Here is a 55339-nt window from a genome sequence, read left to right as displayed (position 1 = left end):
GTTCAAAAATCCGTGCCTATGTGGGAACTGCCGTCTGGCGTTCAACGGGGGGTGTGGGCCGGGACTGCCCGTATTGTCTGCACGCAACAAAAAAGACGACCGCTCCAGGCAAATCGCAACTGGAGCGGTCTTCTCATAGGGTAGAAAGATGTCGCTTGATCAGGCCTTCGGAGCTGCCTTGACCACGTGCTTCTTGTGCTTCTTGACGGTCTTCTTGGCAGCGACCTTCTTCACGGCCTTGGCCGGCGCAGCGGTCGTCGTTGTCGTCGCAGCCGGGGTGGTGGTCGCGGCATTGGCGCTGCTGGCGCCGAGAACCGGCATCGAGACGGCCAGCGCGATGGCGAGACCGAGGGCGGAGAGGAGGGACTTTTTCATGGCTTCACTTCCTTTTTGTGCAGATCGGATTGAGTGTCACTGAACGGGATCGATCGGTGTCACTCCAAGCAGCTTCAAAGCGTTCGCGAGCATCCGGATTCCCTGTGCCTGTTTCTTGTTGGCGCAGAACCGGTTTCCCTTTCTTTGAAGTGCTTTCGCCGCGGTGACCTGCGTTGCCGCGGCATGGGTTTCGAGGGCTTCGTCAAACTGGCGGTTCAGATCGATGCAACGCTCGCTGCGGGTGGTCGCCACCTTTGCATCGGCCGCCTTTGCATTGGCCACCTTTGCATCGGCCAGTTTTGCCTCGGCATGTTCGACCGCGGCCGTGACGAGCGAAATGGAAAGCAACGCACCCATCAGACTGATCGAGAACCTTTGCATTGGTCTATCCGTGATCCCGTAACGCGTGTCGCAGCCGATGACCTGACCGCCACGGCACCACTTATGACCTTGATTTTTTTCGGCAGTTTTTCCGGATTGTAGAATTTTGTTTCTGGATTGTTTCTGGGCAGCCCGGATCGGGCCGCCGACCTTCACTGGCCAACTTATGGCCTGAATTCTATCGTCTGGCTGACGGCCGAAGCACCGCTTGGGCGATCCACAAATGATAGGTTTCCTGTGAAATCCGACCCCCACATACTCATCGTCGACGACGACAAGGGCATTCGTGACCTGCTTCAGGAATTCTTCCAGAAGCGAGGGCTGCATACATCTGTCGCCGCCGACGGCACCGAGATGGAGACCGTCCTGCGCCGCGCCCAGGTCGACCTGATCGTCCTGGACGTCATGCTGCCCGGCAAGAGCGGGCTGGAGCTCTGCCGCGAGTTGCGCGCCAATTATTCGACGCCGATCATCATGCTGACCGCGGTTACCGAGACAACCGACCGCGTGGTTGGGCTGGAGATGGGCGCCGACGACTACGTGCCGAAACCCTTCGATCCGCGCGAGCTGCTCGCACGCATTCGTGCCGTCTTGAGACGCAATGGCGCCGCCGAGCCGCGACGCGCCGCCTCGCGGCAGATCTACCATTTCGCCGGTTGGACGATGGACTGTTCGCGCCGCCGGCTGATGGCGCCCGGCGACGTCAGGATCGAGCTGACGATGGCCGAATTCAATCTCCTGCAGACCTTCGTCAAGAGCGCGCAGCGCGTACTGAGCCGGGAGCAGCTGATCGAGCTGTCCGGCGGCGACAGCGGCTACAGCTTCGACCGCAGCGTCGACATTCTGGTCAGCCGGCTGCGGCGCAAGATGGAGGACGACCCGAAAACGCCGAAGCTGATCCTGACCGTGCGCAGCGGCGGCTACCAGTTCCTACCTGAGACGACCTCCGAATGAGACGCATCCTGCCGCAAACGCTGCCGGTCTGGGTGCTGCTCATCGTCATCGCCGGCCTGCTGATCAGCCAGATCGCGACCCTTTACATCGTTTCGCGCGACCGTGCCGCCGCCGATGACGTCGTCGATCTCTATCGGCTGAACGACCGCGCCTTCTCGCTGGTGCAGCTGATGCATGATGCCACCCCAGAACAGCGCAAGGCGACGGCCTCCGGGCTGTTCAATGCCACCTATGCGCTCACCGTCTCCGACACGCCCGCCGTCACCTCGTCGATAGCGGGCGACGACGAGCTGGCCGAACTGGAAGACATATTGGTCGGCCGGCTGTCGAAGTTCGGGATCACCGATGCACGGGTCCGCCGCGACCCGGCAACGCACGAAGCCGACGCTCCCGGTGGGACGGTCGCCGGTCCCGATATCGGCCAGGTCGAGCGCGACCTGCTCGTGCTGGCGGCCGATTTCGCCCAGAGTGACAAGCTGACCGCTTCGCTTCGCTTTGCAGACGGCCAGTGGCTGAACTTCACCGAACCGAACACGCCGGCCGGGCCGATACTGAGCTTCGATAGCCTGCCGCTCTATGCCTTGATCGCCGGGCTGGTGGTGGCTTCCTCGATCTGGTCGCTGCGCCGGCTGACGGCGCCCTACAGGATGATGGAGACCGCGGTGAAGCGGATCGGCGAGGACCTGAAGAGCCCGCCGATCGCCGAGAGCGGCAGCCGCGAGGTGCGTACCGCGGCAAAGGCGGTCAATGCCATGCAGGCGAGACTGCGCGCCTACGTCGAGGACCGCGAGCATCTTGCGGCCGCACTGGCGCACGACCTGCGCACGCCGCTGACCAGGATGCGGCTGCGCCTCGAACTGCTGAGGAATTCGTCCGTGCGCGCCGCACTGGCGCACGACCTCGCCGACATCGAAGGCATTGCCAGCTCGGTCATCGACTTCGCCACTTTCGAGGTGACCGAGGAGAAGAGCGAGAGGATCGATTTCTGGTCGCTGGTAGAATCGATCGCCGACGGCTTCGACGAGGTCTCCTTCGAGAATGAAGACGGGCGCTCGCGCGGCTTGATCTGCATGGCGCGGCCGGTCGCGCTGCGGCGCTGCGTCACCAACCTCGTCCAGAACGCGGTGACCTATGGCAAGAGGGCGCATCTCAGCCTGCGTCAATCAGGCAAGACAATCACGCTGGCGATCCATGACGAAGGGCCGGGCATACCGCAAGCCGAGCTCGACGCCGTGTTCGGCTCGTTCGTGCGCCTGGAACAGTCGCGCAACCGTCAGACCGGCGGCCTCGGCCTCGGCCTGACCATCGCCCGCAACATCGCCCGCGGCGCCGGCGGCGAGGTCATCCTGTCCAATCACCCCGATGGCGGCCTGTTGACGGAACTGAGATTGCCGCTGGCGGTTTAGCTTGCGGTATCGGGCTAAGCCGGCGTTCCTTCGCGCCGGCGTTTGGTCTCGGTTCTCGCCAAGGAGAAAAATTATCTTCGCAGCACCGCGCTCAGCACATCCCTGACGCCGATGGCGCCGACGAAGCGCGACTGGTCGTCGAACAGCGCCACCGGTGCGGTCTGCGAGCGATGCATGGCCAGCATCACGGTCTTCAGCGAGGTGCCGGGATTGGCCCAGAACACCTGCGCCGTCTCCTCCGGCTGTGCCTCGACATCGGCGCAGGACACCCATACCGCCGGCTTGCCGTCGCGCTCGGCCGCCGCCACCAGCCCATGCTCGTCGATCTTGAAGCGCGTCGTCTTGCGCCGGTCGAGCCACACCCAGCCGTTCTCGCCATGTTCGAGGTCGCGGCGGTCGCGCATGACGTTCCACGCGGTCAACACCGAGAGCGGGTTCACATTGGCGATGAAGTCGCGGACATAGTCGTTGGCGGGCCGCAACACGATGTCTTCCGGCGCACCGGTCTGCACGATGCGCCCGCCCTCCATGATAGTGATGTGGGTGCCGATCTTCAGCGCCTCCTCGAGGTCGTGGCTGACGAAGATGATGGTCTTCTTCAGCTCGGCCTGAAGCTGCAGCAGCTCGTCCTGCAGCTTGGTCCGGATCAGCGGGTCGAGTGCCGAGAACGGCTCGTCCATCAGCAGGATCGGCGCCTCGGTGGCGAAGGCGCGCGCCAGGCCGACGCGCTGCTGCATGCCGCCGGAAAGCTCATGCGCGTATTTCTTCGACCACTGGTCGAGATGAACCAGCTTCAGCTGTTTGGTCACCCGCTCCTTGCGCTCGGCTTCAGGCACGCCGGCGAGCTCGAGGCCGAGGCCGACATTTTCCTCCACTGTGCGCCACGGCAGCAGGCCGAACTGCTGAAACACCATTGCCACCTGTTTCTGCCGCAACCGCCGAAGCGTCGCCTCGTCGCAGGTCACGACGTCGACCGTGCCGTCGCCGTCCTTGACCAGCACCTGGCCGCGCGAGACCACGTTCAGCCGGTTGACGGCCCTGAGCAGCGTCGATTTGCCGGAGCCGGAAAGCCCCATCAGCACCGAGATCTCGCCCTCGTTCACGGTGAGGCTGGCGCCGGCGCAGCCCAGTACGTTGCCGGTCTGTTCGAGGATCTCGGCGCGGGTGGCGCCGCTGTCGATCAGCGCCAGCGAGCCTGCCTGGTCGGCGCCGAAGACGATGTCGACATTTCTGAAATCGACGGCGACGGTCATTTCTTGCCTCCCACGCCGATGCGCGTCATTCGGTCGAGCACGATGGCAAGCACGACGATGGCCAGCCCTGCCTCAAGCCCTAGGTCGATCCGGCGCGAACCGAGCGCGCGGTTGATCTCGGTGCCGAGGCCGCCGGCGCCGATAAGGGCGGCGAACACCACCATCGACAGCGACAGCATAATCGACTGGGTCAAGCCGGCCATGATGGTCGGCAGCGCCGAAGGCAGCTCGACCTTCCACAGCAGCTGGCGTTTGGTGGCGCCGAACGCCTCGCCCGCCTCGACGATCGATTTCGGCACCGAGGTGACGCCGAGATGGGTGAGCCGAACCGAGGTCGGAATGACGAAGATGATGGTGACGATGAGGCCGGGCGCATTGCCGAGGCCGAACAGGGTCAGCACCGGGATCAGGTAGACGAAGGTCGGTAGCGTCTGCATCAGGTCGAGCACCGGCAGCATGACGCGATACACCTTCGGCTTGTGCGCGGCCCAGATGCCGAGCGGCACGCCGATGGCCATCGACACGGCGGCGGCGGCGACCACCAGCACCAGCGTCTCCACCGTCTGCTTCCACAGGTTCTGGTTGAGGATGAACAGCAATCCAATGAATACCGCCAAAGCCAGGCCTTTCGAGCGCTGCAGGAAATAGGCGAGCAGAGCGATCAGCGCGATCAGCAGAACCGGCGGCAGCAACAGCAGCCCGTCGACGATGCCGTCGAGCAGGAAGTTGAGGGTGTTGGAAAAAGCCCTGAAGATGGTGTCGAAATTGTCGGTGAGAAAGCCGAAAAACGCCTTCCCCCATGCCCCGATGGGAATCTTGTAACTGACCAGGAATTTGGAGATCGGATCCATCTAGCCCCTCTTCTGCCGGCGCCGTCCTTCGCCGCACGGTCATCTTGTCACAGGATATGAAAAAGGGCAGCCATTTCTACCGTGGCTGCCCCTTGTCTCGTCATGCCAGATGGTCGGGTCAGCTTCCGAGCGCCGTTTTCACCCCAGCCGCCGCATCGCCGCCGTCGAAGGTGGTGACGCCGGCGATCCAGGGGGTGATCGCGTCAGGGTGTTTCTTCAGCCAGTCGGTCGCGGCGGTATTGGCGTCGGCGCCCTTCAGGATCGCGTCCATCATCTCGCCTTCCATGTCCAGGTTGAACTTCAGATTGGCGATGAACTTGCCGGCGTTCGGGCATTCGCTCATGTAGCCCTTGCGCACATTGGTATGCACGGTGGCGGCGCCGAAGCCGCTGTCGCCCATCCCCTCGAGATAGGTGATCTTCATGGCGCCCATCACCGGATGCGGCGTCCAGCCGAGGAAGGCGATCCATTCATTGTTCTTCATCGACTGCTCGGCCTGGGTGAGCATGCCGGCCTCGGAAGACTCGACCAGTTCGAAGCCTTCGAGATTGGTCTTCGGATCCTTGATCATATCGAGGATAATGCGGTTGCCGTCATTGCCGGCCTCAATACCATAGATCTTGCCGTCGAACTTGTCCTTGAACTTGCCGAGATCGGTTAGCGTCTTGACACCGGCATCGGCGACATAGGTCGGAACGACGATGCCATAGCCGGCACCGCTGAGATTTTCGCTGACGGTCTCGACCGAGCCTTCGGCGGTATAGTCCTTGATGTCGTTGGTCATCGACGGCATCCAGTTTCCGAGGAACACGTCGAGGTCTTTGTTCTTCAGCGACGCATAGGTCACCGGCACCGAAAGCTGGATCACCTGCGGCTCGTAACCGAGCGCCGTGAGCAGCACCGAGGCGACGCCGGTAGTCGCCTGGATGTCGGTCCAGCCGACATCGGACAGCCGCACCGTCTTGCAGCTTTCCGCATCACCGGCGAAGGCCCCAGTCGTGGATAGAAAAGCCGCCAGGCCGAGACCGGCGACGAATGAACTCATGCGCGACATAGAAATTCTCCCATTTCAGTTCTCGGTGAAGCGAAGTGGCGGTTTTATTTCCACCTTTGTTCCGTCAGCCAAACACCATTCTGCTGCGGTTTCAAGCACTAAGGCAATCACGAACAACGGCGCAGGCTGGCCGATCGGCGACACGCCCGCCGCTTTACGGATGGAAGTCGTCTTTTCCCGGTGGAATGTAGGCGCTCCCCCTCCCCGCTTTGTTGCAACTCGGCTTAAAAGGACGGCATGGCCAAGCTGTACTTCCATTATGCGACGATGAATGCCGGCAAGACGACGATGCTGTTGCAGGCCTCGTACAATTACCGCGAGCGTGGCATGACGACGATGCTGTTCATCGCCGGCCACTACCGCAAGGGCGATACCGGGCTGATCTCGTCGCGTATCGGCTTGGAGACGGAGGCCGAGTTGTTCCGCGACGGCGACGATCTGTTTGCCCGGGTCGCCGAGCATCATGACCACGCCACGGTGCATTGCGTCTTTGTCGACGAGGCGCAGTTCCTCGAAGAGGATCAGGTCTGGCAACTCGCCCGCATCGCCGACCGGCTGAACATTCCGGTCATGTGCTATGGCCTGCGCACCGATTTCCAGGGCAAGCTGTTTTCCGGCTCGCGCGCCCTGCTGGCGATATCAGACGAGCTGCGCGAGGTGCGCACCATCTGCCGTTGCGGCCGCAAGGCGACGATGGTGGTACGCCTAGGGGCCGACGGCAAGGTGGCGAAACAGGGTGAACAGGTGGCGATCGGCAAGGACGTCTATGTCTCACTCTGCCGCCGCCATTGGGAAGAGGAAATGGGCCGCGCCATGCCCGACGATTTCATCGGCTTCATCAAAACCTGACCAGCGCGTTGCGTCCATCCGTCCGCCCAGCCGACATTCGTTCCGCGATCGCGTCATCGTGCGGCGCTTGTTAAGGCTTGCTTCCTATTTTCAAAACCTCTCAGCCAGAGCCGTCGGGGAGTTCCCATGCTTCGAGCCATTTCGTCTGCAACTGCTTTCCTCATCGTCGGAGCTCTTGCCGCGCATGCCGACGGCGATGCCGCTCTCGGCAAGAAGGTCTTCAACAGATGCATGGCCTGTCACGAGGCAACGAGCGAACGCGACAAGGTCGGCCCGCATCTGCTGGGTGTCGTCGGACGCACCGCCGGCACCGCGGACAGTTATCTCAGCCGCTACTCGCAGGGGATGAAGGACGCCGGCGCCGCCGGCCTGGTCTGGGACGAAATAAGCCTTGCCGAATACCTGCGCGCGCCGCGGCAGAAGGTCCCCGGCAATAAAATGGCCTTCTCCGGCCTGACCAGCGACGAGGACATCGCCAATGTCATCGCCTACCTCAAGGCTGATCCCAAGCCCTGAGCGTGACCCCAGTTGCCTCGTTTCCTGGTGTCGCCCGTCTTCCGTCTTTCATTCGCCAAACCCGGCACATATAGTCACGGCGGTTCGCGACACGAAAACCGATGCCGAAGCGGGAGGCCCCAATGGCGACATTGCAGAATTTCGATGCCGAGATTGCCAAGACCAAGCAGGTCGTAGAGGACATGCGCACCAAGATCGAGCAGTCCGGTAGCGTGCTCGACACGCTCGCCACCGCCGACAAGAAGATCGGCGACGCCAATTTCGACATCGAGAATGCCCGCATCGAGGACGTGCTGAAGCAGCAGAAGGTGATGGAAGGCAATATCGCCGACCTGATCATCGGCCTGGAGGACGCCACCAACGTCTTCGGCGCCGAATTCGAGAGCATGAAGAACTACACCGGCTGGGAGAATTTCGTCGGCGTCTTCTCCAGCCAGCGCAAACAGCGCATGCGCACCGACCGCGTCCGCAACATGTCGCTGGCCGGCAATTTGCAGGAGCTGTTGGCGAAATCCGACACCATCGTCGGCATCCTCAAGGCGCAGAAGCAGGTTCTCGACACGCGCTACAAGACCTCCGAGGCCAGCCTGTCGCAGGTGATCGAGCGCCGCAAGACAACCATGTCCAATCTCGAGACCGTGCAGAAGCGCATCGAGGAACTCAACCCGATGCTGCTCGACATCGAGAACAAGATCGCCGCCTCGACCAGCCAGAAGGAGCGCACGCAGCTTGAAGGCGAACGCTCGAAACTGGCCACGGAATACAACGAAAAGCAGGCCAAGGAGCAGGAATTGCTGGCCGAGAGCCAGACGCTGGAGCGCTACACCTCGATGTTCCAGACCTTCGTCGATTCGCTCAACAATCAGATCGCGGCGCAATCGACGCTGATCAACAAGCTGACCATCGATACCGAGCAGCGCATCGTGCTGTACAAGGCCCTGGAAGATTCGCTGAAGACCGCCGCCCAGCAGGATGTCGCCCATAAGATCAACACGCTGGGCAGCCAGGTCGACAACACCGCCGAGGAGACCATGGCCGGCATTGGTGCCGCCTCGCAAAAGCACATCGGCGATCTGCTTGAAATGCACGAGAAGAACATGGTCGCCACCGCCGACATCCAGCGCCGCAAGAAGCTCGCCGACGACGCCTTCGCCCGCCGCTTCGACGATGTGATGAAGAAGCACAATTCGGCAAATTACGTGCAGTCGTAATTGCTGCACGTGCACTGCTCCCAAGGGCTGGCAGCATGACCCCCGAAAACGAAGCCGCGGCGCGCTATTTCTCGGCGATCGCGGCTGCACTTGGCGGCCTCGAAGTGTTCATGCGCGACGATCGCTCGCCGCTCTATCGGCACGGCATCGTCGCCAAGGTCGTCGCCGAATATATTGCGCGGCTCGAAAAGTCGTTCTCGTGCTGGCGCAACCGGCTGGGTTTCACCGAGACGTTCCGCATCTCGCGCGCCGAAAGCGGTTTTCCGGTTTTCCAGAACCTGCTCGAACTGGAAAACGACCGCCTCCAGGCCGACAGCCGTCTCGCCGTCATCCCTTCGGCCAGCGAGCTGCGCGAGGAAATGGCCGACTTCATTCTGCGCCACAAGGAATTTCCCGAAGCGTTGCAGAAGTCGATGGCCGAGCGGCTTTACCTCGAAGACGTCAAGAGCGGGACCACCTTCGGCCCGTTCACGCTCGCCCAGACGGCCAAGGTTTCGGTCAACCCGAAGACGCTGCGGCCCTATTATCTGGTCCACTGGGCCTGCTTCGACGGCAGCGCCAACCTGCCGCTGGTCTACATGGCGACGGTCGAGGATTCCTCCGACGACATGATCCGGCAGCTGGTCGATAGCAGCGGCAAGCTTAATGAGAGGGTCGACATTCCGCTGCCGGTCGACGGCTTGCTCAATCCCGAACTCGCCCACCGTTTCGACGATTTCACCGAGAAGAATTCCGCCTACACGCTGTCGCCGGCGACGATCGCGGTCAACCTCGACAAGGATTTCGAGACGCTGCATCCCAAGCAGCTGCGCCGCGTCGTGCTCGGCCCGTTCTATTCTGCCGGCATTACCGACAACAATTCGACGGTGAACGAAGTGCTGGCCAAAGTGCGCAAGCCGGAAAACGCCTGGCTGCTGACCTGGACTATCCAGGAGGTCTTTTCCAAGGCCGAGAAGCCCGGCCGCAAGGGGCTGTTTTCGAGCGAGAAGACGACGCAGGAATTCTTCATCAACACCGACGATCTCGAGGCCGCACGCCAGGGCGTGTCGAGCTACGAGAACCACGCGCTGATTCCGCATGAGGCCTATCAGTCGCTTTACGCCGCCGGCGAGGCGCAGAAGATCTTTTCGGGCTACAAGGTCCATATCCTGTCCAAAGGGCAGGTCATCAGCGACGTCTGACCATCAAATCGCGGAGTATCCTCCATGGACACCGGTCTGACCACCATCCCGGAAGCGGCAATCGAAAAGCACCGCGCCACTGCGCAAAGTTTCATCACCCGCATCGTCGTGCTGGAGGACCCATCGCGCGAATCCGGTACCGCGCTTGCCGGCACCAACCGCCGCTTCGTCTCGACCGTTTCGGTGGGCTCGGTTCGCCGCACGCGCGAGGTCGAGCTCGCCAAAACCGTCGCTGCCGTCCATCCCGACGACCAGCTGCTGACCATCCCGCAGCACATGCTGCTGTTTCGCGCCCGGCGTGGGCTGGCCATTGCGTTGGCAATATCCGATGTCTTCGCCGAAGGCTCTGACCTCGAAAGCCTGCAGGCGAAAAACGCCCGCGCGCCGCTCGAAGGCGACGAGGCCGCCACATTCAAAAAGCTGCTGTCGGCTTCGGCCTATATTTCCGCCTTCAGCTTCGCCTCCTATCTGTTCCAGCTGATCGATAGCGACGGCGAGGCGCCGAACGACACGCCCGAGCCGGACTTTCTGTTCGACACGCCCCAGGACGCGGTGAAATCGATCGTGGCCGGCCTCGACAGGGCGATATCCGGCGCGAAGGACGACGCCGACCTGATGACCCGGGCGCGCGCCTTTGCCCGCATTGCCATCGATGGGCTTTTGGCGCGAAAAGGCCGCTTCGACGGCATCGGCCCGTTCGAGAACGCGCATATCCGCATCGACGTCGACGATTTCACGCTCGATGGTTTCGACGTCGCGCCGGGCAAGCGGGCAAAACCGTTGGTCATGACCTTCAAGAAGCCGGAGGAGGTCGTCGGCAACCACATCGCCAAATACCAGTCGGTCAAGCTCGCCAAGATGCTGATGGCCTACGACTTCGAGCGCGAGTTGAACCCGTTTGTCGAGCTCGGCGGCTTCCTGTTCACCTTCATCGGGGACGGCGCGCCCGGCACCGGCAAGACGACGCTGATCCAGATGATCGCCGGTCTCGTCAACGGCTACTGCCAGGTCGCCGGCTATCCCTTTGCTTACGAGAATTTCGGCGTCGACCAGATCTCGTCCTACCAGGGCAAGTCGGGCCAGAACTGCCGCCAGTTCATCAACAATGTGCTGAACCCGCGCGTCATCGGCTTCGGCACAATCGACGATATCGACCAGGTCGCCGCACGCCGCTCAGACGACCGTGCCTCTGCCGGCCAGCAGGAAATCACCGGTGTGCTTATGGACGCGTTCGGGGGTGCCGGCACCGTGGTGCGCGGCAATTGCTCGTTCGGCATGTTTTCCAACTATCCCGAGAACGTCGACGACGCATTGCGCCAGCGCGCCGGCGCGCGCTGGCTGGTCGATGGCCCGCAGAGCCGCGACGACTACATCGACATTTTCGTTCTGCTCGCCGGCAAGAACCACAAGATCCCGCTCGGCGATCACAAGCTCTATGCGGCGCAAGAGATCCAGCGCGCGGTGATGGAAGCCTATGAGGAGCATGAAAAGCCGCACGAAGACGGGCTGATGAAGGTCTACGAGCGCTATATGAAGGAGAACGGCGCACCGAAGACGATGGCCGACATCGGGACTTATCTGCACATGATCAAGGATGCCGAACCGCGCTTTACCGGCCGCGCCATCAAGAACGTCACCGACGCGATCAAGATGCGCGCCATGGACATCGAATTGCCCGACGAGTGGTTCGAAAAGCCGGAAGCCTTCATGCACAAGAGTTACGACGACAAGAAAGCCATGATCGAGGAACTGCGCGGGCCATTCTCGATGGACATGGTCATGCAGGAGATCAATCGCTATGCGGATTCCGAATTCCGTTATTCCGACAAGTCCGACGACGCCGCGGTGAGCAAGATGATCCGCGATACTCGGCTGCGGGAACGTGCCGTCCGCGAGATCGAGGAGATGAAGAAGAAGGGGCTATGGAATGCGTGAGATGCGCCGACGCCCCCTTCTCCCCTTGTGGGAGAAGGTGTCGCCGAAGGCGACGGATGAGGGGTGCTCCAGCTTGGCGCCGATGGCGCTCCGTCCAGCACCCCTCAACCGTCTTGGCGCTGCGCGCCAATCCACCTTCTCCCACAAGGGGAGAAGGGGCGCTCGCACCCCTCATCCGCCGTTCGGACACCTTCTCCCCGTGAACGGGAAGAAGAAAGCATGAGCCCCGCCAAGAAGCCCGATCTGTTGCGCGACAACGAGCTGATCTACGGCCGGCTGCTGACGATCGACGAGCCACACCTGATCCAGCGCTATAACAAGGCGATGATCGCGTTCGGTTTGAAGCCGACCAAGCTGAAAAGCTTCGAGATCGATCGCACCGGCTTCTCGCCGCAGGTCGCCGAGGAATGCGGCGACTACAGCTACCTCGATCCGAACGAGGTCAACCGTCGCTTTATCATCCTGACGCCGTCGCAGATCGACCTGCCGGTGGTGCACACGGCATTCTCCAACACCTCGCTGCTGATGTACGAATTCATGTCGAAGAACCAGCGCGCCATCGATGCGCTGACGATCAAGGACGTCATCTACGGCGAGATCGAGGATTCGGTCCCCAAGGTCGACGACATCGAGGACCTGCTGTCGATCAACCAGGTCGAATTCAAGGTGCTCTCGGCCGAGGATGTGCTCGGTAAGGCCGCCGAACTCGGCAAGCTGGTCGACCGGCTGAAGCAGGAGCCGGATGCCTGGCGCGACAACGCCATGCTGGCCCACATGGTCGAGCTGGCGAAGATCTGCGGCGACATCCGCGAGAATGCGCTGGTGCCGGACCAGGTGATCTTCCGCCACAATGCCTATTGGACCAGCCATTTCGGCGGGCTCTATGTGTTTGTCGATCCGGACGTGACGACGGTGATCAGCGACCCGGCAGCGCCGGGCTTCCGCCGCTCGCGGCCATGGCAGGTGAGTTACCTTTCGATCCACGACGCCGACAAGGTGTTCAAGTTCCTCGCCTCGACCGGGCGCATCGAGCTGCCGCGCGCCTCATGGATCGAAACCTCCGGCTATCTCGAGCATCGCGCCGAAATGGTGGTGCGCGCGCTGATCCGCGACGCCGAGCCCGACCGCAATCTGACCGATGTCGACAAGGTCTGGCTGCAGACCTGGATCCACGGCCATGCCAATCTGATCACCAGGGACGGCAATTTTCCCTTCCTCAACGCTGCCAAGCGCGAGATCGCCCAGCTCGGCCATCTCAAGATCGAGGATGTGTTCCCGCAGCAGCGCTTCCTGGTCATCCGCGCCAAGCCGGACCATCCCGACGCCTGGCTGACCAACCAGCTGATCTCGGACTTCGTGCCGCAGGACTTCGTCTCGCGTTACGTCTTCAACAAGCCGGGCTTCGACAGGGATTATGACGGCTTCAGCGACGCCTGGCGATCGCATGTTGTGGACGTTCTGAAAACCACATATTTGAAGGACAAGGTGGCGTTTCGCACACGCCTCTACGGCTTGACTGACTGAGGGGGTGACATCGCCATGCTTGATCCGATCGTGAATTTCTTCACCCGGATTTTCCAGTGGATTGGCCGCGGCATCGGCCTGCTCATCGGCGCGATTCTGTGGCCGTTCCTGTGGGCGGGGCGCTGGTACACGCAACGCGGCTGGATCCTGAAGGCGGTGCTCGGCCTGGCTGTGCTCGTGCTGATCGGTCTCTATGTCAACTTCTTCTATGCCACCCAGTGGTGGAACAATTTCGACCCGAATTACGTCGACAAATACACGTTCGAAAAACGCAACAGCTCCGCCGGTGAACAGGTTTCCGCCGGCGCCGGCACCGACACGGCCAAGACCTGCGGAAATTCAGCCATTGCCCAGGTCGCTGCCGACCTGACCGACTTCAACGTCAACCAGAATGCCTGGGTGTCGTCGATGATCCTCTACAAGCTCGGCCTGTTCGGCATCGACTGGGACCACACGCCGTTCATGGACAACAAGGCGTCGTTCCAGCGCGGCATCAACCAGGCGGTGCGGCGCACGGCGACCGAGCTTGCCGACAATCTCGGCCGCGTCCGCACCACCTCGCAGATCGACGCCGACCTGCAGGACGCCCGCGGCAATCTGCAGTTCGATGAGGAAACCTGGTATTTCGGCTTGAACCCGTTCGGGCCCAAGACGCCGACGCCGAGCTACTATCGCGACGCGGTGCGCAAGCTGCGTTCCTTCAACGCCCGCCTCGCAGCCTGCCAGGCGACGTTCGATGCCCGCGCCGACAATCTCAAGCAGTATATCGACCGCATTTCGTCCGATATCGGTTCGACCTCGGCGATCCTCAAGGAGCGTGCCGAAAACCACAATAATGGCTGGTTCGACACACGCGCCGACGACCGCTTCTGGTTCGCCTATGGCCAGCTCTATGCCTATTACGGGCTGATGAAGGGCGCACAGGCCGACTTCGAGGACGTCATCAAGGAAAAGCACCTGCAGAACCTGTGGGATACGATGGACGCGCAATTCGTCTCGGCGCTGCGCATCCAGCCCTTCATCATCGCCAATGGCCGCGAGGACGGCTGGCTATTGCCGACACATCTGACGACGATGGGGTTTTACATACTCAGGGTGCGCTCGAACATGGTCGAGATCAGCAACGTGCTGACGCAGTAGCGGATCGTCCCGCACAGCCGGCGCTGGTGAATTTGCGCCGTTGCTTCTGTCGCTTTTCGCGTATTACGCGGCTGTTTTGAGACGGCGGAACCGCGCCTGCTCTGGCTTCTATACGGCGCTGCAACCGGCGCAAAAAAGAACCTGTAGCAGAGCGGCCGGCGGCAGAGGTATTTTCTTCGCAGGAAACATAGTTGCATGAAAGTTGACGCCGGGGCAGCGACAGGGGTAGAACATGCTCGCGCCTGCAATGCCGGGCTGTTCTTGCGACCACACTAGTCAAATCCGTCCAATCCAGAGGGAAGCCGTCATGGCCGAAGTGAAGTCCGACATCGAGATCGCGCGCGGCGCCAGGAAGAAGCAGATCCAGGAGATCGGCCAGAAGATCGGCATTCCGAGTGAACATCTTCTGCCCTACGGCCACGACAAGGCCAAGATCTCGGCCGAGTTCATCAAGTCGGTGAAGGGCAACAAGGACGGCAAGCTGATCCTGGTCACCGCCATCAACCCGACACCGGCCGGCGAAGGCAAGACGACGACGACAGTGGGCTTGGGCGATGGCCTCAACCGCCTCGGCAAGAAGGCCATCGTATGCATCCGCGAGGCTTCGCTCGGACCGAATTTCGGCGTCAAGGGCGGTGCCGCCGGCGGCGGCTACGCGCAGGTCGTGCCGATGGAGGACATGAACCTCCACTTCACCGGCGATTTCCATGCCATCACCACTGCCCATAACTTGCTGTCGGCGCTGATCGACAACCACATCTATTGGGGCAACGAGCTCGGCATCGACACCCGCCGTGTCGTCTGGCGCCGCGTCATGGACATGAACGACCGGTCGCTGCGCGAGATCATCTGTTCGCTCGGCGGCGTCGCCAACGGTTTCCCGCGCGAGGCCGGTTTCGACATCACAGTCGCCTCGGAAGTTATGGCCATCCTGTGCCTGTCGACCGACTTGAAGGACCTGGAAAAGCGCCTCGGCGACATCATCGTCGCCTATCGTCGCGACAAGTCGGCCGTCTATGCCCGCGACCTCAAGGCCGACGGCGCGATGGCCGTACTCCTGAAGGACGCCATGCAGCCCAATCTCGTGCAGACGCTGGAGAACAACCCGGCTTTCGTCCATGGCGGCCCCTTCGCCAACATCGCGCATGGCTGCAACTCCGTGGTTGCCACCACGACGGCGCTGAAGCTAGCCGATTACGTCGTCACCGAAGCCGGTTTTGGTGCCGATCTCGGTGCCGAAAAGTTCTTCGACATCAAATGCCGCAAGGCCGGCCTGAGGCCGGCAGCGGCGGTCATCGTCGCCACGGTTCGCGCCATGAAGATGAATGGCGGCGTCAAGAAGGAGGACCTCGGCAAGGAGAACGTCGAGGCGGTCAAGAAGGGATGTGCGAATCTCGGCCGCCACATCGAGAACATCCGCCAGTTCGGTGTGCCGGCTGTGGTCGCCATCAACCATTTCTACTCCGACACAGAGGCCGAGATCCAGGCGATGAAGGACTACGTCGCCTCGATGGGCGAAGAGGCGATCCTGTGCAAGCACTGGGCCCAGGGATCGGCCGGCATCGAGGAACTGGCCAAAAGGGTCGTGGCATTGGCCGAATCCGGCGCGTCGCAATTTGCCCCGCTTTATCCCGACCCCATGCCGCTGTTCGAGAAGATCAACACCATCGTCCAGCGCATCTATCGCGGTTCCGAAGCGATCGCCGACAAGTCGGTGCGCGATCAGCTCCATGCCTGGGAGCACGCCGGCTACGGCCACCTGCCGGTCTGCATGGCCAAGACGCAATATTCCTTCTCGACCGATCCGAATCTGCGCGGCGCGCCGACCGGCCACACCGTACCGGTGCGCGAGGTCAGGCTGTCTGCCGGCGCCGGCTTCGTCGTCATCATCTGCGGCGAGGTCATGACCATGCCCGGTCTGCCCAAAGCGCCATCCTCGGAAAAGATCTTCCTGAACGAAATCGGCCAGATCGAAGGCCTGTTTTAGGGATAATCAGTGCTCGTACGGCAAAGGGCGCCGCAACACTGCAGCGCCCTTCTGCCTGTTCGCAATAGTCTCCTACGCTGCGCTCCGCGCCAGCGCGCGCTGGTTGGAGGCATAGGGTGTGTCGTGCTGGGGTACCGCGCCGGTCTTCAGGCACTCGATCCATTCGGCGGTTTTGAGAACGGCCGCGAAGCGCGACTGCAGGACGATCGTCAGGACGCGATGGATTTCCTCCCCCGAAGCGTAGCCGGCGCTGTTGGCGTAGGGCAATGACCCCGTTGCGTCCGATAGGAACTCCACCTCGAAGCCCATATGCACGGCGTGGATGACCGTCGACAGGTCGCAATTATGTGTCATGTAGCCGATGACAGTGATCGTATCGATAGAGTTGGCGCGCAGCCACTCCTCGAGGTCGGTGCCGGTGAAGGCGCTTGGCAGGTGTTTTTCGACATAGTGGTCGCGGTTTCGCCTGGCGATTTCCGGGTGCAACTCGGCGCCGTGGCTGCCCTTGGCGAAAACCGGTGAGGTTTCCGGTGCCAACTGCTTGATGACCACCACCTTGACGCCTGCCTCGGTGGCCGCGTCCATCGCTCGCGCCACATTGACGACGCTGTCGCGGAAGGGCGGATGCTGGATGGCGAGGTTCCCGCCGTCATAGTCGTTTTGAACATCTATGACGATGAGGGCGCGGCGTGGAGCTTTGCCTGTGGCTGGTTGCGACATGGGGTTTTCCTTTCCCGTTGGACAGTGATGGGTGGACGATAAGCTCGGCGCCGGATCGCAAAAAGTGTCCCAATTGACATTATTCGAAAGAATTGGGACAATCGGCCTCACCCGTTGCTGGAGCTCCCATGACCGATCCTGCCGTTGCCGCCATCGCCTTCGATGGCATCAGCCCGTTTCATCTCTCCGTGCCGTGTCTCGTGTTTGGCGCGGATCGCACGGAGCTCGGCCTGCCGCGCTTCGACTTCCGGGTCTGCGCGATTGAGGACTGGCCGATCCGTACCGATGCTGGGCTGACCATCAGCGTCCCGCACGGGCTTTCCGCGCTCGATGACGCCGACATCGTCATCGTGCCAAGCTGGAAGGATCTCGGGAGCTCGCCTCCAGCCGCATTGATCGACGCGTTGCTTGGCGCGCACGAGCGCGGCGCGCTGATCGTCGGACTGTGCTTGGGAACGTTCGCTGTTGCGGCGACCGGACTGCTTTCGGGGCGGCGAGCGGCGACGCACTGGGCCTACGCGGATCAGCTGCAGGAACTCTATCCCGACATTCTCGTCGAACCGGAAGTGCTCTACATCGACAATGGCGATGTCGTGACATCCGCCGGCGTCGCCGCCGGGCTCGACTGCTGCCTGCACGTCGTACGGGCTCGTTACGGCGCGGAGGCGGCACTTCGCCTGGCCCGGCAGATCGTGCTTTCTCCGCATAGGCAGGGCGGGCAGGCTCAATTCATCGAACGTCCCATCGCCAGGACCGGCAATGCGGACCGCTTCACCCAGGCTCTCGAAGCGGTGCGCAAAACCCTGGGTGAGCCGCACAGTCTGGACAGCGTTGCCGGTCTCGCCGGCCTTACCCGCCGGACGTTCACGCGCCGTTTCCAGAAAACGATCGGCACCAGTTTCGGTGACTGGCTGACCGACCAGCGCGTCCAGCTGGCGCAGCGGCTGCTGGAGGCAACGGAAAAATCGATGGACACGGTTGCCTTCGAGGCCGGTTTCGGCAGCGCCACCTCGCTGCGCCAGCATTTCGCGGCGCGGCTCAGAACCTCGCCGGCGCAGTACCGGCGCGAATTCTCGAAGAGTGCTCAGGCGGAGCGCGTGGCGCACATGCCGAGGCGAAATTAGGCTTGCGCTCGATTCCAGGGCAATCGCTTCAGTGCCAACGTTGGACTGCCATCTGGCCCGAGCAGGCTATCTTTTCTCTCGAAGCGATTGCCCTGCTCTCGAGCCTGTCGTGCTTGAAAGGCTCTGCGTCATCTGTCATATATTAAAGCGACAGATGACGCGAAGAGGGCTCGCCGTAGCGATGGCATTGGAAAAGGCTGCGCCAGCAGCAAAAAACAATGAACTTCAGAAGGTGGCGAAATTGCTAGGCGGCAGCCGCATTCTGGCAAGGCGCCTCAGCAGCGCTCTGGATGCCCACGAGTTGCTTCTGCACGGCCTGCCGGCTTCAGCGCTGGACCATCTTATCGGGCAACTCGTCTTCATCCAGAAGACTGATTCGCTGGAGAAGGCCGTCGGCATGAGCCTGCGCACCTACCAGCGCCGCAAGGATGCTCCTTCCAAGCCTCTCAGTCAGGACCAGAGCGGACGAACCTGGAAGTTCGCGGAGATCCTGTCGAAAGCGACCGACGTGTTCGGTTCGCAGGTGCAGGCAGAGCAATGGCTGGAGCGCCCGGCGATTGGGCTCGACCAGCGTCGTCCAATCGACCTTCTGGCGACACCGGCGGGGATCGAGCTTGTAGAAGACTATCTGGAACGGCTTGAATATGGCGTTTATGCATGACGCCGCTGCCGGCGGCGCTCGGTGGCTCCGACCTCATCGGATGGCGCCTCGATCAAGCCGCGTTTGCGCCTACATGGGATAGTGGCGAGGGCGCATACAGGGTGGGCGGACGCTGGAACAGCAAGGGCGTGCGCGCCGTCTACTGCTCGATCGATCCGTCGACTGCGATCATCGAAGTTGCGGTCCATAAGGGCTTCAGGGTGCTCGACACGATTGCGCATGTCATGACGGCAGCGATCGTCAGCGATGTCGCGGATGTGCATATCGTCGACCCCGCCGCCGTGCCCAACCCCAATTGGTTGCGCCCGGGCATCCCGAGGCCCGGACAACAGGCGTTTGGCGACGATCTTCTGCAACGGCACCGTTTTGTTGTGATTCCGAGCGCCGTATCGCAGCATAGCTGGAACCTGATCTTCGACGCGAGCCTCGCCAGAGGGGCATACGCCATGAAGACCCAGGAGGCGTTTGCGCTCGACACACGGTTGCATCCACCTCCGGCCAAGTGACACAGCCGCCCCCATGTCCATCAAAACGACGACATGACCGGCGACAGAAGCACGGTGCTCAGCTGTTGCTGATTATCCGTGCCGGATTACCAACCACCGTGGTGTTCGCCGCCACGTCGCGCGCCACCACGGCACCGGCGCCGACGATGGCGCCGTCGCCTATCCTGACCCCGCCGAGGATGATGGCACTGCCGCCGATCCAGGCATTGTCGCCGATCTCGACGGGCCTGGCGATTTCCAGCCCTGCCTGCCGCCCAGCAGTCTCTCTGTGGTGCTCGGCGCAATAGATCTGCACATTGGGGCCGAGCAGCGTTCCCTTGCCAATGCGGACGGGCGCCGTGTCGAGGATGGTGCAGCCGGCATTGAGGAAGACGCGGTCGCCGAGAAAGATGTTGAAGCCATAGGCACAGTGGAACCGCGCTTCGATCCGGGCGCCCTCGCCCGCAGCGCCGAGCAGCGTCCGCAATCCAGGCCCGATATCGCCACGCTGCCGCGGTGGTAGGCTGTTGTGCTCGAACACCGCGTCGCGCGACGTAATGCGCAGCGCCTCCAGTTCCGGATCGAGGCAGCAATACCACTCGCCCGCCGCCATTTTCGTGCGTTCGCTCGCCGTCATGGCCGCAACTCCAGTTTCAACTTTGCCAAAGCACAAGTGGTGAAAATACGGAAGCGCCGGCGGCGACACCACCTCTGGTCAAATACCCGACCTATGGTAGCTTGCTCTCTCGGACCTGTCCCAAGCCGGCCATCGAGGGGATCGATCATGCTGTACATTCTTGCACTCCTGATTGGCGTCGTTGCCGGGCTTCGCGCCATGACTGCGCCCGCCGCGGTCGCCTGGGGCGCCTGGCTTGGCTGGTTACCGGTCGCCGGCACCTGGGCGAGCTTCATGGGCCACTGGATCGCCGTCGGCATCTTCACCATCCTGGCCATCGCCGAACTGGTCACCGACCAGCTGCCATCGACGCCGAGCCGCAAGGTGCCGCAGCAATTCGGCACGCGCATCGTCCTGGGCGCTTTCACCGGCGCGGTGATCGGCGCCACCGGCGGCGCCATCATCGGCGGCCTGATCGCCGGCGCCATCGGCGCGGTGATCGGCACGCTGGGCGGCGCCGAGGCGCGCAAGCGCCTGGCCACCGGCTTCGGCAAGGACCCGCCCGCCGCCTTCATCGAGGACGCGGTGGCGATCGCCGGCGGGCTTCTGATCGTGGCGGCGGCGGCATGACGGCAAAGACATTCGATGCCATCATCGTCGGTGCCGGGCAGGCCGGCCCGCCGCTCGCCGGCCGGCTGAATGCGGCCGGCATGAGCGTGGCGCTGATCGAGCGAAAGCTGGTCGGCGGCACTTGCGTCAACACCGGCTGCACGCCGACCAAGACGATGGTGGCAAGCGCCTATGCCGCGCATCTCGCCCGCTCCGCCGCGGATTACGGGGTGACGCTCTCCGGTCCCGTCGGCGTAAACTACAAGGCAATCAAAGCGCGCAAGGACAAGGTCTCCAACGACGCCCGCGGCAATCTCGAAGGCTGGATTGCCGGCATGGACAAATGCACGCTCTATCGCGGCCATGCGCGCTTCGTAAGCGCCAACACGGTGCGCGTCGGCGACGATCTGCTGAGCGCCGAAAAGATATTCCTCAACACCGGCGGGCGCGCCTCGGTGCCCGAGCTGCCCGGCATCGACGGCATTTCTTACCTGACCAACTCGTCGATGATGGATCTCGACGAGCTGCCGCGCCATCTCATCGTTGTCGGCGGCAGCTATGTCTCGCTCGAATTCGCGCAGATGTTCCGCCGCTTCGGCTCCGAAGTCACGGTCATCGAAAAAGGCCCGCGTCTGATCGGCCGCGAGGACGAGGACGTCTCGGACGCCATTTTGTCGATCCTCGAAAACGAAGCCATTGCCGTCCATCTCGGCGCCGACGACATCCGCTTCGCCAGGCGAGGCAACGAAATCGCCGTGACCTTCGCGCCAGGCAAGGCGGCTGCGGTCGGCTCGCATGTGCTGCTGGCGCTCGGCCGCACGCCAAACACCGACGATCTCGGCCTCGACAAAGCCGGCGTCGAGGTCGACAAACGCGGCTTCATTGTCGTCGACGACCAGTTGCGCACCAGCGTGCCCGGCATCTGGGCGATGGGCGACTGCAACGGCAAGGGCGCCTTCACTCACACCTCGTACAACGATTACGAGATCGTCGCCGCCAACCTGCTCGACAACGATCCGCGCAAGGTCAGCGACCGCATCGAGGCCTACGCGCTCTATATCGACCCACCACTCGGCCGCTGCGGCATGACCGAGACAGCGGTAAGGAAATCCGGCCGCCGCGCCCTGGTCGGCCAGCGGCCAATGACCCGCGTCAGCCGTGCAGTCGAAAAAGGTGAGACGCAAGGCTTCATGAAGATCCTGGTCGATGCCGACACCAGGGAGATCCTCGGCTGTTCGGTGCTCGGCCCGGGCGGCGACGAGGCGGTGCACTGCGTGCTCGACCTGATGTATGCCAAGGCGCCGGTCAGCACGCTGGCGCGCGCCGTGCACATCCACCCGAACGTCTCGGAGCTTCTGCCGACCATCGCCCAGGAATTGAAGCCGCTGGTGTGAACCGGGCGTATCGCGCGACCCCACGCGCATCCCGCAGGGAGGCTCATTGCGCCCATAGCGCCGCTGGCTGGACCAATCGACAAGCACGCCGGCGACGGGCATGTCTTCCGAACTCTTGACGGAGGACAGCATGCAGAAATCCATCGAACGCATCGCCGGCGACAGCGAAGGCGTTTCCTACGAATTCCCCGTCTTCCGCTTCGCCGGGTCGGACAAGACGGCGCCTTCCGCCTATCTGCAGGCGGCGCTTCATGCAGGCGAATTGCCGGGCGTCGTCGCCATCGACACGCTGATGCCGATGCTCAGCAAGGCGGAAGCCGAAGGCCGCATCACCGGCAATATGACCATCGTGCCCTGGGCCAATCCGATCGGCCGCGCGCAATATCTTTACGGCGACCATCAGGGCCGCTTCCATCTGGGCACGCGCACCAATTTCAATCGCGGCTTTCCGCGGCTCGCCGCGCCCGACGTCGCCCTGCTGCCGATGCACGGCACGGTCGACCAGCGGCTGAAAACGCGGCTGCTGCAGCTCTCCATCGGCCACGACATTGTGCTCGACCTGCATTGCGACGATGAGGGCCTCGCCTATCTTTACGTCCACACCAGCCTGTGGCCGGCCATGGCGGATTGTGCAGCGGCCATGGGCGTCGATGCGGTGATGCTGTGGCACGAAGATCCCGACGGCACCTTCGAAGGCGCCTCGATCATGCCGTATCAGAACGTTCCAGCCGACGTGGCGCGCCTGGACCGGCGTGTCGCCACCACGGTCGAATATCGCGGCATACTCGATGTCGACGGCGCCCTGGCCGGCGCCGATGCCGAAGGGCTTTACCGGCTGCTGGTGGCGCGCGGCGTCATCCAGGATCAGGCGCTGCCCGCGCTTGGCAGCTTCGTTGGGCCCAGTTTTTTTACCGGTATTGTCGCGCCGCTCGAAAACATCGAGATGATGCCGGCGCCCCGCTCGGGCGCGATCCTCTACGACGTGAAGCCGGGCGACCGCGTCACCAAGGGTGTGCGCCTTGCCACCATCGTCCACGCGCCCGGCGAGCCCGACGGCCGCACGGAAGTGTTGGCGCCGCAGGCGGGCCTCATCCTCACGCGGCGTTCCCGCCGCATCATCCGCGCCGGAGAAGACCTCTTGAAGCTGGTGGGGGATAAGAAGAGCGCCGAGGCAAGGTCGGGGACGCTGGAGGACTGAGGGCTTTCATTTGAATCCAGTTGCGCGGCCGTCCAATCGCCGCTATGGGAATCGCCATGAATATGCGTTCGATCAAGACCATTTGGTGGTGGGCTCGCTGACAGCGGCCTGTTCGAACGCGTTCGCGTGACAATAGAGGGTGGCCGCAGCGGAATGTCCGGGCGGCCATTTGTTTTTTCAAGCCATTCCCGGGTCCGTTGCCCCAAAGACGCTGATGGAGACGGCAATGACGACGAAAATTCTGGAGAATGGAGCCGAGCGCTTCGTCACCGCCGGCGGCGTGGCGATTACCCGCCAGCGCCACGACCGGCCGTATGAGGGAGCGATCGATGGCTATGTCGACGGGCTGAATTCGCGCCGCGGCGCTGTGTTTTCCTCGAATTACGAATATCCCGGCCGCTATACGCGCTGGGACACCGCCATCATCGATCCGCCGGTGGTGATCTCGGCACGCGGCCGCGCCATGCGCATCGAGGCGCTGAACCGCCGCGGCGAGGTGCTTTTGCCGGTAATCGGCACGGTGCTTGCCGGCCTTGACGATGTCACGATCGCCGAGACGTCGAACAAACTCGTCCGCCTCGAAGTCGCCAAGCCCGGCCGTGTCTTCACCGAGGAGGAACGCAGCCGCGTTCCCTCCGTCTTCACCGTTCTGCGTGCCATCACCGCCTTGTTCAAGACCGAGGAAGATGCCAATCTCGGCCTCTATGGCGCCTTCGGCTACGACCTCGCCTTCCAGTTCGATCCGGTCGACTACAAGCTCGAGCGCAGGCCAAGCCAGCGCGATCTCGTGCTGTTCCTGCCCGACGAGATCCTCGTCGTCGACCACTATTCGACCAAGGCCTGGACCGACCGCTACGACTATTCCGGCGATGGCTTCTCGACCGAAGGCCTGCCGCGGGACGAAATCGTCGAGCCGTTCAGGACCGCCGACCGCATCCCGCCGCGCGGCGACCACGAGCCCGGCGAATATGCCAAGCTGGTGCGCAAGGCGATGAAGAGCTTTGAGCGTGGCGACCTGTTCGAAGTGGTGCCGGGGCAGATGTTCTACGAACGCTGCGAAACCCAGCCCTCCGAGATTTCCCGCAAGCTGAAGAGCATCAACCCTTCGCCCTATTCCTTCTTCATCAATCTCGGCGAGGGCGAATATCTGATCGGCGCCTCGCCGGAAATGTTCGTGCGCGTCAACGGCCGCCGCGTCGAGACCTGCCCGATCTCCGGGACCATCAAGCGCGGCGACGACGCCATCTCCGACAGCGAGCAGATCCTGAAGCTGCTCAATTCGAAGAAGGACGAATCCGAACTCACCATGTGCTCGGACGTCGACCGCAACGACAAGTCGAGGGTCTGCGAGCCGGGCTCGGTGCGCGTCATCGGCCGCCGCCAGATCGAGATGTACTCCCGCCTGATCCACACCGTCGACCACATCGAGGGGCGGCTGCGCGAAGGCATGGACGCCTTCGACGCCTTTCTGTCGCATGCCTGGGCCGTCACCGTTACCGGCGCGCCGAAATTATGGGCAATGCGCTTCATCGAGCAGAACGAGAAGAGCCCGCGCGCCTGGTATGGCGGAGCGATCGGCATGGTCAATTTCAACGGCGACATGAACACCGGCCTGACGCTTCGCACCATCCGCATCAAGGATGGCATCGCCGAAGTGCGCGCCGGCGCCACGCTGCTCTTCGACAGCATTCCCGAGGAAGAAGAAGCCGAAACCGAACTGAAGGCATCCGCCATGCTCTCCGCCATCCGCGACGCCAAATCAGGCAATGCCGCCAGCACCGAACGCAGCACCGCGCGTGTCGGCGACGGCGTCAATATCCTGCTGGTCGACCACGAGGACAGTTTCGTCCATACGCTGGCCAACTATTTCCGCCAGACCGGCGCCAATGTCTCGACGGTGCGCACGCCGGTGCCGGACGAGATCTTCGACCGGCTGAAGCCAAACCTGGTCGTGCTGTCGCCCGGTCCCGGCACACCGAAGGACTTCGACTGCGCCGCCACCATCAAGCGGGCCCGTGCGCGCGACCTGCCGATCTTCGGCGTCTGCCTCGGGCTGCAGGCGCTGGCCGAGGCCTATGGCGGCGAGCTGCGCCAATTGCACATCCCGATGCACGGCAAGCCGTCGCGCATCCGCGTATCGAAGCCAGGCATCATCTTCTCCGGCCTGCCCAAGGAGGTGACCGTCGGCCGCTACCATTCGATCTTCGCCGATCCGGTGCGGCTGCCCGATGGTTTTGTCGTCACCGCCGAGACCGAAGACGGCATCATCATGGCCTTCGAGCACCGCAAGGAGCCTATCGCTGCGGTGCAGTTCCATCCGGAATCGATCATGACGCTCGGCCACAATGCCGGCATGCGCATCATCGAGAACATTGTCGCGCACCTGCCGCGCAAGGCCAAGGAAAAGGCCGCTTAAATTCGAGGGCTCAGTGTTGGGATTTCTTCCCCAGTGACCGCGGTGGATAACAAAGCCGCCGCCAGGCAGAAGGTCGCCAGCCTCGCCTTCTGGTCGATCGTCGTCGCCTTCGTCGTGCTCGGCCTGAAGCTGGTGGCCTGGTACGTCACCGGTTCGGTTGCGCTTTATTCGGACGCGCTGGAATCGATCGTCAACGTCATTGCCTCAGCGGCCGCCTATTGGGCGATCCAGGTCAGCTACAAGCCGGCCGACCAGGACCATCCGTTCGGCCACCACAAGGCCGAGTATTTCTCGGCCGTCCTGGAAGGCGTGCTGATCGTCCTTGCCGCGCTGCTCATCCTCAACGAGGTCTGGTGGTCCTGGCAGCATCCCGCCCTGCTCGAACAGCCGTGGACCGGCCTTGCCATTAACGGCGTCGCAACGGTCATCAACGCCGTCTGGGCCTTGACGCTGATCCGCACCGGCCGAAGCGAAAAATCACCGGCGCTGGTTGCCGACGGCAGGCACATCATGACCGACGTGGCGACCTCGGTCGGTGTGTTCATCGGCCTGGTCGGCGCCGTACTGACCGGCTGGCAGGTTCTCGATCCGGCTCTTGCCGTGATAGTCGCGCTCAACATCCTGTGGCAGGGCTGGCACGTCATCGGCTCGTCGATGAACGGACTGATGGACCGCGCCGTCGATACCCAGGAACATATCCGTATCCGCGACATCATCTCGGCCAATTGCAAGGGCGCGCTCGAGGTCCACGACCTGAAGACGCGTATCGCCGGCCGCGCCACCTTCATCGAGTTCCACTTGGTCGTCGACGCCGACATGTCGGTCGGCGCCAGCCACGTCATTTGCGACCGCATCGAAGACGCGCTGAAGGCCGAAATCCCTTCCGTGCGGGTCATCATCCATGTCGAACCCGACGACGAAGCGAAACTGCCCAAGGGCACGACGGCCGTGCCGTTCGCGTGAGGCGATAGCGGGACGCCGCCATCCAAAACCTTGAGGTTGGCGGGACAGCACCCCCCTCTGTCCTGCCGGACATCTCCCCCTCAAGGGTGGAGATTGGATGTCGCTTCGGCTTTCGCCAATTTTCAAAGAAGAACGCTGTCGGCGAAGCTGCCGATCTCCCCCCTTGAGGAGGAGATGTCCGGCAGGACAGAGGGGGGCGCTGTCCCGCCGGCATCGCGGTTCTCAACTGCTCAAAGCCCGCAGGCAGCCTGCGGCATCGGCTGCAGCCGATAGACCTTGTCGTCGGACATTGTGTCGCCTTCCGCCGCTTTCGAGCACAGATCGACGATCGGCAGGCCGCTGTTCGGGTTGGCCAGCATCATCGTGCCGTTGGCGCCGCGGCGAAGGAAGACCTCCTTTTGCGCGATGTCGCAGGAGGCAGCACCCGTCTTCGCGCTCGCCGCGCAGCGCCACTGGTCGCCCTCGCCCTGGCAGTTGTAGACCTGCGTGACCTTGGCCGATTTCTGCCGCGTGGTAACCGAAACGGCGATGTCGGCGCCGCTTGGCCAATTGACCGGATCGCCCTCCTTGGCGAAAGACGCCAGCTCTACCGGTCCGCGGAAAACCCTGATCGACTGGGTCAGCTGATCGGGATGCGAGCCGAGATGCGCGGCATCGTAGTCGCGTCCGTAGCAGAAGGCCTGGTCCGGCTTCAGTCGCTCGCGCAATGGCGGGCCAAGCGCCGGGTCGATCGCGTCGATGCGCGCGAACTCCGCCTTGCAGGTCGCGGCCGGCATCGGGTCGAGCCTGAAGCCGTTATCGTCCTTGCCCAGCGCCTGCCTTTCGTACTCCGCCTTGCCGAGCTCGTCTTCCGAGCCGGCGTCGAGATAGAGGTCGGGCTGCACGTCCGAGACAATCAGCCGGCCTTTGTCGTCGACCTTCAGCGAAGCCATGGTGCGATCGCAGTCCATGCCGCAGCGGATCGGGCCGGTCTTGCCGTCCTCCGACTCGTGGCTGCACCAGCCGCCGAGCCATTCAGGCGCCTCGGCGCCGCGCACCGTCGTCGCCATGAAGCCATTGTAGGAGGAATCGATGCCGGTGCTTGGCTCCTCGTTCGGCCGGCTGACCGGATCGCGGCCGTAATAGAAGAAGATGCGCGTCACCTTCTGCTGCGGATGCGACTTGAGATGCGCGGCGTCGTAGACGCGGCCGAAACAGGCGTCCTTGCCGTCGGGGCTGAGCTCGGTGAGTTTGAGCGTGTCATCGGCGAAAGCAGAGCCGGCGACGGCGGCAAGCAAGGCAACCCCAACTCCGGCGCCCACAATGGTCCCCATTATGGTCCTCGACGTCATGCTACCCCTCCATTGCCCCGACAAGACGTGGCGTCAATTTATGCTAGGATCGCGGCCGAGGCCACGCAATTTGCGCCGGCCGGCCAAATGGGAGATGAAGCCATGCGACGCCGCGATATTTTCCGCGTCGGTCTTGCCGGAGTTGCCGGGCTTTTCGGGCTGCGCCCGACCAAGGCGGCAGCCATTGAAGTCAAGGCCGTCGAAGAGGAAAGGCAAAAGGTCGCCTATCACCTCAGCGACCTCGACAAGGTCAATTTCGTGCTCGGCAACATCAAGAACCACTTCGAAGGCACCGACGGCAAGGTCGACATCGCGCTTGTCGTGCACGGCCCAGCACTTGCCGCCTTCAAGTCGAAGGGCATATCCGCCGCCATTTCCGGGCGGTTCGCCGGGCTTGTCCAGGACGGGCTCAGCCCGCACGCTTGCGCCAACACCATGCACGGCATGGACATCGGCCTGGCCGACCTGCTCGACGGCTTCCATGCAGCCGACAGGGGCGGCGTCGTCAAGCTCGCCGAATTGCAACGCCAGGGCTACGCCTATCTCAGGCCATAGGGCAATTCCAGGAAAAGTGTGAAACGGTTTTCCGTCCGGAATTGCGTCAAGACAAAGAGGGAGCGGTTCGCCGTCTCCGTGAAACAGTGAACCGCTCTAAACTTTTACGGACTTGAATGCGAGGACTGCGAGGGCCTACGAAGAGCAGGCAGAGTCCCCCGGAGGAATAGACGTGCCAGCCACCACCACCCTTGTCAGGCCCTCTCTGGTCATCCCCGACCTTGCCGGAAAGGCGGTGCTGGTCACCGGCGCCTCGACCGGCATCGGCGCGGCGCTTGCACTTGCCTACGCCGCGCAGAAATGCCGCGTCGCGCTGCATTACAATTCGAGCCGCGCGGCTGCCGAAAACCTGGCCGCGACCATTCGCAACGGCGGCGGCGACGTGTTCCTCGCCCAGGGCGATTTCTCGATCCCTGCCGATGTCGAGGGCGTTGTCGAGGACAGTGCGCAACATTTCGGCCGGCTCGACGGCCTCGTCAACAATGCCGGCGGCATGCTCGGCCGCGTGCCCTATGCCGAGCAGACCGAGGCGCATTACGACGCGGTGATGGACCTCAACGCGCGCTCCGTGCTGACAGCTTCGCGCAAGGCGATCCCATGGCTGAAGCGGCAGGGCGGCTTCATCGTCAACACCTCCTCGATCGCCGCACGCAACGGCGCCGGTGGCGGCGCCGGCCTCTACGGCTCGGCCAAGGCCTTCGTCTCCAACGTCACGCGCGGCATGGCCAAGGAGCTGATCGGTTTCAACATCCGCGTCAACGCAGTGGCGCCTGGCACCATCGCCACCCCTTTCCACGAGCGCTACTCGACCGACGAACAGATGAGAAGCATGATCGCCACCATCCCGCAGGGCCGCGCCGGCACCGCCGAGGACTGCGTCGGCGCCTATCTGTTCCTCTCCTCCGATCTGTTGAGCGGCTACATCACCGGCCAAGTGATCGAGGTCAATGGCGGGCAGTTGATGCCGTAGACGGCGACCTGCATACTCCTGGTTGCGTCATCTCAACGGAGCAAAGCGAATGTACGGACTGATCGGCAAGATGCGGGCGATGCGCGGCCAGCGTGACGCAATGATGGATATCCTGCTCGCCAGCACCGGCGCCATGCCCGGCTGCCTGAACTACATCATCGCCACCGACCCGGCCGATGCCGACGCGATCTGGGTGACCGAAGTGTGGACCGACGCCGAAAGCCACAAGGCTTCGCTGCAGCTGCCCGAAGTCCAGGCGGCAATCGCCAAGGCACGGCCGATCATCGCCGGGTTCGAGTTCCAGGTGGAGACGCATCCTGTTGGCGGGTTCGGCTTGCCGGTGAAGGCGGAATAGAGGGAGAGGCCGGCGGGACAGCGCCGCCCTCTGGCCTGCCGGCCATCTCCCCTCAAGTGGGGAAATTGTCCGTCATCTCGGCTTTCGCCAATCGCCAAACGCCACAGGAATGAGCGGGGCCCTGGAACAGCCGATCTCCCCCCTCGTGGGGGAGTGTCCGGCAGGACGGAGGGGGGCGCGAAGGATCGCCACAGAAGCCGTAGTGCAGTCGTCACCAAGGCCAACCCCGCAAAAAGGGTTCGCATTTTTTCGCGGCCGGTCTTAGAGCCCATCTATGGATTCTTCCTCAAACCCGCCGGCCATCGAGCACCTGGCGCGGATCCACAAGGCCTGGCAGTGGCCGGTCCTGGTGGTGGTCTCGGTGCTGTTTGCCGGCGCGCTGGAACTCGCCGCCCTGCCGGCCGCGCTCTTGATCGGACCGATGCTGGCGGCCATCGTCGCCGGCACCAACGGCGCCACGGTGCGCGTGCCGCGGGTCCTGTTCGGCTCAGCCCAGGCGGTCGTCGGCTGCCTGGTCGCCAGTTCCATCTCGGCCGATATCTTTCCCGTCTTCTACAAGGAATGGCCGCTGTTCCTTGGGGTCGTGATGGCGACGGTCGCGGCATCCAGCCTGCTCGGCTGGCTGATCAGCCGCTGGCGCATCCTGCCCGGCACCACCGCGGTCTGGGGCTCGTCGCCGGGCGCCGCCACCGCCATGGTGCTGATGGCCGGTGCCTTCGGCGCCGACCAGCGCCTCGTCGCCTTCATGCTTTATCTGCGCGTCATCTGCGTCTCGATGACGGCAGCCCTGATGGCCAAGCTCTGGGTCGACACCTCGGGCATCGAGGTGCCGGCCATCGTCTGGTTCCCACCGGTCGACCCGCAAGGCTTAGCCGCGACTTTCGGGGTGGCGCTCGTCGGCGGCCTCGCCGGAAAGCTTTTCCGGCTGCCGTCGCCGTTCTTCCTCGGCACCTTCATTTTCGGCACCGTGATCCATCTCGGGCTCGGTGTGACCATGCAGTTGCCGCCCTGGCTGCTTGCCTTGAGCTATACGACGATCGGCTGGAGCATCGGCCTGAATTTCACCAGGGCCATTTTGCGCCACGCGGCCCGCGCGCTGCCGCAGATCGTCGGCTCGATCATTGCCCTGATCGGCTTTTGCGGCGGCCTCGCCTTCCTGATCAGCCGCCTGCTCGGCATCGATCCGCTGACCGCCTATCTGGCAACCAGCCCGGGCGGCATGGACAGCGTCGCCATCATCGCCGCCGCCGCGCAGCATGTCGACATATCCTTCGTCATGGCGCTGCAATCGGCACGCTTCCTGATCGTGCTGCTGGTCGGCCCAAGCGTGGCGCGGCTGGTGGCGAGAAGCCTGCGGGAGTAAAGACCAGCTGGGCTGCGTCAGCTGATCACCAGGCTCGATATACGCTCGCCGTCCAGCGTGAAGACCATATCGCCCTCGCCGTTGAAACCGTTGCCTTCGACGGCGATGCGAACGCGGCAGGTGCCGTCCGCTGCTGCGATGCCGAGGATGCTGAACCTGGACTGCACGCCGATATTGTCCGACTGGTTCCAACGCGCAATCTGCTCGCGGCCCCGGAACGACCGGCCCCAGTCGCTCAGAAAGGCATCCGGCGTGAAACTGTCCAGGAAGGCTTCGGTGTCGCCGGCATTGGTGGCTTCGACAAAGCGGCGGATGGGATCGGGCGTGTCCATGTCTTTCCTCCTGGACCGGATTCCGGTGCTCTGGAAGGAGCGGCCGGATGAGACGATAGGGTAGTCCTCGAAGCATGACGCCGAAATAAAAAACCCGCCTCGGGAGGCGGGTCGTTGGAGCCAATTAGCACCATACGCAAATTAGTAGCATAGCTGCCGGCACAAAGCAAGAACAAAATGTGGCTGCCCCGGACAATCGCGACAGGTTTGCGCCACCCTGCGTGAAGGGCAGCGTCGGCATCGGTCATCCGTTTGATTGATTTCCCTGGCATCGAACAGCCCCAAGCCGACAGCGAGGCTCCCACTTGCCTCGCTTTGCCCGCTCCTGTATGAAAACCGCCATGAGCCCGCGCGCCACCTCTTTTGCGTCCCGTCCGACCGGCATTGCCGGCCAGACCGTTCGCGCGCTTGCCTCCACCCTGCTGCTTCTCGGCCTTATCGGCGATCGCCGGGTTCGCTGAAGGAGCGCCCGGCGGTCGAATTCGCCGCTCACGCGCACGCTCCTTGGCCAGTCTGCAAATTGGCACGTCACATCGAGCGAACGAAATTCTGGTAAAGGCGCCGCTCGCCACCAATCCGCCTGAAGCTGGATCCGCGAGCCGCCGGGAGAAAAGACGATGAACGCACGAGAAGATATCCGTCTGAACGTAGAGGAAACCACCAAGCCCGCGAGGGGCATGCCGGACGCTGCCCGCAAATACCAGCCCTATCCGACCGTCGGCCTCGCCGATCGCACCTGGCCTTCGAAAGTGATCGACAAGGCGCCGATCTGGTGCTCGGTCGACCTGCGCGACGGCAACCAGGCGCTGATCGATCCGATGGGCCAGGAACGCAAGGCGCGCATGTTCGCCCTGCTGCTCGACATGGGCTTCAAGGAGATCGAGATCGGCTTCCCGTCGGCCTCGCAGACCGACTTCGATTTCGCCCGCTGGTGCATCGAACAAGGCAACGTGCCCGCCGACGTCTCGCTGCAGGTGCTGGTGCAGTGCCGGCCCGAACTGATCACCCGCACTTTCGAGGCGCTGAAGGGCGCCACCAACCCGATCGTCCATTTCTATAACTCGACCAGCGAGCTGCAGCGCCGTGTCGTCTTCGAGAAGGACGTCGCCGGCATCAAGCGCATCGCCACCGATGCGGCCAAGATGATCACCGACATGGCGGCGAAGGCCGGCGGCGGCTACCGTTTCGAATACTCGCCGGAGAGCTTTACCGGCACCGAGCTCGAAGTGGCGCTGGAGATCTGCAACGCAGTCACCGAGATCGTCAGGCCGACGGCGGAAAACAGGCTGATCATCAACCTGCCCTCCACGGTCGAGATGTCGACGCCCAACATCTATGCCGACCGCATCGAATGGATGTGCCGCAACCTCGACAACCGCGAGAACCTGTTGATCTCGCTGCATCCGCACAATGACCGCGGCACCGGCATCGCCACCACCGAACTCGGCCTGATGGCGGGCGCCGACCGCGTCGAAGGCACGCTGTTCGGCAATGGCGAGCGCACCGGCAATGTCGACATCGTGACGCTGGCGCTCAACATGTACACGCAAGGCGTCGATCCCGGGCTCGACTGCTCCGACATCAACCGCATGAAGGACGTCTACGAATACTCCAACCAGCTGAAGATCCCCGAGCGCCATCCCTATGTCGGCGAGCTCGTCTACACCGCCTTTTCCGGCTCGCACCAGGACGCCATCAACAAGGGCATGAAGGCGCTGCGCAAGGCCAACACGCCGCATTGGGAGGTGCCCTATCTGCCGATCGACCCGGCCGATGTCGGCCGCAGCTATGAAGCCATCATCCGCATCAACTCGCAGTCCGGCAAGGGCGGCATCGCCTATGTGCTGCATGCGGATTACGGCCTCAACCTGCCGCGCAACCTGCAGATCGAGTTCAGCCAGGCCATCCAGGCGATCACCGACGCCGAAGGCAAGGAGGTGCCGGCCAGGCGCATCTACGAGCGCTTCCTCGACACCTATGTCGACCAGCCCGGCGCGCGGCTGAAGTTCCTCGACCACCACACCTACCCCGACACCGAGGTCAAGGGCCGGCGCGTGATCGAAGCGGTGATCCTCGACAAAGGCAAGGAGGTGACCATATCAGGCACCGGCACCGGCCCGATCGACGGCTTCGTCGATGCGCTGTCGCGCCATGTCGGGGTGCCGATGTCGGTGCTGGATTATTCCGAGCATTCCATGCAGCGCGGCTCGAATGCCTCGGCCATTTCCTATGTCGAGATGGAACATCCGGGCGGCAAGCTGTTCGGCGCCGGCATCAACACCAACATCGTCGCCGCCTCGCTCGAAGCCGTGGTTTCGGCCGCCAACCGCATCGTCGGCCGAAAGCTCGGCTAGCCGAGACTGCCAGACTCGCGCCATCGGCCCACCGGACTTTTATCCGGTGGGTACGCTATCGCACCATAAGCACACGCTTGTAAGCCGCCGCCAGCGCTATATGATTGTACCTCAACCTGTGCCGAATTCGAAGGGATCGACACTTGCAGCATACCACGCCTGCCGCCCCCGCAGTGCGCGAAACGCTGGAGCGATTGCTTGCCAGCGAAACGTTCGGACGATCCGAGCGCGCGCGCAAGCTGCTCCGCTATCTCGTCGAGCGCGAGCAGGCAGGCGAAGCCGACCGGCTCAAGGGCTTCTCCATAGCGATGGACGTCTTCGGCAAGGACGGCGATTTCGATCCGTCGACCGATGCGGTGGTGCGGGTGCAGGCCGGCAGGCTGCGCGAGCTTCTGCAGCAGTATTTCGCCAATGAGGGCGTTGCCGAACCGGTCCGCATCGCCATTCCGCGCGGCGGCTATGTTCCGTCCTACGAACTCAACGCCATTCGCTTGCCGGCGGAGGTGGAGGCAAAGAGCAAGCCGCAGCCAGCGACAGAGGAGGCGGCGACGACCGCCCCGCCCGGATCGCTGGAGGACGCCCGCAACCGGACACATCCGGCTGCATTGCTGAGCGTTCCAGCCGTCGCCCCTGCTGCACCTTCGCTGCAGCGCCATTTGCAATTCTTCTGGCTGGCGATCGCGCTAGTCATCCTCATGCTGGGTGTGCTGATCCTTCGCCAGGGCAGCGTGGTGTTGCTGACCGGCGGCGACACGGCGGTCGAGACCGCGGTGGCGACCGCCAGCATTGCAGCGCCTCCGGTTGAAAACCTTCCCCAGGTCTACATCGCCATCAAGGCCGACAGCGACGTGGCTCGCCGTGTCGCCGCATCGCTGCGCGCCGGCCTTAGCGGCTTCGACACCATCAATTTCATCGGCCGTGATGCCGACAGCCCGCCCGATCCAGTTACCGACGCCGCCAGCTTCGTATTCGATGTCCTGCCCGGGCCGCGCAGCGGCGACATCATGCTCGAGCTGCAAAGCGTGGCAACAGGCCGCGTGCTGCTGTCACGCAACCTGACCGCCGGCGACAGCGCGAACACCGCCATCGAGGACCAGATCTCCGGCATTTTGAGCTCGGCTCTTCCCGCCTCGGGCACGATCTACAACTACATCGAGCAGAGCGGCATCCAGACCGGGCTGACGGCGTGCCTGGTGCTCAACGGCAAATATTATCTCGACCAGAACGCCCAGACGCACGAAGCCGCCTACCGCTGCCTCGAAGATCTTGCCAACGGGAAGGCGAAGTCGTCGCTCGTCTATTCGGAACTCGCGTCCTTGCATCTTGAAGCGGTCACCGACCACTATCCCTACCCCGCCGACGCGACGATCGACAAAGCGATGACGTTTGCCCATCGCGCCATCCAGATGGGCCCGACCAGCCCCTACGCGCACCGCGCCCTTGGTTATCTCAACTCGCGCATGGGCGATTCCGCGGAATCGATCCGCTGGATGCGCAAGGCCTATGAGCTCAATCCCTACGATCTCGCAATGGCCGCCGCCTATGGCTACGGGCTGGTTTTCGCCGGCAGGTACAGCGAGGGCACCCCGATCATCGCTCACGCGGTGGACATCGCCAGCGCCCATCCGACATGGTGGGATTACGGGCTGTTCGCCGGAGAGTTCATGATGGGCGACGTGAACAAGGCGACGCTTGCCGGCGACGGCTTGCGAACGACGGAAATGAAATCGCATTATCTGGCCGCGCGGCTGATCGGTGCCAAGGCTGCCGGCCGCGAGAAGCTGGCGAGCAGGCTTCTGCAGGAACTGACCACCAAATTCCCGAAATTCGCAGCCGATCCGCGCGCAACCTTCGTCGAACGAAGATATCCCGCCGATCTGACCAACCGGCTGGTGGAAGCCCTGCGCGCCGCCGGGCTTGGCGGCGCCAGCTGACGTCTCCGGGCGCGTGCACAACGTCAGGTGATCGCGAAGATTTTACTGGCCATCCGGACGGCCAAAGCGCAATTCAGACACAATTTGAACCGGCCAATCCGATCCCACATAGGTCTTATCGCGCATAAGACTGATCTCCGCATAAGTCTGACCTCCCACAAAGACTGATCCGCATAAGACCGCCCCCGGCATCCTGACTGATCCCGGCACCAAGCCATAAAGTTTGCATGACCCCATCCCTGTACGCCGCCGAACGGGGCACCGGCCCGACAATCATCGCCTTGCTGCATGGTTTCGGTGGCTGCCACGACGATTGGCGCGAGGTGGCCGCGTCCCTGGCACTCGGCGCGCGGACGTTGGCCTATGATCTGCCGGGGCATGGGCTGTCACTCGATTTTCCGGGCGGCGGTCCGGCCAGGATTGCAGCCAGTGCCGTCCTTGCGGATTTTTCCGCTCGCGGGATTAAGCGGGCCCATCTCGTCGGCCATTCGATGGGCGGCGCCGTGGCCGCCCTGATGGCATTGAACGAGCCGGAAAAAATAGCCTCGCTGACGCTGCTGGCGCCGGGCGGTTTTGGTCCTGAGATCAATGGTCCGCTGCTTCGTCGTTACGCCGCCGCTGCCGGCACGGATGAAATCCGCGCCTGTCTTGCCGCCATGTCGGGACCACAAAGCCGGCCTTCGCAGCATAGGGTCGATCTCGTCAACGAGATGCGGCAGCGTCCCGGTCAGCTACGGACACTTGTCGAGCTCGCGGCCGCCATGACCAGGGATGATCGGCAAGGCGTCATCCCAAGCGAGCGGCTTGAAACGCTGAATATGCCAGTCATGGTGGTTTGGGGAACCGACGACGCGATGCTGCGCGTCAGCCAGGCGGACGGCCTGCCGAAGCATTTTCATCTGCACCACGTGCTGGAAGCCGGCCATATGCTGGTCGAGGAAGCGCCCGGCCTGGTCGTCGAGGCTGTCCGTTGCAACATGCGGCGCCGAAGCAGGCGACTTCGTCCAGAATTGGCTGCGGCGGCGAGCTGATCCGTCCTCGCGCGGGACGGCCGCGGCGCAGGTGCTCCTTCCACCGAACCCTTGCCGGCCCGTCGATCTGGCAAGTGCATTTTGCCGGCGGCTGTGTTAATTCGGTGTTAACCAAACCCGCGAGGCAACGCCGATGAAGGACGCAGGCGAGAACATCACCCAGATCGATCAGCCGCGAAAACTGTCCGATGCCATTCGCGACGTCAAGAACGCCTTCGCCGACCGCGACGATGTCGTCGTCGACATGCGCGAAGCGCATCGCATGCGGCTCGATCTGCTTGCCGCCGAACTCGCACCGGTCTTCGGCGACGTGCCCACCGACATGGACAGTTTCGACTTCGCCGTCTCGTCCGGCCTGCAGCCACGGCTGTGGATCGACGCCGTCAGCCATGTCGCCATGGGACGCGACCGCCGCACCTACCGCTTTCTCAAGGACACACGCATCGGCCGCGTCGTCCTCGCCGAATCGACCGACATGAAGGTCGTTGCCGACCAGGTGACGCGCTATGTCGCCGAGCGCGTTGTCGAACGCCAGAGAATGATGGAAGGCGGCATCGAGCAAGCCGTCGCCGGCCTCAAACGCGCCCTGGTGGCGGAGGCCGAGCCGCCGCTGCAGATCGCCGCGCGCAGCAACGGCTGGTCGGCGTTCTTCTCGGGCCTCGGCCTGATCGCCGCCGGCGCCCTGGTCGGCCTGGCGATTTCGCTCGTACTGTTCTGGGATCGCATCGTCGCGATGAAAATCAGCTTCTAAAGCGGTTCAGCGTTTCACCGAAATGCTGAACGGCTCTATCTCTTTGTTCTGACGCAATTCCGAAAAACCGCTTCACACTTTTCCTGGAATTGCTCTAGCCATCGACGCCTCGGCCTCGACGCCAAGCTCCAGCGTCTGCAGGTCGCTGGGCGGCAATGCCGGCCCGGTCAGGCCGCGGCGCGTCAGCCTGATCCGCCAATTGTCCTTTTCACCGTCGATGTCGAGCAGATTGTATTGCGCCGGCGCATGCGAACTGCCGGGGGCCTGCCCGGCGGCGGCGACGCCGACCACCGGGATTTTTGTCTTGCGGGCGCCGATGAAGAACAGCGACGGCACATGCGAATGGCCATGCAGCACAAGTTCGGCGCCGTGCCGGTGAAGCACCCTGTGGAAGCGCGAGATGCCGAACAGCCGCTTGTTCTGCGAAACGGCGCCGCGCATCGGCGGGTGGTGGATCATGATCACCCGGAACAGGCCGCGCTTGCCTGTGGCGTCGAGCATGCCGCGCAGCCGTTCCGCCTGGCCTTCCAGAAAGAAGCCGTTGGCCATGAACGGAGCCGTGGCGCGCGCCGTGGAGACGCCGATCAGCGCAACATCGCCGCGTACGCGCAGATACGGAAAGGTGTTGCGGTCGACCGGCGTATTGACGCCGTCGCCGGTCATCCATGCCGCCCACGACCGGCAGGTCTTGTCGAAGGCGCCCGGCACATAGGCGTCATGGTTTCCCGGCACCACCGACACGTCGTTGGGCGAGCCCAGCGTCTCCAGCCAGTGCTTGGCCATCTCGAGCTCACCGTCGAGCGCCAGATTGACCAGGTCGCCCGTGATGGCGAGATGGTCCGGCCCGCTGGCCTTCATGTCGGCGACGATCGTGTCGATGACGGCGTCGTGCATGTGGCGGCGGCGGTTGCGCTGCCAATTGACGTAGCCGACCACGCGCTTGGAGGCGAGATCGCGATAGGTTACATCGGGGAGCGGCCCCAGATGGACATCGGAAATATGCGCGAGCCTGAACATCTTTTCTTCATAGGCGAGGCGCGCGCCGCTTTCCACTCACGGTTTCGCGGACGATGACGACGCCGGATCCGGAGCAAGCGCTGCGCCAGACCGGATGGCCGGGCCTCAGGGCAAGGCTGTTTCACCTGTATTTCGTACTGCGGCGGCCGATGACGCTCGGCGTGCGCGGCTTGATTCACGACCGCCCCTCCAATTCCGTCTTCCTCATCCGCCATACCTATGTTCCTGGCTGGCACCTGCCCGGCGGTGGCGTCGAGTTGGGCGAGACGATGATCGAAGCGCTGACACGCGAAGTCTTCGAGGAAGGCAACATCGCGCTGACCGGACCGCCGGTGCTGAAGTCGCTGCATTTCAACCGCCGCGCCAGCCGCCGCGATCATGTCGGCCTTTATCTGGTCGAGGAGTTCGACCAGCCAGCACCCAAGCTGCCTGACCGCGAGATCGCCGAAGCCGGCTTCTTCCCGCTCGACCGCTTGCCTCAGGGAACGACGCCGGCAACTTTGCGACGGATTGCCGAGGTTTTTGATGGCGCAGCGGTATCGCCTTACTGGTAAAATCAGGCAGCCTTCCTGAACCTGTCGCGGTCATGCGGCGCGCCATAGTCGAGCTCTGGCCCGACCGGCACGATGCGCGTCGGGTTGATCGTCTCGTGGCTGCCGTAATAATGCGCTTTGATGTGGTGCAAATTCACCGTGCCGGCAACGCCCGGCACCTGGTAGAGGTCGCGCAGATAATTCGACAGGTTCGGATAGTCGGCGATGCGGCGCAGATTGCATTTGAAATGGCCGACATAGACCGGGTCGAAGCGGACCAGTGTCGTGAACAGCCGCCAGTCCGCCTCTGTGATGCGGCCGCCAACGAGATAGCGCTGCTTTGACAGGCGGTCCTCCAGCGTCTCGAGCGCCGAGAACAATTCGCCGAACGCCTCCTCGTAGGCTGTCTGCGTGGTGGCGAAGCCGGCACGGTAGACGCCATTGTTGACCGCGGGATAGACCAGCGCATTGACCGCATCGATCTCGCCGCGCAACGGTTCCGGATAGAAATCGAGCTTGGCATCGCCCCATTCGTCGAACGCCGAATTGAGCATGCGGATAATCTCGGAGGATTCGTTCGAAACGATGGTCTGCTCGCGTTTGTCCCACAGCACGGGAACGGTGACGCGGCCCGAATAGCCGGGATCGGCCCTGGTGTAGATCTGGTGCAGGAAATCGAGGCCGTAGAGCGTGTCGCCGGTGGCGCCGTCCTCGGCCAGGAACGTCCAGCCGTCGGCGCCCATGAAATGATGGACGACCGAGATGGAAATCACGTCCTCGAGTTTCTTGAGCACGCGAAAGATCAGCGTCCGATGCGCCCACGGGCAGGCGAGCGAGACATAGAGGTGATAGCGGCCGGGCTCGGCCTTGAAGCCGCGTTTTCGTCCTTCGGCCGGCGCGCCGTCGCGGGTCACCCAGTCGCGCCACTGTGACTGCGCGCGCACGAATTTCCCGCCGCTCTCCCCGGTATCGTACCAGCGGTCCTGCCATTGGCCTTCGACTAGCAATCCCATGAAATATCCTTTCGCGTTCCTACCCGATGTAGGGCAGCAAGCGGCCCCGCGGAAATCCTCGACGCTGAACAGATCGTCAACGGCTGCGTCGAGTGCGTGTCGGCTGCGCCGGCCGATTGCGGCGGCTGAAAATTGGTGGTAGCGGACATCCACATGTTTGACTTTGCCGTGATCCGGTTCGACCGACGACGAAAGAGCGCCCGCGCTTGATGAAGCGCTGACTGGCGAACGCTGCCGCTTGCAGCAAACCTTTCCTCGTATACCGGAACGCAAAGACCATGAGCCTTGCCGACGTGAAATACCTGCCGGAAACTCCGGCGCATGATCCTGAAATCGAAGCCATCAACAACGAGGCTTTCGGGCCGGGCCGTTTCGTGCTTGCCGCCTACAAGATCCGCCAAGCTGGCTCGCACGAACGCGCTTTGTCATTCGTGGCCGTCGACGGCGCAATCGTCGTCGCCTCGGTACGGATGACGCGTATCGCCGCCGGTGCCGGCCGCGCGCTGATGCTCGGGCCGCTCGCCGTGCGGCCGGCCTTCAAAAATCTCGGCATTGGCCGCAAGCTGGTGGCAATCGCGCTGGAAGCCGCCGCCAAGGCCGGCGCGCCGGCCGTGATGCTGGTCGGCGACGAACCCTATTACGGCCCGCTCGGCTTCAAGAGGCTGCCGCGCGGGCAGATCTCGATGCCGCGTCCGGTCGATCCCGATCGGCTTTTGGCGCACGAGATCATGCCGGGCGCGGTGGCAAGGCTGGTGGGCGAGGTTTGCCACGCCGACCAGGCAAGGATTGCCGAGCACATCGCCGCGATGGCGTGACCGTGCCGGCGCTGTTGCACGGTGGCTTCGCAGCATTAGTCTGGGCAGGGAGGCGAACGTCAAGATGAACCCGAACGGCCAGATTGCGATCGTCACCGGCGGCGGCTCTGGCCTTGGCGAGGCGACGGCGCGCGCTCTTGCCGTCCGTGGCGCCAGGGTTGCCGTCCTCGATCTCGGCATTGACCGGGCGGCCAAGGTGGCGGCCGACATCGGCGGCATCGCCGTCCAATGTGATGTGAGCAACGCGGAGAGCGGTGCCGCTGCTGTCGCGGGAGTGGGTGAGACGCTCGGCGAGCCGCGCATTCTGGTCAATTGCGCCGGCATCGCCATCGGCTTGAAGACGATCGGCAAGGATGGAGCGCACCCACTCGATCAATACCGCAAGGTGATCGAGGTCAATCTGATCGGCACCTTCAACATGATCCGCCTGGTCGCCGACCGGACCGCGAGGCCCGAACCGCTACAGGGCGGCGAGCGCGGCGTGATCGTCAACACCGCATCGGTCGCGGCCTATGACGGCCAGATCGGCCAGGCGGCCTATTCCGCGTCCAAGGCTGGCGTCGTCGGCATGACGCTGCCGGTGGCGCGCGATCTCGCCCGCTTTGGCATTCGCGTCTGCACCATCGCGCCCGGCATCTTCAGGACGCCGATGATGGCCGGCATGCCGCAGGAGGTGCAGGATTCGCTCGGCGCCGCAGTACCCTTCCCTTCCCGTTTGGGCGAGCCTTCGGAATACGCGGCACTTGTCTTGCACATCGTCGAGAACCAGATGCTCAATGGCGAGACCATTCGCCTCGATGGCGCCATCCGCATGGCGCCGAAATAAAAGCGACGGTGGTGCTTTGGACGAACCCAGGAAAGACGTGATCCGCGCGACCGACGCCGAGGCGATCAGGCTGGCAAAGACGCTGATCCGCAGCGCCCGTTTCGGCGCGCTGGCGGTGCTCGAACCAGGGACCGGTTCGCCGCTGGCCAGCCGGGTCGGCGTCGCCACCGACATCGACGGTACGCCATTGATCCTGGTCTCGATGCTGTCCGCCCACACCGGCGCTATCCTTGCCGACCCGCGCTGCTCGTTGCTCGTCGGCGAACCCGGCAAGGGCGATCCGCTGGCGCATCCGCGACTGACGCTCGTCTGCCGCGCCGTCCGGCTCGAACGCGGATCGAACGAACACGCCCGCGCCGAGCGGCGCTACCTCAACCACAATCCCAAGGCGAAGCTCTATGCCGGACTCGGCGACTTCTCGATCTTTCGGGTCGAACCGGAGCGCGCCAGCCTGAACGGCGGCTTCGGCAAGGCCTATCTGCTCGACCGCACCGATCTGGTCGCGACGGGAGCGATCGTCGAAGAGCTTGCCGTCGGCGAGCAATCGGCACTCGACCATATGAACGCCGACCATCTCGATGCGATTGCCCTCTACGCAAGTTATTTCGGCGGGGCCGGGGGCGACGGCTGGATCGTCACCGGGTTCGACGCCGACGGGATGGATCTCGTATCCGGCGACAATGTCTGTCGGGTTTTCTTCCCCGAGCCGCTGGCAGCGGCACGCGACCTCAGGCCTGTCCTGGTCGATATGGCAAAGGCCGCCCGATCGGCAAATTAATCACAGCGGGGCAGTTAATCGGCTTGCATGGAAAGCAAGCCTTGAGATTTGAGCGAAATGTTCTACCTTTGCGAGTGACGCTGAATCGCTGGCGTGCATCTATAGGGAAAGTCTATGGAATCCGACGCTATTGCCCCCATAGCGGCGGATGAGCAAGAAGGCATGGGGGATCTATGGTCTCGAACAAACTAGTCGCCAACGCCGGAACCGCGGCTGCGTTTCTGACGCTGATGGGCAACGAAAAACGTTTGTTGATCATGAGCTATCTGGCCGAGGGCGAGATGTCGGTCGGCGCCATAGCCGAGAAGGTGTCGCTCAGCCAATCCGCCCTGTCACAGCATCTGGCCAAGCTCAGGGCTTCCGACCTTGTCGAGACCCGCCGCGATCGGCAAATGATCTATTATTCCTGCAAATCCGGGGCGGTGCGCGAATTGCTGCATATGCTGGACGGCATTTTTGGCGAAGGTGAACTGTCGCAGATGGCTCACCGGCTGCGTCGCGCCGGGACTTGAGCGGCCGAGGCGGAGAACGCCCCGCCAAATCCGCTTGCCGCCAAATCCGCCTTGCTGCCAAATCCGCCTTGTTGCCAAGTCAGCCTTGCTACTGAACACGCTCGTCGGCGGCCTGCGCAATCTCCTCCTTGAACTCGACCTTCGTGCCCGGCTGCACCATCGAGGCAAGGTCTTCGGCATCCCAATTGGTCAACCGGATGCAGCCATGCGAAAAGGTCGTGCCGATCTTGCCGGGTTCGGGCGTGCCGTGGATGCCGTAGCTTTCGATGGAAAGGTCGATCCAGACCGATCCCACGGGATTGTTCGGCCCGGCAGCGACGGTGAAGGGCCGCTTGGTCTTGACCCCCTTGAAAGCGAAGTCCGGATCGTAGTGATAGGTAGGGTTGTGCACCACGCGCCTGACCTCTGCCATGCCGCTTGGCGCCGGCTTCTCCTCGCTCCCAATCGAGGCGGGGTAGACCGCCAGCCATTTGCCGGCACGGTCGAGCACACGCACCAGGCGAGCGCCCTTGTCGACCTCGATGGTGGCGACGCCGGCGGGAGGGTCGCCCCTGTCGACATCCGGCACCACCAAGGTCCTGCCGGGCTTCCTGAGGCTGGTGCCCGGATTGAGCATTCTCAGCAATTGTTCGCTGATATGGAAGCGCTCGGCCAACCTCTCCACCGCATTGCGGTAGCCGAGCCGCCGCAAGCGGGCCATCCTCTCCAAGCGGGCGGGAATACGCCGGGTGAACGGTCCACGCACATCCTTGCGCATCACCTCATAGGTCGCCAGCACCGGCTTGGCGGAGGTTGCGATGAGTTTGCTCCAGGTCTGTGGACTGAGCTTGCCATCGGGCGGAAGTCCGTTTGCCGCCTGAAACGCGGCGACGGCCTTGGCGAAGTTCTGGGAAAGGCGACCGTCGATCAGGCCCGGCGAGAAGCGGGCGCGATCCAGAAGGATCTGCGCCTTCAGCAGCATCGGATCGACACCCTTCGGTTCGCCGACAGTGAATTGGGCCTGATTGACGGTGGCCGGATCGAGCTTGGCGGCGCGGGCCACGCCGCATGCAAGGGCAAGCGTGGCGGCAAAGACGACGAGGAGCCTGATCATCGATGTCCTTCCAGGACCGCAGCAGGAGCCCGCTTCTATGACGCGGCATGGCCCTGTGCGGTTCCCTCGCCCCATCGAAATTCTGCAGAAGCGGCTTTGCCGAAGAGCCGTGCCGCGGGAATCAATATTCCCCGTCGCCAAAGCCCGGGCAGATTCCATCCTGGCCCGGCGCCCGGTGACTGGATAACCGTTAGAACGGCGTGCATCCATTTGGACGCTGAGATACGGTCTGAGCTTCGGATCCGGCATCATGCCTTCCGAAACCGAATCCCGATTCGTGGCCGACGCCATGGTCCGCCGAGGAAGCCATGGATCCGATCCGCATAGACGACCCGCACGATCCCCGCGTCGCAGCCTACCTCGACATCCGGGAGCGAGATCTTGCCGGCCGGCAAGGCCGTTTCGTCGCCGAAGGCAAGGTGGTGCTCGACACGCTGCTCGCCGCCCGGCGCTTCGAGGCAGAATCGGTGCTGGTACTCGAAAACCGGCTGGCTGGCCTCGATGACGTCTTGCGCAAGGCGCCTGCCGGGCTTCCGATCTATGTCGCATCCGGCGAAATCATCGACAGGATCGCCGGATTCCACATGCATCGCGGCATATTGGCGATCGGCCGCAAGGGTGCGGCCATCTCCGCCGAAGCCTTGCTTGGCGCGCTGCCCGCCCGCGCGCTGATCGTGGTGCTGGTCGGCATCGCCAATCATGACAATATGGGCTCGATCTTCCGCAATGCCGCGGCCTTTGGCGCGGATGCCGTGCTTCTCGACCCGACCTGCTGCGATCCGCTGTACCGCAAGGCAATCCGCGTTTCGGTGGGTGCGGCCTTGAAGGTCCCCTTCGCCTGCTTTGCCGATACCGCCGGCTGCACCGCAATGCTCGACCGGCAAGGCTTCAGCCAATTCGCCTTGTCGCCGCGCGGGCAGATCGACATTCGCGATGCCAAGAGAAACGAACGGCTGGCGCTCTATCTCGGCACCGAGGGCGAAGGCCTGCCGGAAAGCCTGCTTGCCCGCCTGCAGACGCTGCGGATCGGCATGGCGCAAGGTTTCGACAGCCTGAACGTCGCCGCCGCGTCAGCCATCGCGCTGTATCATTTTTCCGGAGCCTAAGGCATGTCAAATTGCAGCGGCTTTGCGATAACGACATGCATCAAACAAGAACTCAAAGCGCGTCGGATGAGGCCGGTCGAACGCGACGCGCTTCAGAGCCGGAGGGCCCGCTCTTGGATCTGCGGAATCTCAGTCGGTCGAAGCGGCCTTCTGCAGCGCCCGCACCCGATCGGCAAGGCTGCGTCCGCCGCTCCCCGGCGGCGCATCCTCAGCCGCTGCAAGCGCCCGGGCGATCGGCGAATCCGGCCCGTCGAGCTTTGCCGTCAGGACCACGACTTGCGCCGCCAGATCGTTCATCTCTTCGCGCAATGCCGCGCCGGCGCTGCCGGCATCATCTCCGGCCCGTGATTTCGACGTTTCAACGGCAGCAAGATCTGTCTTCAGCCGCCTGTTCTCGCGTGCCAGCGATGTCAGCCTGGCCTCCAGCCGCTCGCGGTCGGCGTCGAGCTTGGCGGTTGTCTTTTCGATGTCGCCGTTGGCGGCCACATTGACCTGACTGCCTGGCACGCCGGCAAGACCCCCCGCAGGCGCCCTTTCAGCGCCTTTCGGCTTTTCGCGAAGGCGCACCAGTTCCTTCTCGCGGCGCTCCAGCCTGTCCTCGCGATCGGCCAGCGTGGCGAGCAGGCGTTCGATTTTCTTTTCGAGGTCGCCGGTTCTTTTCTTCTCGGCCTTCAGCGCGTCCCGCAAAGCCTTGCTTTCGGCTGCCAATTCCTGGCTGCGCCTGTCCGCCTCCTTACGCTGGCCGCGCAGCAGCGAAATGTCGCTCGCCAGCTTCTGCAGCTCGGATTCGCGCGCCACCAGCTCGATCTGCCGGCTGCTGGATAAGAAACTGGCGTCGTCATACATGTGCTCCAGTTTCCGCAGTTCGAGCCCGCGCTTTTCGAGGGCGCGCTCGGTCTCCGCAAGCCGCTCCGACAGCTGCTGCAGCTGCTCATCGCGCTTGCGAAGCTCCTCGCCCCTGGTTGTAAGATCGGCGACGACCCGGTTCTTGTCCTGCCGCTCGGCCGCCAGTTCCTTCAGGGCTTCGCGGTCGCGGCCGATCTCGACCAGCTGTTCGGCGGCCTTCTCGCGCAATGACTTGACGGTCATTTCAAGCCGGCGCACCGAAACCGCGAACTCGGCGCGAATGCGATCCTTGTCCGCCTGGATCTCGGCCAGCGTCAACGGCATTGAACTCTCGACGCGCTTGCGCGTCAGCGCTACCGCCCGCCGCCACACGGCCGGAGCAATCATCAGCGCCAGAAAGCCCGCGCAGAGAAAGCCGAGAACAAAGAACAGGATCGACTGGACCAAGATGACTATCCGTTGTGCATGGCAACCGCCAAAGGTCGACTTTGCCATCTTCGCATGACGGAAATCCGGCGCCACGGCAAGAGTATGCCGCGGCAAAGCTCGGACCGCGGGATCACAGGCCCAATCGCCGTCGCTCGGTCATGCCGGTCAGAACGGATTCCAGGTCGCGCGCTGGGTGAGCTTGAGGTAGCCGAGATTGACGCCGAGACGGGCGCCGACGCCGGTACGGATCGGCACGAGCAGCACATTGTTGTTCTTCAGCACGTTGAAACCGACGCCGGCGACGACATAGGCGGAGCCGGCGACGCCGCCAAAACGGTTATAGAGGCTGCTCACATCGTCCAGATTGTAGACCAGCATCATGACGCGCGAGCCCTCGCCGCCGAAATCCCAGCCGAGCGACGGGCCTTGCCAGAACACTTTGTGATCGCCGGCATTCTTGGTGTAGAGCGTGCCTTCGCCATAGGTCAGGCCACCGATCAGCGCCCCGGACCCCTCCTCGCCGAGCAGATAGCCGTTCGGCAGGCCATAGGTGGCGAAAATCTTCTCGACGACGGTGGCGAGCCCGCCCGATGTCGCACCGAAGAATTTATGACCGGAATCGACGATCTCCTGGGCCGTGTATTCCTGCGCCCGCGCCGCCGATGCCGAAAAGGCGACAAGGCCGATGAGCGCGATCGTCATTGAGATGACACGGAAAAAAGTCCGGTCGTAGAATCGGGAAACCATGCTTCCAATCTCCGTCAGGGAGCACTTTCGCCGACGCCTCGCATCCGTACGGCTCTTTGGCGGCCGTTAAGGATGACTGTTAGGGGCAAACTATGCCGTAATCCTTTTTCAACCATTAAACTCTCACATGAAGATGGCGGTTCGAAGGCTGTTTTGCATCGCCCGCGCAGCACCCTGCTGCGTGAACACACCATTTTCGACAATCAAAATTTTGGATTTGTTGCTGCACGCATAAGCGCTGTGTATTCAGAATGCTTGGGAGAGAGCGTGATTCGTGTTGACAGGCGTGATCATGATCGCCCGGTCATTGTGTTGTGAAATTTGCAGGGATTTTTGCCGATGGCCGAGCTTTTCACCCTTTCCGCACCCGACCTGGCGGCGCTTTTGTGCAGCCGGGTCTGCCACGACATCATTTCGCCGGTCGGCGCCATAAACAACGGGCTTGAGCTGCTCGACGAGGGCGGCGCCGACGAAGATGCCATGAAACTGATCCGCCAAAGCGCCAAAAACGCTTCCGCCCGCCTGCAATTCGCCCGCATCGCCTTCGGCGCCGCCGGTTCCGCCGGCATGCTGATCGACACCGGGGATGCCGAGGCCGTGGCCATCGCCTTCCTGAAGAACGAGAAGCCGGAACTGGTCTGGAACGGGACCCGTGCGCTGTTGCCCAAAAACAAGGTCAAGCTGCTGCTCAATCTCATCCTCGTCGCCAACGCCGCCATTCCGCGCGGCGGCAGGCTGGCGGTCACGCTGGACAACCTGGAGACCGAGCCGCGCTTTGCACTCGCGGCGAGCGGCCCGATGCTGCGCGTGCCGCCCAAATTCCTGGAATTGCATTCCGGCAACAGGCCGGACGAGCCGATCGACGCGCATTCGGTGCAGCCCTATTACACGCTGCTCCTGGCCCGCGAAGCCAACATGACGATTTCGATCCACGCGACCGCCGACGAGATCGTCCTTTCCGCAGCCTGAAGTTCTCCGAAAGAGCGGGGAAAGTATTTCTCCAAGTCATATTTACGGCCTGGTCTTAATATCTGTGAGACGCGCTTGCAGATTGATTGCGTGAAGCATTGCGAAAGAAGATTTCACTAAAAACACCTTCGGGAAAATTTTACCTAACGGCTTTTCGGCTTCTTTACCAGATCGGCCTATGTTTCCCGGCAGATGCCACGACGCTGCCGGTTCGCCAAACGGCAAGAGGGTCCGGGAATGAAACGCTGCATGTTCGTCGATAATTCGAGCGTCATCAGGAAGGTCGCAAGGCGTATCCTGGGCGGTTCCGGCATGATGGTGATCGAAGCCGCCAGCGGCCATGAGGCGATCGAGATGTGCGCGGCCGACATGCCTGATATCATCGTCGTCGACGGCGCCTTGCCGGACATGCAGGCGCAGGACCTCATACGCCGCGTGCGCGCCATCGAAAGCCCGGTATTGCCGCAGGTTTTGATTTCGCTGGTCGAGGTCGATGTCGGGGCGATCATGCGGGCAAAACGAGCCGGCGCCCAGGGCTACCTGCTGAAGCCGTTCAACCGGCCGCAACTGCTCGAGTGCTTCCGCGCCTTGAAGGTTGCCGCCTGATCAGAGCTGTTCCATTCCGACGAAAATCGGATCGGCTCTATCTTGTTGTTTGCCAGGTCTTTCCGAAAAAACCGGCGCCCACCTTGGGATCACGCCCCTAGTTCAGGCGCTGACGCGGATATCCTCGGGCTCACGCAGCACATAACCGCGGCCCCAGACGGTCTCGATGTAATTCTGCCCGCCAGACGCGGCGTCAAGCTTCTTGCGCAGCTTGCAGATGAAGACGTCGATGATCTTCAGCTCCGGCTCATCCATGCCGCCATAGAGATGATTGAGGAACATTTCCTTGGTCAGCGTGGTGCCCTTGCGCAGCGAGAGCAGTTCCAGCATCTGATATTCCTTGCCGGTCAGATGCACGCGCTGGCCACCGACCTCAACGGTCTTGGCATCGAGATTGACCACCAGGTCGCCCGTCGTGATGACCGACTGGGCGTGGCCCTTGGAACGCCGCACGATGGCGTGGATGCGGGCGACCAGTTCGTCCTTGTGGAAGGGCTTGGTCATGTAATCGTCGGCGCCGAAGCCGAGGCCGCGCACCTTGTCCTCGATGCCGGCCATGCCGGAGAGGATGAGGATCGGCGTCTTCACCTTGGACAGGCGAAGTGTTCTCAAAACTTCATAGCCCGACATGTCGGGAAGATTGAGGTCGAGGAGAATGATGTCGTAATCGTAAAGCTTCCCTAGATCGACGCCCTCTTCACCAAGGTCGGTCGTATAGACATTGAAACTTTCCGATTTCAGCATCAGCTCGATGCTTTGTGCGGTTGCACTGTCGTCTTCTATCAGCAGAACGCGCATTTCATTCCCCTTTTCTGCTGCCGGACCATTTCACGACCCGTCCAGGACCGGAGCAGTGATTGCCTGAGCAGAGGCTGCCATCGAATGGTTAATAAAACCTAATTCCCCTCCATGACGGTATCAGATTTTTTAACCCCTTTCTACACCTTGTTGAATCCAATAATGAATCACAGACCCAAACCGTTAATGCAGCACATTAATAAGCCAGACTAAGTGACTCTTCGGACTCGTTGGCCGGGTTTCGCGACGAGAAGCAGAATTTTTACCCGCCCTTAAGTCCTGAGCCGTATGATTAACAATGCCCGTAAACGAATGGTTACCGCCGGCAAAAAACTTTAGGAGTTTGTTTCCCATAGTTCCGGGAAAGCCGGTGGAAACGGGTCACGCCTGGGCCTTGCCGGGTGAATTGGACGATATGTGCAGGTGTGCGTTTCCGGGAGTACCGAATCATGAAGTCACGTGAAAACCTCGTTCGGCTGAAGCAATTTCAGGTGAGCGAGAAGCGGCGGCAGCTGCTGCAGCTCGACATGATGATCGCCGAATTCGAGCGCATGGCCGTCGAGCTGGAACTTCAGATCGCTGCCGAAGAGAAGAAGGCCGGCATCACCGACATCAATCACTTTGCTTATCCGACCTTCGCCAAGGCGGCACGTCTACGCCGCGACAACCTTAGAAATTCGCAAAGCGACCTCGCCCAGCAGCGAAATGTCGCCGAATCACTGCTGAGCGAAGCCGAAGCGGAGCTTTCCAAGGCCGAGATGCTGGAATCGCGCGACACCAAGGCGCGCGACACGGAAGCCGGCGGCCGCAGCGCCATGATCGGCTGAAAACAAGACTTTAACGCGCGTCGCGCTTGCGCGCTATTGCTGCGCACCGAACTGTGCCCACCTCAGGCACTCAAATCTTCTTGCTGTTCCGCCGCCCGTGCGCGCGCATTTTTGATGTCGGGCACATGCTGCTCCGACCAGGCTCTGATCTGATTGAGCAGTCCTGCCAGGTTCTGGCCAAGTTCGGTCAGCTCATATTCGACCCGCGGCGGAACGACCGGGAAAACCTCGCGCCGCACAAGCCCGTCGCGTTCCAGGATACGCAGCGTCTGCGTCAGCATTTTCGGCGTGATGCCTTCGAGCTTGCGCGCCAATTCGCCGTTGCGGAGCCGGCCCGGGCGCAGCGCACAGATCACCAGGTAGACCCATTTGCTGGCGAGCGTCTCGAGCACGGCGTGTGACGGGCACGACCGCCGAAAGGCGTCATAGCCGAAAGGGGAAACATCTTCACTATCCATGAGGTGCGTATATATCAAAAAGGTACATACTAGACAAGAGAATGTAACTATCCAAATGATAGCGGCACATCAAAACCAGCAGGAGAGCCTTCCATGCGTGCCATTGTCCAGAATTCCTTCGGCGGACCCGACGTCCTCGTCATTGCCGATCGCCCCGCGCCATCACCCGAGGCCGGCGAAGTGCTCGTCCGCATCGAGGCGGCCGGCATCAATCCGGTGGATGGTGCGGTGCGCGGCGGCCACTATCCGCTGCTTGGCGAGCCGCCTTTTGTCCTTGGCTGGGACGTCTCGGGAGTTGTCGAGGCGCTGGGCTCCGGCGTCTCCGGCCTCAAGGTCGGCGACGCCGTGTTCGGCATGACGCGTTTTCCCAAACAGGCGGCAGCCTACGCCGAACTCGCCGCTGTCCCGGCTGATGAGCTTGCGCCGAAACCTGAAGGCATGGATCACGCGCAAGCCGCCGCGCTGCCGCTGGCCGGCCTGACGGCCTGGCAAGGCCTTGTTCGCCATGGCCGGCTCGAACCTGGTAAGCGCGTGCTGATCCACGCCGGAGCCGGTGGCGTCGGCCATCTGGCGGTACAGATCGCCAAGGCGCACGGCGCTTACGTCGTCGCGACCGCAAGCCCGGCAAAGCTCGATTTCGTCGGCTCGCTCGGCGCCGACGAGGTGATCGACTACACAAGGGATGATTTCACCGGGAAGGCCCGCGACATCGATCTGGTTCTGGACCCGTTCGGCGGCGTGCATACGGAGCAATCGCTGAAAGTGCTCACCACTGGCGGCGTTCTGGTGTCGCTGCTCGATGTCAGCGACGCCACCAAGGCAAAGGCCAGGACGCGAGGCATCCGCGTCGAGCGCATGTCCGTAGTGCCCGACCGTGCCGCCCTGGTGGAGCTCGGCAAATTGATCGACGCGAAAAAGCTGGCCGTCCACGTGGCAAAGGCGTTTCCGCTCGAACAGGCCGGTGCAGCCCATGCCTTTCTCGCCACCAGGCCGATCGGCAAGGTGGTGCTGACGGTCTGAAATTGCAGATCGTCGCCCCTCGCAAACGTAAGGGCGCTGATCAGCGCCCTTATCCGCCTAATGCCGGTATTGCTGGATGCGCGTGGTACGCAGGCCGGCAAGGCCGTATTCGTCGATCGACGCCTGCCAGGACAGGAATTCCTCGGTGGTGAGCTTGTAGCGCTGGCACGCCTCTTCGAGGCTCAAAAGCCCGCCACGCACCGCCGCCACCACTTCCGCCTTGCGCCGGATAACCCAGCGACGTGTGTTTGTCGGCGGCAGATCGGCGATGGTAAGTGGGCTGCCGTCTGGCCCGATAACATATTTGACTCGCGGTCTAATTAGATCGGTCATCGTACTCTCTACAAAAAACTCAAAGACCCAATCCCCACCACATTACCGCCACAGCTTTAAAATTTGCCTAAGCAGACCCTAATGGTTAGGTAAGGATCATGAACGCGGCGTTAGCCTTTTCATCGGCATTTGAAACATCTGCCGGCATGCGCGTTGAACCCGGCAGGAAAAATGAACCGGCCCGGCAAAGCTGGCGCAGTCGAGATGCTTGACCTATATTCCGGCCATTGGCACTGAAGCGCCGCGCAGAACGAAAGAACCATGAACAGCCTCGATCTTCCCGGACGCCCCGAAAACACCCGCGTCGTCGTCGCCATGTCGGGCGGTGTCGATTCGTCGGTCGTTGCCGGCCTCCTGAAGCGCGAGGGCTACGACGTCGTCGGCGTCACATTGCAGCTTTATGACCACGGCGCGGCAACGCACCGGGCCGGCTCATGCTGCGCCGGCCAGGACATCGACGATGCCCGCCGCGTCTCCGAGACGCTCGCCATGCCGCATTACGTGCTCGATTACGAGGAGCGCTTCCGCAAGGCGGTGATCGACCCGTTCGCCGAGAGCTATGTCGCCGGCGAAACGCCGATCCCTTGCGTTTCCTGCAATCAGACGGTGAAATTCGCCGACCTTCTCGCGACCGCCAAGGAACTCGGCGCCGATGCGCTGGCCACCGGCCACTACATCCGCTCCGGCGCCAATGGCGCCCATCGCGCGCTTTACCGGCCGGTCGACGCCGACCGCGACCAGAGCTACTTCCTGTTCGCCACCACCCAGGCGCAGATCGACTATCTGCGTTTTCCGCTCGGCGGCCTGTCGAAGCCTGAGGTTCGCGCCATCGCCGAGGAGATGGGACTGACGGTCGCCGCCAAGCAGGACAGCCAGGACATCTGCTTCGTGCCGCAGGGCAAGTATTCCGACATCATCGCCAAGCTGAAGCCGGCTGCCGCCAATCCGGGCGATATCGTCCATATAGACGGGCGCGTGCTTGGCCGCCACGAGGGCATTTTGCGCTATACCGTCGGTCAGCGCCGCGGCATCGGCATCGCCTCCGGCGAGCCGCTCTACGTCGTCCATCTCGACGCCGACCGGGCCCGTGTCGTCGTCGGCCCGCGCGAGGCGTTGGAGACCCACAAGATCTTCTTGCGCAACATGAACTGGCTGGGCGATGGCCCGCTGACCGATATCCCGGCGGCCGGGCTTGAGCTTTTCGCCAAGGTACGCTCGACGCGGCCGCCGCGCCCGGCGGTGCTGCATCACCGCGCCGGCGTCACTTCGGTGGAGCTGGTTGACGGCGAGTCCGGCATCGCCCCCGGTCAGGCCTGCGTGCTCTATTCCGACGACGGCAACGAGGCGCGCGTGTTCGGCGGCGGCTTCATCGAGCGCTCCGAGCGCGGCGCCGAAGCCGAGGCGATGCTGACGCGGCTTGCCGTCCAGCCGGCGCGGGTTCCCGCCGAATAGACGGCGTTTTCTCTTTAGGGTCTGGTGTGGGCAACGGTGCCGGCGGTCAGGATGCGCAGCACGCGGATGGCTTCCTCACCGCTGGTGCGCGGTTCGGCCCGTGTCTCGATGCAGTGGATGAAATGCTCCAGCTCGCGCGTCAGCGGCATGCCCTCGCCGACCGCCACATAGGACGGCTCGTTGGCGGTGAACGCCCATTGGCCGCTGTCCTGCCACACCGCATGGCGGTAGACGGCAAGCTTGCGCTCCCACGGCTCGACATCGTCGAACACCGCCATCGCCTTGGTGCCGACCACGGTCAGCCGCCGTTCGCGGTAAGGGTTGAGCCGCGAGGCGAACAGATGGCCGCGCAAGCCGCTGGGAAAGCGCATATGCAGATGCGCAAAGTCGCTGAGATTGTCGAGAAGGGCAGCGCCTTCGCCGCGCACCTCGACCGGTTCGGTGCCGGTGATGGCGAGGATCATCGACAGATCGTGCGGCGCCAGATCCCACAACGCGTCGTTTTCGGTGTGGAACTTGCCGAGCCCGAGCCGATGCGAGTGGATGTAGCGGACTTCGCCGAGTTCGCCATTGTCGATCAGCGCCTTCAGCATCTCGAAGGCGGGATGAAAGCGCAGCACGTGGCCGACCATGAAGACACGGCCATTATCGGCGGCCGCCTGCACCGAGCGTTCGGCATCGGCCACCGTCAGCGCGATCGGCTTCTCCACCAGCACGTCCTTGCCGCCGAGCACGGCGCGCACCGCCATGTCGGCATGGAACTGCGGCGGCAGCGCCATGACAATGGCGTCGACATCGTCGCGGACAAACAGCGCCTCCGGCTCGATCGCCAGGCAATCCTGCTCGCTGGCAAAACCCTCCGCACGCGCAGGGTTGACGTCCGAAACCGCGTGCAGCGCGCCGAGCGCCTTTAGGGTGCGGATGTGGTTGCTGCCCCAGTATCCGCAACCGAGGACTGCAATGCGCGGTTTCATCAATTCATGACCATGGCTTTCGTGGCCGAGACATAGCGACGTGCCTCGCTGAACTCAACCCCGGCCTGTGCGCCCAAATGTCTGCCCGGCAAAGCTTTAGGCGCCAGCAATATGCCGGCGCGGCAGCCACTTCGATGCTTGACAGGCTTGGCCTCGCAACCTTATATCCGCGCGACCTTGGCGAACGCGCCGATATGCCTGCCGATTTAAGCTGGATTTCGGGCCTTCGCCGCCCTGGCGGGGTAGCTCAGTTGGTTAGAGCACGGGAATCATAATCCTGGGGTCGGGGGTTCAAGTCCCTCTCCCGCTACCAAAAATCGAATGGTACGACCCGGAGACATGGGTAACAGAATGTACCTAAGACATGGGTGACAACCTCGTGCCGAACGGGTTGTCGATGGTCTGCAA

At 62.9% G+C, this 55339-nt stretch carries 56 protein-coding genes and 1 tRNA gene; 39 read left to right on the top strand and 18 right to left on the bottom strand.

Going from position 1 to position 55339, the window contains the following annotated elements:
• Positions 1-159 precede the first annotated feature (159 nt).
• Both NKH80_RS27620 and NKH80_RS27615 read right to left on the bottom strand, forming a co-directional pair.
• Complete coding sequence (locus NKH80_RS27620; RefSeq protein WP_254819162.1) at positions 160-375, bottom strand: hypothetical protein; 216 nt, start codon at positions 373-375, stop codon at positions 160-162.
• Between the two features lie 36 nt (positions 376-411).
• Positions 412-756, bottom strand: coding sequence for a hypothetical protein (locus tag NKH80_RS27615; RefSeq protein ID WP_352994873.1), 345 nt, complete (start codon positions 754-756; stop codon positions 412-414).
• 237 nt (positions 757-993) lie between these two features.
• Here NKH80_RS27615 and NKH80_RS27610 point away from each other — a divergent pair, with 237 nt between their 5' ends.
• Complete coding sequence (locus NKH80_RS27610; RefSeq protein ID WP_254819161.1) at positions 994-1710, top strand: response regulator; 717 nt, start codon at positions 994-996, stop codon at positions 1708-1710.
• A complete protein-coding gene (locus tag NKH80_RS27605; RefSeq protein WP_352994868.1) occupies positions 1707-3116 on the top strand; it encodes an ATP-binding protein in 1410 nt (469 codons plus the stop codon). The genes NKH80_RS27610 and NKH80_RS27605 overlap by 4 nt, the downstream gene beginning before the upstream one ends.
• Before the next feature lie 71 nt (positions 3117-3187).
• On the opposite strand, the gene choV is transcribed toward NKH80_RS27605, so the two are convergent.
• The 3 genes from choV to NKH80_RS27590 all read right to left on the bottom strand — a co-directional run bounded on the left by choV (position 3188) and on the right by NKH80_RS27590 (position 6274).
• A complete protein-coding gene (gene choV / locus NKH80_RS27600; RefSeq protein WP_352646623.1) occupies positions 3188-4369 on the bottom strand; it encodes a choline ABC transporter ATP-binding protein in 1182 nt (393 codons plus the stop codon).
• A complete protein-coding gene (choW, locus tag NKH80_RS27595) occupies positions 4366-5220 on the bottom strand; it encodes a choline ABC transporter permease subunit (RefSeq protein ID WP_352646625.1) in 855 nt (284 codons plus the stop codon). Before choW ends, choV begins: the two co-directional genes overlap by 4 nt.
• Before the next feature lie 118 nt (positions 5221-5338).
• The gene (locus tag NKH80_RS27590) at positions 5339-6274 is read right to left on the bottom strand and encodes a choline ABC transporter substrate-binding protein (RefSeq protein ID WP_352646626.1); all 936 of its coding nucleotides are present in this window, start codon (positions 6272-6274) and stop codon (positions 5339-5341) included.
• Between the two features lie 237 nt (positions 6275-6511).
• On the opposite strand from NKH80_RS27590, the gene NKH80_RS27585 reads away from it, so the two are divergent.
• From NKH80_RS27585 to NKH80_RS27550, 8 genes are all read left to right on the top strand, one after another.
• Positions 6512-7123 carry a thymidine kinase gene (locus NKH80_RS27585; protein WP_352646628.1) on the top strand — a complete coding sequence of 204 codons (612 nt, stop codon included), beginning with the start codon at positions 6512-6514 and terminating at the stop codon, positions 7121-7123.
• Between the two features lie 126 nt (positions 7124-7249).
• The gene (locus NKH80_RS27580) at positions 7250-7639 is read left to right on the top strand and encodes a c-type cytochrome (protein ID WP_352702956.1); all 390 of its coding nucleotides are present in this window, start codon (positions 7250-7252) and stop codon (positions 7637-7639) included.
• Positions 7640-7761: 122 nt separating this feature from the next.
• Positions 7762-8850, top strand: a complete 1089-nt coding sequence (locus NKH80_RS27575) for a hypothetical protein (RefSeq protein ID WP_352478015.1) — start codon at positions 7762-7764, stop codon at positions 8848-8850.
• A gap of 35 nt (positions 8851-8885) precedes the next feature.
• Positions 8886-10031, top strand: a complete 1146-nt coding sequence (locus NKH80_RS27570; protein WP_352509802.1) for a hypothetical protein — start codon at positions 8886-8888, stop codon at positions 10029-10031.
• Between the two features lie 24 nt (positions 10032-10055).
• A complete protein-coding gene (locus tag NKH80_RS27565; protein ID WP_352646632.1) occupies positions 10056-11966 on the top strand; it encodes an AAA family ATPase in 1911 nt (636 codons plus the stop codon).
• Positions 11967-12185: 219 nt separating this feature from the next.
• The gene (locus NKH80_RS27560) at positions 12186-13490 is read left to right on the top strand and encodes a DUF6638 family protein (RefSeq protein ID WP_352994862.1); all 1305 of its coding nucleotides are present in this window, start codon (positions 12186-12188) and stop codon (positions 13488-13490) included.
• A 15-nt stretch (positions 13491-13505) separates the two neighbouring features.
• Positions 13506-14630 (top strand): DUF2333 family protein, encoded by a 1125-nt coding sequence (locus tag NKH80_RS27555; RefSeq protein WP_023679513.1) that lies wholly within the window; start codon positions 13506-13508, stop codon positions 14628-14630.
• 307 nt (positions 14631-14937) lie between these two features.
• Positions 14938-16617: a formate--tetrahydrofolate ligase gene (locus tag NKH80_RS27550; protein ID WP_352994858.1), complete on the top strand. Its 1680-nt coding sequence runs from the start codon at positions 14938-14940 to the stop codon at positions 16615-16617.
• A gap of 72 nt (positions 16618-16689) precedes the next feature.
• On the opposite strand, the gene NKH80_RS27545 is transcribed toward NKH80_RS27550, so the two are convergent.
• Positions 16690-17337: a cysteine hydrolase family protein gene (locus NKH80_RS27545; protein ID WP_352994856.1), complete on the bottom strand. Its 648-nt coding sequence runs from the start codon at positions 17335-17337 to the stop codon at positions 16690-16692.
• Between the two features lie 128 nt (positions 17338-17465).
• On the opposite strand from NKH80_RS27545, the gene NKH80_RS27540 reads away from it, so the two are divergent.
• The 3 genes from NKH80_RS27540 (at position 17466) to NKH80_RS27530 (ending at position 19628) form a co-directional block, all read left to right on the top strand.
• Positions 17466-18461 (top strand): helix-turn-helix domain-containing protein, encoded by a 996-nt coding sequence (locus NKH80_RS27540; protein ID WP_352994853.1) that lies wholly within the window; start codon positions 17466-17468, stop codon positions 18459-18461.
• Positions 18462-18642: 181 nt separating this feature from the next.
• Positions 18643-19122 carry a type II RES/Xre toxin-antitoxin system antitoxin gene (gene parS, locus NKH80_RS27535; RefSeq protein WP_352994850.1) on the top strand — a complete coding sequence of 160 codons (480 nt, stop codon included), beginning with the start codon at positions 18643-18645 and terminating at the stop codon, positions 19120-19122.
• On the top strand, positions 19119-19628 hold the full coding sequence (locus NKH80_RS27530) for an RES family NAD+ phosphorylase (protein ID WP_352994848.1): 510 nt from the start codon (positions 19119-19121) through the stop codon (positions 19626-19628). The genes parS and NKH80_RS27530 overlap by 4 nt, the downstream gene beginning before the upstream one ends.
• 58 nt (positions 19629-19686) lie before the next feature.
• Here the strand turns inward: NKH80_RS27530 and NKH80_RS27525 are convergent, their stop codons facing one another.
• Complete coding sequence (locus NKH80_RS27525; RefSeq protein WP_352994845.1) at positions 19687-20244, bottom strand: sugar O-acetyltransferase; 558 nt, start codon at positions 20242-20244, stop codon at positions 19687-19689.
• Between the two features lie 147 nt (positions 20245-20391).
• Here NKH80_RS27525 and NKH80_RS27520 point away from each other — a divergent pair, with 147 nt between their 5' ends.
• From NKH80_RS27520 to NKH80_RS27500, 5 genes are all read left to right on the top strand, one after another.
• Positions 20392-20853, top strand: a complete 462-nt coding sequence (locus NKH80_RS27520; protein WP_352702948.1) for a DUF4126 domain-containing protein — start codon at positions 20392-20394, stop codon at positions 20851-20853.
• Positions 20850-22226, top strand: a complete 1377-nt coding sequence (locus NKH80_RS27515) for an FAD-containing oxidoreductase (protein WP_352994842.1) — start codon at positions 20850-20852, stop codon at positions 22224-22226. Before NKH80_RS27520 ends, NKH80_RS27515 begins: the two co-directional genes overlap by 4 nt.
• 130 nt (positions 22227-22356) lie before the next feature.
• Positions 22357-23424, top strand: a complete 1068-nt coding sequence (locus NKH80_RS27510) for a M14 family metallopeptidase (RefSeq protein ID WP_352994839.1) — start codon at positions 22357-22359, stop codon at positions 23422-23424.
• A 226-nt stretch (positions 23425-23650) separates the two neighbouring features.
• Entirely contained in the window at positions 23651-25840 is a 2190-nt protein-coding gene (locus NKH80_RS27505) for an anthranilate synthase (RefSeq protein WP_352994836.1), read from the top strand.
• Between the two features lie 33 nt (positions 25841-25873).
• Positions 25874-26803 carry a cation diffusion facilitator family transporter gene (locus tag NKH80_RS27500; protein ID WP_502901001.1) on the top strand — a complete coding sequence of 310 codons (930 nt, stop codon included), beginning with the start codon at positions 25874-25876 and terminating at the stop codon, positions 26801-26803.
• A gap of 230 nt (positions 26804-27033) precedes the next feature.
• Here the strand turns inward: NKH80_RS27500 and NKH80_RS27495 are convergent, their stop codons facing one another.
• Positions 27034-28134 (bottom strand): hypothetical protein, encoded by a 1101-nt coding sequence (locus tag NKH80_RS27495; protein WP_352994833.1) that lies wholly within the window; start codon positions 28132-28134, stop codon positions 27034-27036.
• 102 nt (positions 28135-28236) lie between these two features.
• Here NKH80_RS27495 and NKH80_RS27490 point away from each other — a divergent pair, with 102 nt between their 5' ends.
• The 4 genes from NKH80_RS27490 to NKH80_RS27475 all read left to right on the top strand — a co-directional run bounded on the left by NKH80_RS27490 (position 28237) and on the right by NKH80_RS27475 (position 31377).
• Complete coding sequence (locus NKH80_RS27490; RefSeq protein WP_254819138.1) at positions 28237-28689, top strand: DsrE family protein; 453 nt, start codon at positions 28237-28239, stop codon at positions 28687-28689.
• A 172-nt stretch (positions 28690-28861) separates the two neighbouring features.
• Positions 28862-29659, top strand: coding sequence for an SDR family NAD(P)-dependent oxidoreductase (locus NKH80_RS27485; RefSeq protein WP_352994831.1), 798 nt, complete (start codon positions 28862-28864; stop codon positions 29657-29659).
• Positions 29660-29708: 49 nt separating this feature from the next.
• Positions 29709-30014, top strand: coding sequence for a putative quinol monooxygenase (locus NKH80_RS27480; protein WP_352508987.1), 306 nt, complete (start codon positions 29709-29711; stop codon positions 30012-30014).
• A 274-nt stretch (positions 30015-30288) separates the two neighbouring features.
• A complete protein-coding gene (locus NKH80_RS27475; protein ID WP_352994828.1) occupies positions 30289-31377 on the top strand; it encodes an AbrB family transcriptional regulator in 1089 nt (362 codons plus the stop codon).
• A gap of 17 nt (positions 31378-31394) precedes the next feature.
• Here the strand turns inward: NKH80_RS27475 and NKH80_RS27470 are convergent, their stop codons facing one another.
• Positions 31395-31709, bottom strand: a complete 315-nt coding sequence (locus NKH80_RS27470) for a nuclear transport factor 2 family protein (protein WP_254819134.1) — start codon at positions 31707-31709, stop codon at positions 31395-31397.
• A 617-nt stretch (positions 31710-32326) separates the two neighbouring features.
• On the opposite strand from NKH80_RS27470, the gene leuA reads away from it, so the two are divergent.
• From leuA to NKH80_RS27450, 4 genes are all read left to right on the top strand, one after another.
• Entirely contained in the window at positions 32327-34063 is a 1737-nt protein-coding gene (gene leuA / locus NKH80_RS27465; protein WP_352994825.1) for a 2-isopropylmalate synthase, read from the top strand.
• Between the two features lie 143 nt (positions 34064-34206).
• Positions 34207-35997, top strand: a complete 1791-nt coding sequence (locus tag NKH80_RS27460; protein ID WP_352753416.1) for a tetratricopeptide repeat protein — start codon at positions 34207-34209, stop codon at positions 35995-35997.
• A 227-nt stretch (positions 35998-36224) separates the two neighbouring features.
• Positions 36225-37028 carry an alpha/beta fold hydrolase gene (locus tag NKH80_RS27455; protein ID WP_352994823.1) on the top strand — a complete coding sequence of 268 codons (804 nt, stop codon included), beginning with the start codon at positions 36225-36227 and terminating at the stop codon, positions 37026-37028.
• Between the two features lie 133 nt (positions 37029-37161).
• Positions 37162-37779 (top strand): hypothetical protein, encoded by a 618-nt coding sequence (locus NKH80_RS27450; protein ID WP_352994821.1) that lies wholly within the window; start codon positions 37162-37164, stop codon positions 37777-37779.
• A 72-nt stretch (positions 37780-37851) separates the two neighbouring features.
• Here NKH80_RS27450 and NKH80_RS27445 read toward each other — a convergent pair whose 3' ends face one another.
• A complete protein-coding gene (locus tag NKH80_RS27445) occupies positions 37852-38796 on the bottom strand; it encodes a metallophosphoesterase family protein (RefSeq protein WP_254819270.1) in 945 nt (314 codons plus the stop codon).
• Positions 38797-38849: 53 nt separating this feature from the next.
• Between NKH80_RS27445 and NKH80_RS27440 the strand changes: the two genes are divergently transcribed.
• On the top strand, positions 38850-39350 hold the full coding sequence (locus NKH80_RS27440) for an NUDIX domain-containing protein (protein WP_352508992.1): 501 nt from the start codon (positions 38850-38852) through the stop codon (positions 39348-39350).
• 2 nt (positions 39351-39352) lie between these two features.
• On the opposite strand, the gene NKH80_RS27435 is transcribed toward NKH80_RS27440, so the two are convergent.
• Complete coding sequence (locus NKH80_RS27435; RefSeq protein WP_352508993.1) at positions 39353-40342, bottom strand: glutathione S-transferase family protein; 990 nt, start codon at positions 40340-40342, stop codon at positions 39353-39355.
• A 278-nt stretch (positions 40343-40620) separates the two neighbouring features.
• Here NKH80_RS27435 and NKH80_RS27430 point away from each other — a divergent pair, with 278 nt between their 5' ends.
• The 4 genes from NKH80_RS27430 (at position 40621) to NKH80_RS27415 (ending at position 43273) form a co-directional block, all read left to right on the top strand.
• Positions 40621-41157: a GNAT family N-acetyltransferase gene (locus NKH80_RS27430; protein ID WP_254819127.1), complete on the top strand. Its 537-nt coding sequence runs from the start codon at positions 40621-40623 to the stop codon at positions 41155-41157.
• A 64-nt stretch (positions 41158-41221) separates the two neighbouring features.
• Positions 41222-41983, top strand: coding sequence for a 3-hydroxyacyl-CoA dehydrogenase (locus tag NKH80_RS27425; protein ID WP_352994818.1), 762 nt, complete (start codon positions 41222-41224; stop codon positions 41981-41983).
• Positions 41955-42761 (top strand): HugZ family pyridoxamine 5'-phosphate oxidase, encoded by an 807-nt coding sequence (locus NKH80_RS27420; protein ID WP_352509001.1) that lies wholly within the window; start codon positions 41955-41957, stop codon positions 42759-42761. Before NKH80_RS27425 ends, NKH80_RS27420 begins: the two co-directional genes overlap by 29 nt.
• A 173-nt stretch (positions 42762-42934) precedes the next feature.
• Positions 42935-43273 (top strand): ArsR/SmtB family transcription factor, encoded by a 339-nt coding sequence (locus NKH80_RS27415; protein WP_254819124.1) that lies wholly within the window; start codon positions 42935-42937, stop codon positions 43271-43273.
• Between the two features lie 88 nt (positions 43274-43361).
• Here NKH80_RS27415 and NKH80_RS27410 read toward each other — a convergent pair whose 3' ends face one another.
• Positions 43362-44366, bottom strand: coding sequence for a L,D-transpeptidase (locus NKH80_RS27410; RefSeq protein WP_352508995.1), 1005 nt, complete (start codon positions 44364-44366; stop codon positions 43362-43364).
• A gap of 308 nt (positions 44367-44674) precedes the next feature.
• Between NKH80_RS27410 and NKH80_RS27405 the strand changes: the two genes are divergently transcribed.
• Positions 44675-45472, top strand: coding sequence for a TrmH family RNA methyltransferase (locus NKH80_RS27405; protein ID WP_352702931.1), 798 nt, complete (start codon positions 44675-44677; stop codon positions 45470-45472).
• 129 nt (positions 45473-45601) lie between these two features.
• Here the strand turns inward: NKH80_RS27405 and NKH80_RS27400 are convergent, their stop codons facing one another.
• Entirely contained in the window at positions 45602-46765 is a 1164-nt protein-coding gene (locus NKH80_RS27400; RefSeq protein WP_352994814.1) for a coiled-coil domain-containing protein, read from the bottom strand.
• Positions 46766-46912: 147 nt separating this feature from the next.
• Positions 46913-47494, bottom strand: coding sequence for a DUF1134 domain-containing protein (locus NKH80_RS27395; protein ID WP_023679557.1), 582 nt, complete (start codon positions 47492-47494; stop codon positions 46913-46915).
• 72 nt (positions 47495-47566) lie between these two features.
• Between NKH80_RS27395 and NKH80_RS27390 the strand changes: the two genes are divergently transcribed.
• The 3 genes from NKH80_RS27390 (at position 47567) to NKH80_RS27380 (ending at position 49069) form a co-directional block, all read left to right on the top strand.
• Positions 47567-47812 (top strand): hypothetical protein, encoded by a 246-nt coding sequence (locus NKH80_RS27390; protein ID WP_254819120.1) that lies wholly within the window; start codon positions 47567-47569, stop codon positions 47810-47812.
• Positions 47813-47833: 21 nt separating this feature from the next.
• Positions 47834-48463: a histidine phosphotransferase ChpT gene (chpT, locus tag NKH80_RS27385; protein WP_352882351.1), complete on the top strand. Its 630-nt coding sequence runs from the start codon at positions 47834-47836 to the stop codon at positions 48461-48463.
• A 237-nt stretch (positions 48464-48700) separates the two neighbouring features.
• A complete protein-coding gene (locus NKH80_RS27380; protein ID WP_254819118.1) occupies positions 48701-49069 on the top strand; it encodes a response regulator in 369 nt (122 codons plus the stop codon).
• 102 nt (positions 49070-49171) lie between these two features.
• On the opposite strand, the gene ctrA is transcribed toward NKH80_RS27380, so the two are convergent.
• Positions 49172-49867, bottom strand: coding sequence for a response regulator transcription factor CtrA (ctrA, locus tag NKH80_RS27375; protein WP_006203583.1), 696 nt, complete (start codon positions 49865-49867; stop codon positions 49172-49174).
• A 449-nt stretch (positions 49868-50316) separates the two neighbouring features.
• Between ctrA and NKH80_RS27370 the strand changes: the two genes are divergently transcribed.
• Positions 50317-50694, top strand: a complete 378-nt coding sequence (locus NKH80_RS27370; protein ID WP_023719275.1) for a flagellar export protein FliJ — start codon at positions 50317-50319, stop codon at positions 50692-50694.
• Between the two features lie 62 nt (positions 50695-50756).
• Here the strand turns inward: NKH80_RS27370 and NKH80_RS27365 are convergent, their stop codons facing one another.
• Entirely contained in the window at positions 50757-51152 is a 396-nt protein-coding gene (locus NKH80_RS27365; RefSeq protein ID WP_352994809.1) for a winged helix-turn-helix transcriptional regulator, read from the bottom strand.
• A gap of 93 nt (positions 51153-51245) precedes the next feature.
• On the opposite strand from NKH80_RS27365, the gene NKH80_RS27360 reads away from it, so the two are divergent.
• A complete protein-coding gene (locus NKH80_RS27360) occupies positions 51246-52172 on the top strand; it encodes an NADP-dependent oxidoreductase (protein ID WP_352994806.1) in 927 nt (308 codons plus the stop codon).
• Between the two features lie 57 nt (positions 52173-52229).
• On the opposite strand, the gene sciP is transcribed toward NKH80_RS27360, so the two are convergent.
• Complete coding sequence (gene sciP / locus NKH80_RS27355) at positions 52230-52505, bottom strand: CtrA inhibitor SciP (RefSeq protein WP_023679563.1); 276 nt, start codon at positions 52503-52505, stop codon at positions 52230-52232.
• Positions 52506-52766: 261 nt separating this feature from the next.
• Between sciP and mnmA the strand changes: the two genes are divergently transcribed.
• Positions 52767-53957, top strand: coding sequence for a tRNA 2-thiouridine(34) synthase MnmA (gene mnmA / locus NKH80_RS27350; protein WP_352994797.1), 1191 nt, complete (start codon positions 52767-52769; stop codon positions 53955-53957).
• Between the two features lie 14 nt (positions 53958-53971).
• Here the strand turns inward: mnmA and NKH80_RS27345 are convergent, their stop codons facing one another.
• Positions 53972-54931, bottom strand: coding sequence for a Gfo/Idh/MocA family protein (locus NKH80_RS27345; RefSeq protein WP_352994794.1), 960 nt, complete (start codon positions 54929-54931; stop codon positions 53972-53974).
• A 236-nt stretch (positions 54932-55167) separates the two neighbouring features.
• Between NKH80_RS27345 and NKH80_RS27340 the strand changes: the two genes are divergently transcribed.
• Positions 55168-55244 (top strand) — tRNA-Met (locus NKH80_RS27340).
• Positions 55245-55339: the final 95 nt, after the last annotated feature.

This window comes from Mesorhizobium sp. M0904, assembly GCF_040319475.1.
Lineage (GTDB): Bacteria > Pseudomonadota > Alphaproteobacteria > Rhizobiales > Rhizobiaceae > Mesorhizobium.
Note: the sequence above shows the minus strand (reverse complement) of the source record. Positions and strands in the feature narration are given on the sequence as shown.

What these genes read in the sequence shown, in the direction of transcription:
- NKH80_RS27425 (WP_352994818.1), top strand. Translation starts at nt 41,222, where the DNA reads ATGAACCCGAACGGCCAGATTGCGATCGTCACCGGCGGCGGCTCTGGC.
- NKH80_RS27410 (WP_352508995.1), bottom strand. Translation starts at nt 44,366, where the DNA reads ATGATCAGGCTCCTCGTCGTCTTTGCCGCCACGCTTGCCCTTGCATGC.
- NKH80_RS27420 (WP_352509001.1), top strand. Translation starts at nt 41,955, where the DNA reads ATGGCGCCATCCGCATGGCGCCGAAATAAAAGCGACGGTGGTGCTTTG.
- NKH80_RS27475 (WP_352994828.1), top strand. Translation starts at nt 30,289, where the DNA reads ATGGATTCTTCCTCAAACCCGCCGGCCATCGAGCACCTGGCGCGGATC.
- leuA (WP_352994825.1), top strand. Translation starts at nt 32,327, where the DNA reads ATGAACGCACGAGAAGATATCCGTCTGAACGTAGAGGAAACCACCAAG.
- NKH80_RS27495 (WP_352994833.1), bottom strand. Translation starts at nt 28,134, where the DNA reads ATGACGTCGAGGACCATAATGGGGACCATTGTGGGCGCCGGAGTTGGG.
- NKH80_RS27370 (WP_023719275.1), top strand. Translation starts at nt 50,317, where the DNA reads ATGAAGTCACGTGAAAACCTCGTTCGGCTGAAGCAATTTCAGGTGAGC.
- NKH80_RS27585 (WP_352646628.1), top strand. Translation starts at nt 6,512, where the DNA reads ATGGCCAAGCTGTACTTCCATTATGCGACGATGAATGCCGGCAAGACG.
- NKH80_RS27620 (WP_254819162.1), bottom strand. Translation starts at nt 375, where the DNA reads ATGAAAAAGTCCCTCCTCTCCGCCCTCGGTCTCGCCATCGCGCTGGCC.
- NKH80_RS27490 (WP_254819138.1), top strand. Translation starts at nt 28,237, where the DNA reads ATGCGACGCCGCGATATTTTCCGCGTCGGTCTTGCCGGAGTTGCCGGG.
- NKH80_RS27545 (WP_352994856.1), bottom strand. Translation starts at nt 17,337, where the DNA reads ATGTCGCAACCAGCCACAGGCAAAGCTCCACGCCGCGCCCTCATCGTC.
- NKH80_RS27390 (WP_254819120.1), top strand. Translation starts at nt 47,567, where the DNA reads ATGACTGTTAGGGGCAAACTATGCCGTAATCCTTTTTCAACCATTAAA.
- NKH80_RS27395 (WP_023679557.1), bottom strand. Translation starts at nt 47,494, where the DNA reads ATGGTTTCCCGATTCTACGACCGGACTTTTTTCCGTGTCATCTCAATG.
- NKH80_RS27515 (WP_352994842.1), top strand. Translation starts at nt 20,850, where the DNA reads ATGACGGCAAAGACATTCGATGCCATCATCGTCGGTGCCGGGCAGGCC.
- NKH80_RS27470 (WP_254819134.1), bottom strand. Translation starts at nt 31,709, where the DNA reads ATGGACACGCCCGATCCCATCCGCCGCTTTGTCGAAGCCACCAATGCC.
- NKH80_RS27450 (WP_352994821.1), top strand. Translation starts at nt 37,162, where the DNA reads ATGAAGGACGCAGGCGAGAACATCACCCAGATCGATCAGCCGCGAAAA.
- NKH80_RS27575 (WP_352478015.1), top strand. Translation starts at nt 7,762, where the DNA reads ATGGCGACATTGCAGAATTTCGATGCCGAGATTGCCAAGACCAAGCAG.
- NKH80_RS27415 (WP_254819124.1), top strand. Translation starts at nt 42,935, where the DNA reads ATGGTCTCGAACAAACTAGTCGCCAACGCCGGAACCGCGGCTGCGTTT.
- NKH80_RS27570 (WP_352509802.1), top strand. Translation starts at nt 8,886, where the DNA reads ATGACCCCCGAAAACGAAGCCGCGGCGCGCTATTTCTCGGCGATCGCG.
- NKH80_RS27380 (WP_254819118.1), top strand. Translation starts at nt 48,701, where the DNA reads ATGAAACGCTGCATGTTCGTCGATAATTCGAGCGTCATCAGGAAGGTC.
- NKH80_RS27580 (WP_352702956.1), top strand. Translation starts at nt 7,250, where the DNA reads ATGCTTCGAGCCATTTCGTCTGCAACTGCTTTCCTCATCGTCGGAGCT.
- NKH80_RS27505 (WP_352994836.1), top strand. Translation starts at nt 23,651, where the DNA reads ATGACGACGAAAATTCTGGAGAATGGAGCCGAGCGCTTCGTCACCGCC.
- NKH80_RS27525 (WP_352994845.1), bottom strand. Translation starts at nt 20,244, where the DNA reads ATGACGGCGAGCGAACGCACGAAAATGGCGGCGGGCGAGTGGTATTGC.
- NKH80_RS27615 (WP_352994873.1), bottom strand. Translation starts at nt 756, where the DNA reads ATGCAAAGGTTCTCGATCAGTCTGATGGGTGCGTTGCTTTCCATTTCG.
- parS (WP_352994850.1), top strand. Translation starts at nt 18,643, where the DNA reads ATGGCATTGGAAAAGGCTGCGCCAGCAGCAAAAAACAATGAACTTCAG.
- NKH80_RS27590 (WP_352646626.1), bottom strand. Translation starts at nt 6,274, where the DNA reads ATGTCGCGCATGAGTTCATTCGTCGCCGGTCTCGGCCTGGCGGCTTTT.
- NKH80_RS27480 (WP_352508987.1), top strand. Translation starts at nt 29,709, where the DNA reads ATGTACGGACTGATCGGCAAGATGCGGGCGATGCGCGGCCAGCGTGAC.
- ctrA (WP_006203583.1), bottom strand. Translation starts at nt 49,867, where the DNA reads ATGCGCGTTCTGCTGATAGAAGACGACAGTGCAACCGCACAAAGCATC.
- chpT (WP_352882351.1), top strand. Translation starts at nt 47,834, where the DNA reads ATGGCCGAGCTTTTCACCCTTTCCGCACCCGACCTGGCGGCGCTTTTG.
- choV (WP_352646623.1), bottom strand. Translation starts at nt 4,369, where the DNA reads ATGACCGTCGCCGTCGATTTCAGAAATGTCGACATCGTCTTCGGCGCC.
- NKH80_RS27345 (WP_352994794.1), bottom strand. Translation starts at nt 54,931, where the DNA reads ATGAAACCGCGCATTGCAGTCCTCGGTTGCGGATACTGGGGCAGCAAC.
- NKH80_RS27405 (WP_352702931.1), top strand. Translation starts at nt 44,675, where the DNA reads ATGGATCCGATCCGCATAGACGACCCGCACGATCCCCGCGTCGCAGCC.
- sciP (WP_023679563.1), bottom strand. Translation starts at nt 52,505, where the DNA reads ATGACCGATCTAATTAGACCGCGAGTCAAATATGTTATCGGGCCAGAC.
- NKH80_RS27445 (WP_254819270.1), bottom strand. Translation starts at nt 38,796, where the DNA reads ATGTTCAGGCTCGCGCATATTTCCGATGTCCATCTGGGGCCGCTCCCC.
- mnmA (WP_352994797.1), top strand. Translation starts at nt 52,767, where the DNA reads ATGAACAGCCTCGATCTTCCCGGACGCCCCGAAAACACCCGCGTCGTC.
- choW (WP_352646625.1), bottom strand. Translation starts at nt 5,220, where the DNA reads ATGGATCCGATCTCCAAATTCCTGGTCAGTTACAAGATTCCCATCGGG.
- NKH80_RS27565 (WP_352646632.1), top strand. Translation starts at nt 10,056, where the DNA reads ATGGACACCGGTCTGACCACCATCCCGGAAGCGGCAATCGAAAAGCAC.
- NKH80_RS27365 (WP_352994809.1), bottom strand. Translation starts at nt 51,152, where the DNA reads ATGGATAGTGAAGATGTTTCCCCTTTCGGCTATGACGCCTTTCGGCGG.
- NKH80_RS27510 (WP_352994839.1), top strand. Translation starts at nt 22,357, where the DNA reads ATGCAGAAATCCATCGAACGCATCGCCGGCGACAGCGAAGGCGTTTCC.
- NKH80_RS27605 (WP_352994868.1), top strand. Translation starts at nt 1,707, where the DNA reads ATGAGACGCATCCTGCCGCAAACGCTGCCGGTCTGGGTGCTGCTCATC.
- NKH80_RS27520 (WP_352702948.1), top strand. Translation starts at nt 20,392, where the DNA reads ATGCTGTACATTCTTGCACTCCTGATTGGCGTCGTTGCCGGGCTTCGC.
- NKH80_RS27360 (WP_352994806.1), top strand. Translation starts at nt 51,246, where the DNA reads ATGCGTGCCATTGTCCAGAATTCCTTCGGCGGACCCGACGTCCTCGTC.
- NKH80_RS27555 (WP_023679513.1), top strand. Translation starts at nt 13,506, where the DNA reads ATGCTTGATCCGATCGTGAATTTCTTCACCCGGATTTTCCAGTGGATT.
- NKH80_RS27560 (WP_352994862.1), top strand. Translation starts at nt 12,186, where the DNA reads ATGAGCCCCGCCAAGAAGCCCGATCTGTTGCGCGACAACGAGCTGATC.
- NKH80_RS27550 (WP_352994858.1), top strand. Translation starts at nt 14,938, where the DNA reads ATGGCCGAAGTGAAGTCCGACATCGAGATCGCGCGCGGCGCCAGGAAG.
- NKH80_RS27430 (WP_254819127.1), top strand. Translation starts at nt 40,621, where the DNA reads ATGAGCCTTGCCGACGTGAAATACCTGCCGGAAACTCCGGCGCATGAT.
- NKH80_RS27530 (WP_352994848.1), top strand. Translation starts at nt 19,119, where the DNA reads ATGACGCCGCTGCCGGCGGCGCTCGGTGGCTCCGACCTCATCGGATGG.
- NKH80_RS27455 (WP_352994823.1), top strand. Translation starts at nt 36,225, where the DNA reads ATGACCCCATCCCTGTACGCCGCCGAACGGGGCACCGGCCCGACAATC.
- NKH80_RS27540 (WP_352994853.1), top strand. Translation starts at nt 17,466, where the DNA reads ATGACCGATCCTGCCGTTGCCGCCATCGCCTTCGATGGCATCAGCCCG.
- NKH80_RS27435 (WP_352508993.1), bottom strand. Translation starts at nt 40,342, where the DNA reads ATGGGATTGCTAGTCGAAGGCCAATGGCAGGACCGCTGGTACGATACC.
- NKH80_RS27440 (WP_352508992.1), top strand. Translation starts at nt 38,850, where the DNA reads ATGACGACGCCGGATCCGGAGCAAGCGCTGCGCCAGACCGGATGGCCG.